This is a genomic window from Paracoccus litorisediminis (assembly GCF_009711205.1).
Lineage (GTDB): Bacteria > Pseudomonadota > Alphaproteobacteria > Rhodobacterales > Rhodobacteraceae > Paracoccus > Paracoccus litorisediminis.
In genome coordinates this window covers 1-41,230 of record NZ_WMIG01000028.1, presented here as the reverse complement: position 1 = coordinate 41,230, position 41,230 = coordinate 1, and the positions used below count along the sequence as shown (strand labels likewise).

Genomic DNA, 41,230 nt, shown 5'->3' with positions numbered 1-41,230 from the left:
GGATCGGTGAATTCCATCGGCGGATAGGCCAGGCTGGTCACCACCTTGAGCACGCCGGCCGAGGCAATGTCCTGCGGCAGCAGCGCGGCGGCCTTGGGGTCGGTCTCGGCCAGGGCCGGCGCGGCCAGCGCCAGGGTCAGGGCCAGGGCCGGCATGGCCCGGCCAATCGCCGTCTTCGAAAGCATCATGGGATCACTCGCTGTTGGAGGTTGTTATCGTTGGGGTCTCTGTCAGGAACCTGGACAGGAAGGCGCGCACGCGCGGGTCCGTAGGGTCGGACAGCACGGATTGGGCCGGGCCGCATTCGCGGACCTCGCCATCGATCATCACCACGACGCGGTCGGCGACCTCGCGGGCAAAGCCGATCTCATGGGTGACAACGATCATCGTCGTCCCGGCAGATGCAAGGCGGATGCGGCGGCCTCCTCGGTCGAGGATCTGCGCGCCACGCCCATCCCCTTGCCGAATGGTGGCTGGGTGCGGCTGGAAGAGTTGGGTTCTGTCACCGACACCCATGCCGACCGCACATCGCTGGCCTGTCTGAACAGTAAGCCGGTGATCGCCATGAAGGCCAAGCGCTCGAAGGGCTATTCCGACGTGACCGTGACCGAGAATGTCTGCGCCGCCCTGACGGCATTCAGCGCGCCCATCCCGAGGTCAACCTATCCGAGGCCTATAACACCATCACCACGACCGAGGAAAATAGCGACTGGCGCGCGACATTTGTTGCCGCCGTGGCCCTGCCCTTGTCGATGATCCCGACCTTTCCGGTCATGGACATGGTCGGCTAAACGCTGAACACCGTGACGCTGCTGGCGCTGTCTCTGGTGGTCGGCATCCTTGTCGATGACGCCATTGTCGAGGTCAAGAATATCGAGCGCCACCTGCGCATGGGCAAGACCGCTATGAGGCCGCGGACGAAAGCCAGACCCGCGTGACCATCACCGCCGAGCCGGCACCACCACCAAGCGGACCGATGCCTCGGCCATGGCCGCCGCCGCCGCGATCAAGGGCGTCGAGCATGTCACCAGCACCTTTGTCGCGACCGGCACGGCCTCGACCGGGGGGATGGGCGGCACCAGCGAGGCGGTGAATACCGCGACGCTGGTGGTGAACCTGACGCCGATTGACGACCGCAACGTCAAGCAATCCGAAATCGAGGCCGATCTACGCCGCGCCCTTGCCGCCATTCCCGGCGTCCGGGGCGAGATCGGCAGCGGCGGCAATGGCACGCAATTGCAGGTAGCCTTGGCCGGGGACGATTCCGCCGTGCTGGAGGACGCCGCCGCGCGGCTCGAAACCCAGATGCGCCGCAGCCTGACCGGGGTTGGCAACATCACCTCATCCGCCACCATGCAAAGCCCCGAGATCGTGATCACGCCCGATCTGGCCCGCGCGGCCTCACCGGGGGTGACCGCGCGCGCGATTTCGGACGCGATCCGTATTGCAACGGCGGGGGCCTATGACACGGCCCTGTCGAAACTGAACCTGCCGCAGCGGCAGGTGGCGATACGCGTCATGCTGGACGAAAGGAACCGCGAGATGCTGGACCAGATCGCGCTGATCCCGGGCGCGGGCGCGAATGGCAAGGTCGCCCTTGACGCATGGGCTCGGCCCCGACTGAGCTCAACCGGCTGGACTCCAAGCGCAACGTGACCATCACCGTCGAACTGAACGGGCGCAACCTGTCGGATGTCATGTCCGAGGTGAAGCAGCTTGACGCCAATCGCAACCTGCCCGCCGGGGTCAGTGGCGTCGAACAGGGCGATATCGAGCGCCAATCCGAGCTTTTCACCTCATTCGCGACGGGCATGGTGATCGGGATTTTCTGCATCTATGCGGTGCTGGTGCTGCTGTTCCACGATTTCCTGCAACCGGTACCGATCCTGATGGCGCTGCCTTTGGCGCTGGGGGGTGCGCTGCTGCCATTGGTGCTGTCGGGCACGAGCTTCTCGATGCCTGCGGTGATCCGCTTGCTCTTGCTGATGGGGATCGTGTCTAAGAACTCGATCCTGCTGGTGGAATACGCGATCACCGCCCGGCGCGCGAGCATGAGCCGTTTCGACGCGCTGGTCGATGCCTGCCACAAGCGCACCCGCCCGATCATCATGACCACGGTCGCCATGGCGGCCGGCAGGTTGCCCTCGGCGCTAAGCCTTGTCTCGGGCGATCCAAGCTTTCGCCAGCCGATGGGTGGTGGTGATCGGCGGGCTGATCACCTCGACCTTCCTGAGCCTTGTCGTGATCCCGGTGGTTTTCACCTTCATCGACGATTTTGAGCATTTCGCCGTCAGACTGCTGACACGCGGGCGCAAAGCCTAAGCGCCCGCCCACACCCCTCGTTTCAAACCTGCATCTACCCCGCACCGCCGGGCCTGTCTGGTGCAATCCGAAGGATATTTCGTGAAGTATTTCAGATCATTGAAGCTGCTTGCAACTCTGGCCGCCTGCACGTCCGAAGCCGATCAGCCCACGCAGCATATCTACCGCTATCCCGAGGGCACACCCGCGGCCAAGGTCTATCAGCCGGGAGGGCATATTCAGGGCAGCGGGCTGGTGGTAGACTATCGCAACCACGCCCTGTCCGAGCCGAAGGAGACTCAGCGCTGGCTACTGGAACCCGACGCCTTCCTGCTGTCGCCGCGGATGGCACCATCGTATCCGTGGTCCCGGCACGTTACGCGGGCATGGCAGACAGGTAAGCCGCTGCACCGTATGTCCGTACAGATGTGATCGGGTCCGCCCCCGCGGACCCGATCAGGAGCCAGCGATAGGCGTTCGAGCCCTTCAGACTGACCAGCGACTCTGCCGTTGCAAGACGCTGCCGCCACTCGACTGCGCGCGTCATCGGCGACGGTCCTGTCGACCAGAACGGCAAGGCCTTGATCCTTAGGATCAAGGCGCGACGGCCCATTCGCGTCCCTGAACAGCAGATCACCGCTGCGGATGCTGACCGGCCCGAGCATTTCGGCGTCCAGCACGTTCACCACACGCGTGGTGACGACATTCAGCCAACGGGCATAGACTGGCAGACCGATCTCGATCCCATCAACGACAATGCCCGCCGCACCAGCGGCAAGGCTGTGGGGGTGATCATCTTACCCAAGCAAGCAACATGGTCGTTCCCCGCCTCTAGCCTTCCGGCGTCACGGTCAGGGTCACGCGGTCGCCGGCGAACCAGGTATGGCCGTATTCGACCGGGGCACCCTGCGGGTCGATGTTGATGCCGACGGCGCGCAGGATCGGGTCGCCCTCGCGCAGGCGCAGATGCAACGCGACCACGGTATCGGCGCGTTCGGCGGTCAGGCGGGTCTCGGCGCGGGTATAGTCGGTGATGCCATGCTCGGCCAAGGCGCGGGTGATCGACATTTCACGGCGCAGGGTCTCGGGCAGGCCGGGAAAGCGTGACGCCGGAAAGATCGACCGAAAGAAGGCCACGGCCAGCCCGTCCGCCGTGCTGATGCCGTCAAGCACATGCACGCGGGCTTCGGGGTCAAGCTGCAACGCCGCGGCCTCGGGGGCGCTGGCATGGCGGGTCTCGATGTTCAGCAGCGTCCGCCCCGCAGCCCGCCCCATTGCCGCCAGATTGGTCGAGAACCGCGTCCGGAGGCCCAGCGGATAATCGACCGCCAGCCCCTGCACGAACACCCCCGCCCCGCGCCGCGAATGGACCATGCCGCGATCAGCCATATCGGCCAAGGCCCGGCGCACGGTATGGCGATTGACCCCGAAACGCGCGGACAACTCGGCCTCGGTCGGCAGCTTGTCGCCGGGCCGGCGCTGACCCGAGGCAATCTCGGTCGAAAGCTGCTGGGCGATTTCGGCCCAGATGGCGGTCCGGCTCATGAAGGCTCCGTCATGAAAAATTCACCATCCTCGGGCTTGTCCGACTCGGAGCGTCAGGTTAGTAATTTATCTAGTTGTATAGATATATAGACAACTTGGCAAGGTGTCCAATGACGATGAGTGAACGCCGCGACTGGATGGGGGTGCTGGCACGCAGCCAGCCGCAACGGCTGGCGGACCTGCTTGGCCCCCTTCCCGCGCATGAAATGCTACGCAATCCTGAAATCGGTGCCGTGATGGTGCGGGGCCGCGCGGGCGCCGCTGGCGCGCCCTTCAACCTTGGGGAAATGACGGTAACGCGCTGCAGCCTGCAATTGCAGGGCGGGCTGGTCGGCCATGCCTATGTGCAGGGCCGCGACAAGAGCCATGCCATTCGTGCCGCGATTGTCGACGCGCTGATGCAAGGCCCGCAATCCGCAACGACCCGCGAGGCGATCCTTGCCCCGCTGCAACAGGACCAGAGCGCGCACCGTGCCGCCACCCGCGCCAAGGCGGCGGCCACCAAGGTCGAATTCTTCACCATGGTCAGGGGAGAGGACTGATGGACATGCAACCGATCTCGGGCGGGTTTGCCGACGCGCCGCGCCAATCGGCGCTGGCCTTTCGCGCCATCATCGACGTGATGTCGCGGCCCGGCAAACTGGCCACGCTGCAGGGCGCGACCCCGCCCGCGTCGCTGTCGGTCGCGGCAGGGACGGTGATCCTGACGCTGGCCGATGCCAATACCGGCATCTATCTGGCGGGCGATCTGGACAGCCCGGCGCTGCGCCAATGGATCGCCTTTCACACCGGCGCACCGATCACCACGGCAGATTGCGCCGATCTGGCCATCGGCACATGGGCCGACCTGCATCCGCTGGACCGCTACCGCACCGGCACGGTGGAATATCCCGACCGCGCGGCAACACTGATCGTCGAGCTGGGCGAAACGCCCGCGCCCAATGCCAGCCTGACCGGCCCCGGCATCAAGGACAGGATCGCGGCCTTTGTGCCCGGCGCGCGTCCGACCAGCTTTCCGTTGGGCCTTGATCTGATCCTGACCGCAGGGGCGCAGGTCTCGGCCCTTCCCCGCAGCACGCAAGTGGAGTTTGCCTGATGTATGTCGCCGTCAAAGGGGGCGAACGCGCGATCGAGAACGCCCATGCCTGGCTGGCCGAGGAGCGTCGCGGCGATCCTGCGGTCCCCGAATTGTCCACCGCCCAGATCCGCGAACAGATGACACTGGCCGTCAATCGCGTGATGGCCGAGGGCTCGCTTTACGACCCCGATCTGGCCGCGCTGGCGATCAAGCAGGCGCGCGGCGACCTGATCGAGGCGATCTTCCTGATCCGCGCCTATCGCACCACATTGCCGCGCCTGATGGCCTCGACGCCCGTCGATACGGCGGCAATGGCAGTCACCCGCCGGATTTCGGCGACCTTCAAGGACGCGCCGGGCGGACAGATTCTGGGGCCGACCTTCGACTATACCCACCGCCTGCTGGATTTCGCGCTGCTGGCCGAGGGCGAGGTCCCGCCCGCCCCAACCGCGCTGACCGGACCGGCGCAGGATATGCCGCATATCCTGAGCTTTCTGGACCGCGACGGGCTGATCGAAGAGGCCACCCCCTCGGATGAACCCCCGCCCGACCTGACCCGCGCGCCGCTGGAGCTGCCCGCCGACCGCGCCTTGCGCCTGCAGGCCCTGACGCGGGGGGATGAAGGCTTTGTCCTTGGCCTCGCCTATTCGACGCAGCGCGGCTATGGGCGCAATCATGCCTTTGTCGGCGAATTGCGCATCGGCACCTGCCCGGTCGAGGTCGATATCCCGGAACTGGGCTTCTCGGTCGAAATCGGTGACATCGAGCTGACCGAATGCGAGACGGTGAACCAATTCACCGGGTCGAAAACCCAGCCCCCGCAATTCACCCGCGGCTATGGCCTGACCTTTGGCCAGACCGAGCGCAAGGCGATAAGCATGGCGCTGGTCGACCGCGCCCTGCGCTGGCGCGAACTGGGCGAGGATTTCACCGGCGCCCCGGCGCAGGACGAGGAATTCGTGCTGTCCCATTGCGACAACATTCAGGCCACGGGTTTCCTCGAACATATCAAACTGCCGCATTACGTCGATTTCCAGGCCGAGCTGGAGCTGATCCGCAGCGTCCGCGCCGCCGCATTCGCCAGCAGGGAGGCCGCGGAATGACCGCGATGGATGCCTATAACTTCGCCTATCTGGACGAGGACACCAAACGCATGATCCGCCGTGCGCTGCTGAAGGCGGTGGCGATCCCCGGCTATCAGGTGCCCTTCGCCAGCCGCGAAATGCCGATGCCTTACGGCTGGGGCACCGGCGGCGTGCAGGTGACCGCGGCCTGCCTGACGCCTGACGATCGGCTGAAGGTCATCGATCAGGGCGCGGACGACACCACCAATGCCGTGTCGATCCGGCGCTTCTTCCAGCGCACGGCGGGGGTCGAGGTGACCGAGGAAACCGAGGATGCGACCATCATCCAGACCCGCCACCGCGTCCCCGAGGCCCCGTTGCAGGAAGGTCAGATCATGGTCTTTCAGGTGCCGATCCCGGAACCCCTGCGCTTCCTTGAACCGCGCGAGACCGAGACGCGGCGCATGCATGCCCTGGCCGATTACGGGCTGATGCAAGTCAAGCTGTATGAGGATATCGCCCGCCACGGCCGGATCGCCACCGCCTATGCCTATCCGGTCAAGGTCGAGGGGCGCTATGTCATGGATCCCTCGCCCATCCCGAAATTCGACAACCCGAAACTGGATGACAGCCCGGCGCTGATGCTGTTCGGGGCCGGGCGCGAGCAGCGCATCTATGCCCTGCCGCCATATACCCGCGTCGAAAGCCTTGATTTCGACGACCATCCCTTTGTCGCCAGCAAGGCCGACCACGCCTGCGACATCTGCGGCGCGACCGAAAGCTATCTGGACGAGGTGATCACCGACGATCAGGGCGGGCGGATCTTTGTCTGCTCGGACACTGCATTCTGCCGCTCGCGTCAGGAGGACCGCCAATGAACCCGCTGTTTTCCGTCCGTGGGCTGGAAAAGCGCTATGGCGCGCGCATCGGCTGCACCGGCATCGGTTTCGATCTGTGGCCGGGCGAGGTCATGGGCATTGTCGGTGAAAGCGGCTCGGGGAAATCGACGCTGCTGTCCTGCCTTGCCGGTCATCTGCCCCCCGACCGGGGCGAGGTGATCTATGACGGCCGCGACGTGCTGGCCATGTCCGAACCCGAGCGCCGGATGCTGGCGCGCACCGACTGGGCCTTTGTCCACCAGAACCCCCGCGACGGGCTGCGCATGGCGGTCAGCGCCGGCGGCAATGTCGGCGAACGCCTGATGGCGGTCGGCGCGCGCCATTACGGCGACATCCGCGACACCGCGACCGACTGGCTGGGCCGCGTGGAGATCGCCTCTGATCGCATCGACGACCGCCCCTCGGCCTTTTCCGGCGGGATGCAGCAGCGTCTGCAGATCGCGCGCAATCTGGTCACCGGGCCAAGGCTGGTCTTCATGGACGAGCCGACCGGCGGTCTTGATGTCAGCGTGCAGGCGCGTCTGCTGGACCTGCTGCGCGGGTTGGTGCGGCGCATGGGGCTGTCGGCGATCATCGTCACCCACGATCTGGCCGTGGTCCGGCTGCTGGCCGACCGGCTGATGGTGATGAAGGGCGGCGAATGCGTCGAGACCGGCCTGACCGATCAGGTTCTGGATGATCCCCAGCACGCCTATACCCAGCTTCTTGTGTCCTCGGTCCTGCAGGTGTGACGATGAATGTGATCGAACTGTCGAACGTGTCCAAGACCTTCACCCTGCACAATCAGGGCGCGGCGGTCATTCCGGTCATGTCGGATGTCACCCTGTCGGTGGTGCCCGGCGAATGCGTGGGCCTGCTTGGGGCCTCGGGCGCGGGGAAATCGACTCTGATGCGGATGATCTGGGGCAATTACCTTGCCGCATCGGGCCGCATCACCGTGGCGGGCACCGATGTCGCCCGTGCCGAACCACGCGAGATCCTGGCCCTGCGGCGCGAACGGATGGCCTATGTCAGCCAGTTCCTGCGCGTCGTCCCCCGCGTCCCCACCATCGAGGTCGTGGCCGAGCCGATACTGCTGACCGGCACGCCCGAGGATCAGGCCCGCGACCGCGCCGCCGCCCTGCTGGCCCGGCTGCGCATCCCCGAACGGCTGTGGCAGCTGTCGCCCACCACCTTCTCGGGCGGGGAACAGCAGCGGGTGAACATCGCCCGTGGCTTCATCCGGCAGGTGCCGGTGATGCTTCTGGACGAACCCACCGCCAGCCTTGACGCGGCCAACCGCGAAACCGTGCTGTCGCTGATCGAGGAAGCCAAGGCGCGCGGCACCGCCATCGTCGGCATCTTTCACGACGAGGCCGCCCGCGACCGGGTCTGCGACCGCATGATCGACATGGCGAGGTTCGCGGCATGAGCGTCTTTGCCATTGTCGGCCCGTCTGGCGCGGGCAAGGACACGCTGATCGCGGCGGCCTTGGCCGCGCGTCCCGACATCATTGCCCTGCGCCGCTGCATCACCCGCCCGGAAGCGGCGGGGGGCGAGCCCTTCGAGGGCATCACTGAGGTCGAGTTCCTGCGCCGCGAGGCTGCCGGGGACTTCGCCCTGTCATGGCGCGCGCATGGTCTGTCCTATGGCGTCCCCCCGGCACCAACCGGGGGGATCACGCTGTTCAATTGCTCGCGCCGGATGCTGGAACAGGCAGCATTGGCCTTCCCCGGCCTGCGGGTGATCGAGGTCACCGCCTCGGCCCCGGTGCTGGCGCAGCGGCTGGCCAGCCGCGGGCGCGAGACTGCCGAGGACATCGCCGCAAGGCTGGCCCGCCGCGCGCCCCTGCCCGCGGGCCTGCCCGTCACCACCATCATCAATGACGGCACCATTGCGCAGGGTGTCGCGGCCTTTCTGGCCGCGCTCGACGATGCGCCAAATCCCAGACCCAGACCCAGACCCTCAGGTAGGACCATGACGGAAACTGTCTTCACCAACGCCACCCTTGTCCTGCCCGATGAAGTCCGCCACGGCGCCATCGTGATCCGCGATGGCATGATCGCCGAGATCGGCGCGGCCAGCGCCACCGGCAGCGATTGCGCCGGCGACCTGATCGCGCCGGGCCTGATCGAATTGCATACCGACAATCTGGAACGCCACATCCAGCCGCGCCCCGGCGTGAACTGGCCGCATGGGGCGGCGATCATTGCCCATGACGCCGAACTGGCCGGATGTGGGATCACCACCGTCTTTGACGCGCTGCGCGTGGGTTCGATCAACCGCGACAATTCCTATGCCAAATACGCGCGCGGTCTGGCGGACGAAATCCTTGCCGCCCGCCCGAATCTGCGCATCAGCCACCGCATCCACCTGCGGGCCGAGGTCTGCTCGGAAACGCTGATCGAGGAACTGGCCGAATTCGGGCAGGCGGATCGCATCGGCATCGTCAGCCTGATGGACCACACCCCCGGCCAGCGCCAGTTCCGCGACCTGTCCAAGCTGGCCCAATACGTCAAGGGCAAGCAGGGCATGTCGGATCTGGAATTCGAGGCCCATGTCGCCGGTCTGGCCGAATTGCGCGCCCGCTTTGGCGAGGCGCATGAGGCCGCGACCGTGCAGGCGGCGCGGGACTGGGGCGCGGTGCTGGCCAGCCATGACGACACCACGGCGGATCATGTCGCGACCTCGGCCGCATATGGCATCAAGCTTGCCGAATTTCCGACCACGGTCGAAGCGGCGCAGGCCTGCCGCAAGCATGGCATCGCCACGATCATGGGCGCACCGAACCTGATCCGGGGTGGCTCGCATTCCGGCAATGTCTCGGCGGGGGAACTGGCGCAGGCCGGGCTGCTGGACATCGTGTCCTCGGACTACGTTCCCGCGGCGCTGCTGAGTTCGGCGGTGCTGCTGGGCGATCTGTGGGACGATCTGGCGCGCGGCTTTGCCACGGTCACCGCCGCGCCCGCCCGCTCGGCCGGGCTAAGCGATCGCGGGCGGCTGGGCCTTGGCCTGCGCGCCGACCTGATCCGCGTGGCCCGCATCCAGGGCATGCCGGTCATCCGCGAAACATGGGTCGCAGGCCGCCGCGTCGCCTGAGGCGCGCGCCCCGCAACCCCCGAATAACATTGGTCAAAACAGGTCTCCGGCGCTGCCAGCGCCGGGGGCCAAAACATGTTTCCAGGAACCAAAATATTGAAAACAAATAATTTTCCGGTTTCACATAAGTTTCAGGAAGACCGGGGATAACTGTCACACTCGGCCTCTATCACGCCCCCAGACAACGTAACCGAGGGCGATCATGCTGGAAGTTCGGAATGTGACGCGCGTCTTCGGCAGCCGTGCCGCCGTCGACAATATCAGCTTTGCGATCGACCGCCCCGCCTTTGTCGGGATCATCGGCAGGTCGGGGGCGGGGAAATCGACCTTTCTGCGGATGCTGAACCGGCTGACCGATGCATCCGCCGGGCAGATGCTGGTCGACGGGCGCGACGTGCTGGCACTGCGCGGGGCTGACCGGCGGGCATGGCAAAGCCAATGCGCGATGATTTTTCAGCAGTTCAACCTTGTGCCGCGCATGGACGTGGCCTCGAACGTGCTGCACGGGCTGCTGAACCGGCGCTCAACCCTGGCCACGATGTTCAACCTGTGGCCGCGCACCGATATCGAACGGGCGCTGCGGATCCTTGACCGGCTGGGCATTGCCGAACAGGCCCCCAAGCGCGCCGAGGCACTGTCGGGCGGCCAGCAGCAGCGCGTCGCCATCGCCCGCGCGCTGATGCAGGACCCGCGCATTATTCTGGCGGACGAGCCCATCGCCAGCCTCGACCCGATGAATGCGCAGATCGTCATGGACACGCTGAAACGCATCAATGTCGAGGATGGCCGCATGGTCATCGCCAACCTGCACACGCTGGATACGGCGCGGCGCTATTGCGACCGGGTGATCGGAATGCGCGACGGGCGCATCGTCTTTGACGGCACGCCCGAGCAGCTTTCGACCGGCGTCGCCCGCGACATCTACGGCGCGGATGCTGGCTTCAACGAGGCCGCGACCTCGACCGCCATCCCGACCGATCACGAACCCGACCGCAGCTATGCGGACCGGATGCTTGCCTGACCAGACCCCACCGGCCCGGACGATCATGCCGATCGGGGCCAAATCCACGGAGTGACCATGAAGACCCTTGCCTTCGCACTTGCCGCCACCACCGCCTTCGCGCCGCTCGCTCAGGCCGACGAGATCAAGCAATTCAACATCGGCATCATGGGCGGCGAAAACGCCCAGGACCGCATGACCTCGAACGAATGCTACCGCGCCGCCATCGAGGCCGAGCTGGGCGTTCCGGTCAAGATCTTCACCCCCGCCGACTATGACGGCGTGATCCAGGGCCTGCTGGGCGGCACGCTGGACATGGCGTGGCTGGGGGCCTCGGGCTATGCCAAGATCTACCTGACCGATCCGAATGCGGTGGTTCCGGTCCTGACCAAGCAGAACATGGACGGCTCGACCGGCTACTACGCCTTTGGCTTTGCCCGCAAGGACAGCGGCATCACCTCGGTCGAGCAGGCCAAGGGCAAGAGCTTTGCCTTTGCCGATCCGAACTCGACCTCGGGCTATCTGGTCCCCGGCGCCGAGCTGACCGAGAAATTCGGCAAGCTTGAGGATTTCTTCTCGGAGGTGCGCTTCTCGGGCGGGCATGAGCAGTCGATCGTCGCCGTCGCCAATGGCGATGTCGCCGCTGGCGTCACCTGGGCCGACGGTCTGGGGGAATGGGAAGACGGCTACAATTCCGGCGCCTTCCGCAAGGCCGCCGATGCCGGCCTGATCGACATGAACGATCTGGTCCAGATCTGGCAATCGAAGCTGATCCCGGAAGGCCCGATGGTCGTCCGCAATGTCCTGCCGCAGGACGTCAAGGACAAGATCACCAAGCTGACCGCCGACCTGCATGAAACCGACAAGGCCTGCGCTTACGGCGTCGCCCATGGCGAGGCCAAGGATTTCGTGCCGGTGACCCATGCGGAATACGAAGGCGTCGTCGCCGCGCGCAAGCTGCAGGAATCGAACAGCTGATCGCCTGATCTGAACCGCGCCGCGCCTGACCGGGGCGCGGCGCACCCCTTGCAGGAACCCGACATGCCCGACAGCGCCATCCCCGCCACCCCGCGTCCCGACATGGCCGCGACCAGCCACGCCTATTTTGAGCTGCTGCGCCGACGCAGGCTTTATGGCGGCATCCTGCTGATCCTGTTCGTGGCACTGATGGTCTCGGGCTTCCGCTTGGCTGAAAGCCGCAATGCGGGCGGTTTCATCGACGGGCTACCGATGCTGCTGGCCTTCCCCGCCGAGGTGGTGGCCGAGGCATGGGAAAAACGCGCCGCCCTGCCCGGAATTTTCATCGAGCACTTTCCTTCATTGATTGAGACCTTGAACATCGCCGCGGTCTCGACCCTGCTGGGCGGGATCGCGGCGATGATTTTGGCGCTGCTTTCGACCCGAGGGCTGGCGCGCTGGCCCCGGCTGACCGGGTTGTTCCGGCGGCTGATGGACATGTTCCGCGCCATCCCCGAAATCGTCATCGCACTTTTGCTGATCTACATCCTTGGCGGCGGGCCGGTTCCGGCGGTCATCGCCATTTCGCTGCATACGGCGGGCGCACTTGGCAAGCTCTTCTCGGAAGCTGCCGAGAATGCCGACCGCAAGCCGGTCGAGGGGCTGTCCTCGGTGGGCGCGACATGGTCGCAGCAGATGTGGCTGGGCGTCATCCCGCAGGTCGCGCCGAACTGGCTGTCCTATGCCCTGCTGCGCTTCGAGATCAACGTCCGCGCCAGCGCCATCCTTGGCTTCGTCGGAGAAGGCGGCATCGGCTATGACCTCAAGATCGCGATGCAATGGGGCATGGGTCGCTATGATCAGGTCGTCGGGATCTTCCTGCTGCTGTTCATGGCCATCGTCCTGATTGACCGCCTGTCGGACCATCTGCGCAACCGCCTGGTGAAAGGCTGATCCCATGAGTGCCGTCGACCTTTCCCCCACGCTGAGCCACGCCGTCGCCACCCGCTTTGCCCGCCGCCGCCTGTTGTCGCTGGGCATTCCGGCGCTGGTGCTGGCCTATCTGGTCTATGCCGCGATCTCCTTCGATCTGGCCGGGCTGGCGGGTCGGGCGCGGATGGACAATGCCTCGGTGCTGCTGTCGGATTTCTGGCTGCACAAGACCCATGTCACCCGCCAGAACCGCACAGGCGCGCTAAGCGTCGCCATCGATGGCGAGGCCAAGGGCACCTATCCCGCCGACCGCCTGCCCGACTGGATCGCCCATGACGATCAGGTCACGACCATCGATCTGGGCGACGGGCATCAGGTCACCTATCTGCCCGGCGGGGCGCGCTATGACGTGCCGGGCTATGGGGTGATCGACATTCGCGAGAGTGCTGATGGGTTGCAACTGACCGCGCCGCAGCCCTTGCCCGACTGGATCAACGCCTCGGACACGCGGGTCAGCGTGACCACCGATGCCGGGCGCTTCGCCTATACCCGCGCCAAGGCCGAGACCTTCAAATACCAGCCGGGCTGGGCGATGTTCTTCTTTGCGCTGGACAGCCCGTTTCACTACATGAGCTGGCCGCAGATCGCCGCCTCGGCGCTGTGGGGCGACAGGGTCGATCCGTCGATGCCCAATATCGCCGCGATGGCGCGGGATTTCTGGAATAACCCGATGTGGCGGCATGGCGATGTGATCTGGGCCATGTTCGAAACCGTACTGATGGCCTTTCTGGGCACCTTCGGGGCAGCGCTGATCGCTTTGCCGCTGGGCTTCATGGCGGCGCGGAACATGATGCCCTTTGGCCCGCTGCGCTTTGCCCTGCGCCGCGTCTTCGACTTCATTCGCGGCGTCGACGGGCTGATCTGGACCATCGTTCTGGCCCGCGCCTTCGGTCCCGGCCCCATGACCGGATCGCTGGCGATCATGCTGACCGATACCGGCAGCTTCGGAAAGATGTTCTCGGAAGCCTTCGAGAATATCGACGAGAAGCAGGTCGAGGGCATCCGCTCGACCGGGGCCAATGGCTTGCAGCGCGCACGCTTCGGGGTGCTGCCGCAGGTCATGCCGGTGCTGCTCAGCCAGGTGCTGTACTTCCTGGAATCGAACACCCGCGGCGCCACCGTCATCGGCGCCATTGTCGGCGGCGGTATCGGCCTGCTGCTGACGCAGGCGATCCAGACCCAGAAGGACTGGGAGGACGTTGCCTATTACATGGTCCTGATCGTGCTGACCGTGATGGCGATGGACAGCCTGTCCGGGTGGCTGCGCAGCAAGCTGATCAGGGGCGAATAGGTCGCCAGGATCGGAGTGGCTGACAATGGGGCAATGCGCGGGATCGCTCGCGCCCCTCCACCCCCTCACCAAGTTATACGCAGCATCCCCCGCTACCAGGCTCCATGATGCGATCCCTGCGAGCTAATTGAGGTTGCTGTCAGTGCGACCCGGCCGCTCAACGTAGTTTGCCTGCAAAGGTAGTCCAAACCTTTAGCCAATGGTTCACGCACCATTCCAAGGGCCAATCACGTTCAGGATTCCCGACGGTAGTTTTTACTCCAGACAACCCCGACTGTCTGGCTGGGTGAACGCATTTTCGGTTGCTTCCCCGGGCGAGCAGCGCCGAGCGTGACGTCGTCCGCGTATTGGCAAACCCACTTCGGCGGCGACAAAACGCAAGACCTGCGGGTCTGACGAAAACTGACCCTTCTGCGGTTAGGTCGGCGTTCAACGTCGCCGAAGTCGTGTGTGACCGGAGATGTCGGGCGCACGGGACCGCGTCATTGCAGGAAGCTTCCACACAATGGCACCATCCGCTAGCCGCAAAGCTGCTCAAGATTTGGGCGAGAATGCGAATAGGCAGATCTTCGCGTGAGAAAATTAAATTTCTCTTGAGGAAATCAATTTTCCTCATAATGATCATCTTCAAGCCCGAAACAGATGGAGATGACGATGTGCGGCATAGTAGGCCTCTTTCTGAAAAAGGAAGAGCTGCGTCCTAAACTGGGTGAGCTGCTGACGGACATGCTGATCACCATGACGGATCGCGGACCGGATAGCGCGGGAATCGCGATCTATGGCGATGACGGTTTGCTCAAGATCACGGTTCAGTCCGACACCCCCGATACGACCTTCGCGGGTCTGGACACTGCTTTGACGGCGGCGCTTGAGGGGCCGGTGACGATGCGGGTGACCGATACCCATGCCGTCCTGACCCTGCCCGAAGGGACCGAGACACTGGCCCGCGCCTTCATGGCCGAAAAGGGCATCCGTGTCATGGGTGCCGGTCATTCCATGGAAATCTTCAAGGAGGTCGGTCTGCCGCGTGATGTGGCAGCGCGCTTCAATCTGCGGGCAATGTCGGGCAGCCATGGCATCGGCCATACCCGGATGGCGACGGAAAGCGCGGTGACGACGTTGGGCGCACATCCCTTCTCGACCGGGGCGGATCAGTGCCTTGTCCATAATGGTTCGCTTTCCAACCACAACCAGATGCGCCGCGTGCTGGCCGAAAAGGGTTTTGCGCCGCAGACCCAGAACGATACCGAGGTTGCCGCCTGCTATATCTCGTCGCGGCTGGCCGAAGGGGCCCATCTGGGTGAGGCGCTGGAGGGCACGCTGAGGGATCTGGACGGCTTCTTCACCTTCGTCGTCGGAACCAAGAACGGCTTTGGAGTGGTGCGCGACCCGATCGCCTGCAAACCCGCCGTCATGGCCGAAACCGAGGATTACGTCGCCTTCGGTTCCGAATACCGCGCGCTTGCCAATCTTCCGGGCATCGAAACCGCCCGCGTCTGGGAACCCGAACCCGCCACCGTCTATTTCTGGGAACGCTGAGATGCAGACCGTCGACCTTGCCAACACCCCCCTGCGCGAGCTGAACACCGCCTTACAGGCTCAGGCCGTCACCACCAATCAGACCCAATGGGAGGTGCTCAATCCCAAGGGTGCCCATGCCATCGCAGTGGGGCTGGATGCCCCGATCGAAGTCACCGTGAACGGCTCGACCGGTTATTACTGCGCCGGAATGAACAAGCAGGCGACGATCAACGTGACCGGCTCGGCTGGGCCGGGCGTGGCCGAGAACATGATGTCGGGAACGGTCGTGATCGAGGGCGATGCCAGCCAATATGCCGGCGCGACCGGGCATGGCGGGCTGCTGGTCATCAAGGGCAATGCAAGCTCGCGCTGCGGGATTTCGATGAAGGGCATCGACATCGTCGTCTTTGGCAATATCGGCCACATGTCGGCCTTCATGGCGCAATCGGGCAATCTGGTCGTGCTGGGCGATGCGGGCGACGCGCTTGGCGACTCGCTTTATGAGGCGCGGTTGTTCGTGCGCGGCTCGGTCAAGTCGCTGGGCTCGGACTGCATCGAGAAAGAGATGCGCCCCGAGCATCTGGAGATCCTGCGCGACCTGCTGGAACGTTCGGGGGCGGATGCGCGACCCGAGGAATTCAAGCGCTACGGCTCGGCCCGCAAGCTTTACAACTTCCACGTCGATCACGCCGGAGCCTACTGATGAGAGACATCATGGACACCAACCCGCAGACGCTTCCGCGGGATAGCTCGACCTTCAGCCCCGAGATCAACGCCGAAATCCGCCGCGCCGCCGATACCGGCATTTATGACATCCGTGGCGGCGGCGCCAAGCGCAAGGTGCCGCATTTCGACGACCTGCTGTTTCTGGGTGCCTCGATCAGTCGCTACCCGTTGGAAGGCTATCGCGAAAAGTGCGATACCTCGGTCGTATTGGGCACGCGCTTTGCCAAGAAACCGATCGAACTGAAAATCCCCGTCACCATCGCGGGCATGAGCTTTGGCGCGCTGTCCGGTCCCGCGAAAGAGGCACTGGGACGCGGTGCGACCATGGCGGGCACCTCGACCACCACCGGTGATGGCGGCATGACCGATGAGGAACGCGGCCATTCCGAAAAGCTGGTCTATCAATATCTGCCCTCGCGCTATGGCATGAATCCCGACGATCTGCGCCGCGCCGATGCGATCGAAATCGTCGTGGGTCAGGGCGCGAAACCCGGCGGTGGCGGCATGCTTCTGGGTCAGAAAATCACGCAGCGCGTCGCCAACATGCGCAACCTGCCAGTCGGCATCGACCAACGCTCGGCATGCCGCCATCCGGACTGGACCGGGCCGGACGATCTGGAGATCAAGATCCTCGAACTGCGCGAGATCACCAACTGGGAAAAGCCGATCTATATCAAGATCGGCGGCGCGCGGCCCTACTACGATACGGCTCTGGCGGTGAAGGCCGGTGCGGATGTGGTCGTTCTGGATGGCATGCAGGGCGGCACCGCCGCGACGCAGGACGTGTTCATCGAGAATGTCGGCCAACCGACGCTGGCCTGTATCCGCCCCGCCGTGAAGGCCCTGCAGGATCTGGGGATGCATCGCAAGGTGCAGCTGGTGGTCTCGGGCGGGATTCGTACCGGGGCTGATGTGGCCAAGGCACTGGCGCTTGGCGCCGATGCCGTGGCCATCGGCACCGCAGCCCTGATCGCCATCGGCGAGAACGACCCGAAATGGGCGGCAGAATATTCCAAGCTTGGCACCACGGCCGATGCCTATGACGACTGGCATGAGGGCAAGGACCCCGCAGGGATCACCACCCAGGACCCCGAGTTGATGAAGCGGCTGGACCCGGTCGAGGCGGCGCGTCGGCTGCGCAACTATCTGGCCGTCATGACGCTGGAATGCCAGACCATCGCCCGCGCCTGCGGCAAGAGCCATGTCCATAACCTCGAACCCGAGGACCTTTGCGCCCTGACCATCGAAGCGGCCGCGATGGCGGGCGTGCCGCTGGCGGGCACCAGCTGGATCCCCGGCCAGACCGGCTTCTAAACGCCCGGAACGAGGGCGGGACAATGCATCCCGCCCCGGCCTGACATAGTCATTCAACAGGAAAATCTCGTCATGAACGATCTCGCCGCATTCGCCTGTGACACGGGCACCAAGAGCGATCTCGCCGCATTCGCGCGGGCCAAGGGGATCAAGTACTTCATGGTCTCGTATACGGATCTGTTCGGCGGCCAGCGCGCCAAGCTGGTCCCTGCCGAGGCGATCTCGGACATGGAAAAGGACGGTGCCGGTTTCGCGGGCTTTGCAACATGGCTCGACCTGACCCCGGCCCATCCCGACATGCTGGCGGTTCCCGATCCCGCATCGGCCATCCAGCTGCCATGGAAGCGGGATGTCGCCTGGGTTGCCTCGAATTGCGTGATGTCGGGCAGTGGACCGCTGGATCAGGCCCCGCGCAATGTCCTGACCCGGCTGATCGGTGAAGCCGCCGCGATGGGGCTTGAGATCAAGACCGGGGTCGAGCCCGAATTTTTCCTGCTGACCCCCGAGGGCACCGAAATCTCGGACCCGGCCGATACGGCGGTGAAGCCCTGCTACGATCAGCAGGCGGTGATGCGCCGCTATGACGTCATCACCGAGATCTGTGACTACATGCTGGAACTGGGCTGGGAGCCCTACCAGAACGACCATGAGGATGCGAACGGCCAGTTCGAGATGAACTGGAAATATGACGGCGCGCTGGCCACCGCCGACAAGCACAGCTTCTTCAAGTTCATGACCCGCTCGATTGCGGAAAAGCATGGGCTGCGTGCCACCTTCATGCCCAAGCCGATCATGGGCCTGACGGGGAACGGCTGCCATGCGCATATCTCGGTCTGGACCAAAGATGGTCGCAATGCCTTTGCCGATGACAGCAAGGAACTCAGCCTGTCGGATGAGGGCCGCTATTTCCTGGGCGGCATCATGACCCATGCCTCGGCGCTGGCGGCGATCACCAACCCGACGGTGAACAGCTACAAGCGGATCAACGCGCCGCGCACGATTTCGGGCGCGACCTGGGCCCCGAATACCGTGACCTGGACCGGCAACAACCGCACCCACATGGTCCGCGTCCCCGGTCCCGGCCGCTTTGAGCTGCGCCTGCCCGATGGTGCAGTGAACCCCTATCTGCTGCAGGCGGTCATCATCGCCGCCGGTCTACGCGGGCTGCGCAGCAAGGCCGATCCCGGCAAGCGCTGGGATATCGACATGTATGCCGAGGGCCATACCGTCACCGGGGCGCCCAAGCTGCCGCTGAACCTGCTGGACGCAATCCGCGCCTATGATGCGGATGAAGGATTGAAATCAGCGATGGGCGAGGCGTTTTCAGCCGCCTATATCAAGCTCAAGACGCAAGAGTGGAACGCCTATTCCGCCCATCTCTCGCAATGGGAACGGGACAACACGTTGGATATCTGATCCATCGGCGGGAAACTGGTTCAACTGGTTCTTCGTTTTGGTTCACCGCCCTTGCAAGCCGCGCCCGGCTGGGTCAGGATTAACCTGTACCGCAGTCAGGATGGCGACGTGACCTCTTTGCAGACCCAGCCCGGCGGCGCGCTTGCCCAGACCCCGGAGACCGAATCCCCCACGGCCGGACCGACCGTGCAGATGGTCGCCGAGGCCCTTGCAGCGCGTATCGCTGCCGGGGATTATCCGCAGGGCAGCCGCCTACCCTCGGAACGCCAATTGGCAAGCAGCCTGCGCGTCGCCCGCAACACCCTGCGCGAGGCGCTGGACATCCTGATCCGCAAGGGACTCATCATCCGCAGGGCCGGCGCCGGGTCCTTTGTCTGCGAGCCGGGCGACTGGGACGAAACCGCGCCGGTCATCGCGGCCACTGGCCCTCTGCATCTGCAGGTGGTTCGCGGCATCCTTGAACCCGAAATGATCCGGCTGGCCATCATCAACATGCCACCGCTTGGGATCGATCGGCTGACCGCGATCCTTGCCCGAATGCAGACTGTGGCGGAACCCGCCCGCTTTGCGCGGCTTGAGGATGAATTCCGTCTGGCGCTGGCCGAGGGCACCGGCAATCCGCTGCTGCTGGCCTGCTGCAATCTGGTGGTCAAAGCCGGGCGACAACGCCATCGCGACGGGTTGCAACGCCGCCGCCTGACCCCCGAGAACATCTTTCGCCTGCGGACGGATTACGCCGCGCTGACCGAAGCCGTGAGTGAACGCGACATCCCCCGCGCCCTGGAACTGGTTCAGCAATCCCTGCTGGAGGAACAAGGTCTGCTCATGCAGGATGAGTGATCATCCGCTGTGTCCACAGCAGGCCCAGCCCGGCCATCTCGCGCAGCAGCAGATCTTCGTGTCGGGACAACCAGTCCAGCACCGAACGAAAGGCCTGTATCCGCGCCTTGCCCGCAACCACACGCACCACCGGCCAGCGCCCGATCAAGGCCTGATCGATGCCGAACAGCGCCTCACCATACCAGCGTGCTGGACCAAATGCCTGCATCATCTGCCCGCCCCGCTTCATTGCGGCCAGCACCGACATGGAATCGGTGCGGCCGCAAATTTCCACCGCTGCCTGCCATAGATCCAGCGCCGAAGCATATTCCCAGCTGACTGCCGACCAATGTCCCGGAAACCGATCAGCATAGGCCGCATGAAAGGCCGAGGGGCGGCGAAAGAAGAATGTCGTCCCCTCCAGCGCCGGATCGTCGAAATCCGGGAACTGAAAGATGAAATTCTCCATGAAATCGGGCGTGGTTCGGGCGACCAGCCGTTGGTAATGATCGCCCGTGCAGGACAGGATCGGACCGCAGAAGCCCGCATCATGGGCAGCCTCGGTCAAGGCATGGACCATATGCGGCTCGGATGAGCACCAGCACAGGATTTCCGGATCGTCCTGCAGCATGGCTCGCACCATGCCAACGGCATCGCGCTCACCGGGATCATAGCGCAGCTCGCGCACGATCTGCATGCCTTCGGCGGCAAATGCCGCGCGATAGGTGGCCAGCGAAGGACGGCCCATCAGATCGTCCTGACTGCACAGGGCGACCCGGCGCAGATCGGGTCGCCGCTCTGCCAACCACTCGACCCCGGTGACGACGAATAGCGGATGCACCTCGGCCGGGGCAATCAGGCTGGGGGTTTGCGGCGAAAGATCAAAGGGCAGCAGCGTCGTGGTCAGCACCCGCCGCGCCATCAGCCACGGCAAGGCTGGCGCGAGACTGTCCCCACCCAGCCCAAGCAGCAGGCAGACGTGATGATCCTCGACCAGTTCGCGGGCCGCAGCGCGGGTCTCGCTGGGTGAGATGGCCGCGTCGCGGGCGATGATGGCGACCGGCCTCCGCACCCCACTGACCGGCAGGCCGCCCTGCCCGTTCACCCAGTCGGTCCAGATCTGGCATCCCTCCAGCCCCGGCCTTCCCCAGGGTGCCGACGGTCCCGTCAGCGGCGCAAGGAATCCGATTCGGACGGCGTCCTGGCCGCGCATCAACCGTCGCGGCATGCTTCCGGTCACCGCCAGGCGCTGTGCAAGAGATGTGCTCATATTCCAAGCCTAACGCGCAGCATCCCGCCTGTCGAAGAAAGATGGATCCGAATCCATCATTCATCAGAAGAAATTTTCTTGACTGATAAGGAATGTCGGCTCTCAATTGGTTCATGCCAAATGGATCGAAATTGAAATGCGGTCCAAACCATAAGAACAGGGAATCCAGATGACTCAGCGTGTCGCCGTGATTGGCGCCGGGCCTTCCGGCCTTGCCCAGCTTCGAGCCTTTCAATCCGCTGCGCGAAAGGGCGCTTCGATCCCCGAGGTGGTCTGCTTCGAAAAACAGGCCAATTGGGGCGGCCTTTGGAATTACACCTGGCGCACCGGCACCGACGAGCATGGCGAACCGGTGCATGGCTCGATGTATCGTTACCTGTGGACCAATGGCCCCAAGGAGGGACTGGAATTCGCCGACTATTCCTTTGAGGAGCATTTCGGGCGCCAGATCGCGTCCTATCCGCCGCGCGCCGTGATGTTCGACTATATCGAGGGCCGGGTGAAAAAGGCCGGGGTGCGCGACTGGATCCGCTTCAGCACCACGGTGCGTTGGGTCGAGTTCAACGAAGAAAGCGACGATTTCACCGTCACCGTGCATGATCTGGAAGCTGATCACGTCTACAAAGAGCGCTTCGACCACGTCATCATCGCCTCGGGGCATTTCTCCAGCCCGAATGTGCCGGAATATCCCGGCTTCAGCCAATTCTACGGCCGCATCGTCCATGCCCATGATTTCCGCGACGCGCGCGAATTCGAGGGGCAGGACGTGCTGGTCGTCGGCTCATCCTATTCGGCCGAGGATGTCGGCTCGCAATGCTGGAAGTACGGCGCCAAGTCGGTGACCTCTTGTTACCGCTCGGCGCCGATGGGTTTCAACTGGCCCGACAATTGGGAAGAAAAGCCCGCATTGGTCAGGGTCGATGGCAAAACCGCCTACTTCCGCGACGGAACCTCGAAGCATGTCGATTCCATCATCCTGTGCACGGGCTACCGCCACCATTTCCCCTTCCTGCCTGACGATCTGCGGCTAAGGACAGCCAACCGGCTGGCGACTGCGGACCTGTATAAAGGCGTGGCCTATGTCCATAATCCGCAGTTGTTCTATCTGGGCATGCAGGACCAGTGGTTCACCTTCAACATGTTCGATGCCCAGGCCTGGTATGTCCGCGATGTCATTCTGGGCCGGATTACCATGCCCTCCGACAAGCAGGCCCTGATGGCCGACGTGGCCGAGCGCGAGGCCCGGGAAGAGGCCGAGGACGGGACCAAATACGCGATCCTCTATCAGGGCGACTACGTCAAGGAACTGATCGCCGAGACCGATTACCCCAGCTTTGACGTCGATGGTGCCTGCGAGGCCTTCTTTGAATGGAAGCATCACAAGGCCGAGGACATCATGGCCTTCCGCAACCATTCCTACCGCTCGGTGATGACCGGAACCATCGCCCCACCGCATCACACGCCATGGAAGGATGCGCTGGACGATTCCATGGAAGCCTATCTGCGCAACTAAGCCCCGGTGCGGCGGTGTCGCCGCGCCTTTTCCCCCAAAGCGACGGATGCCATGAACCGCGTCATTTACCCGCAATTGCTGCGTCCGGGTCCGCCACGGCCAAGCGGTCAGCGACTGGCCGCCCGGCACGGCCCGACTGAGGAGAGGCATACCGTCCCCGGCGGCGGTGCGCTGATGCTGGCGCTGGCTGCCGGAGATCGCGTGACGGTCATCAATGACGAGGGTGGCCAGCCGGTCGAACTGATCACGACAGGCATGGATGGTCGCGGTGCACCTTTGGGTTCCAACCCAAGGGAACCACATGCGCTGCAAATGGCGCTGGCTCAGGACGATCCCGGCCTTGCCCGACTTGCGCGCGGGATCAAAGCGCGCGGCATCGACCTGTCCTCCCGCTGCGCCATCGCTGTCTTTGGTCCCGACAGTCCGGCAGGTGAACGCGCCGAATTCCCAATCGCGCAAACAGGGTGGCTGATCGTCGTGGCGCCGTCCCAGCCGATGGACCCGGAAACGGACCGAACTGCGTCCCCGCTTACCCTGCTCATCAATCGGGCCACGCCGGGCGTCAGGCTGGCCCATGACCTGCCCGACCCGCTTGCCGACCCGATCCTTGATATCCGCGTGAAATCCGCCACGGCCGAGGCCTATCTGGTCCGCGCCGGGGAATATATCCAGGTTCTGGACGTGGACGGGCGGCAATGCACCGACTTTCAGTGTTTTGACGCCCGCAAGCTTGATCGCGGCATCCAGAACCCTCTGGACGTGACCACGACCCGGACGATTCTGGGCCACAGCTACGCCCATCCCGGCCTGCATTCGAAATACTTCGATCAGGACATGACCCCGTTGATCGAGGTCGTGCAGGACACGTGCGGACGGCACGATGCCTTCGCCATGGCGTGCTCGGCCAAGTATTACGACGATATCGGCTATCCCGGTCATGCCAATTGCTCGGACAATTTCAACGCGGCGCTGGCGGGTTTCGGGGTCGATCCCCGCAAGGGCTGGATGGCCGCGAATTTCTTCTTCAACACCTGGATCGACGCGCAGGGCGTGCTGATGATGGACGAGCCCTGGTCGCGGCCGGGGGATTACGTCCTGCTGCGTGCGATGACCGATATCGTCTGCGTCTCGTCGGCCTGTCCCGATGACACTACCGCCGCGAATGGCTGGCACCTCTCGGACATTCATGTCCGCAGCTATGCCGCCACCGAGCGTTTCCAGCGCGCCTCTGCATGGCGCCCCATGCCGGATTCCCAGCCCATCATGACCAGACAGTCGGCCTTTCACGACCAGTTCGCCGCCCTGACGCGGGATTTCATTGATTACAAAGGGTTCTGGCTGCCAAGCACCTTCCCGAATTCCTCGCCCGAGGAAGAATATCGCGCCTGCCGCGAGGGCGTGGCGATGATGGACCTCTCGGCGCTGCGCAAGTTCGAGGTCACCGGCCCCGACAGCGAGGCCCTGATGCAATGGGTACTGACCCGCGACATCAAGAAACTGGGCATGGGGCAGGTCGTCTATTCCGCGATGTGCTACCCGCATGGCGGCATGATCGACGACGGAACCCTGTTCCGCATGGGTCCCGATCGTTTCCGCTGGATCGGCGGCAGCGATTACGGCGGCGAATGGATGCGCGAACAGGCCCGCGCGCTGGGGCTGAATGTGATGATCCGCTCCTCGACGGACCAGCTGCACAATCTGGCGGTGCAGGGCCCCCATAGCCGCGAGGTGATGGACCGCGCGATCTGGACCGCTCCGCATCAGACCGCCATCACCGAATTGGGCTGGTTCCGCTGGACGCCGGGCCGCATCGGCGGTCCCGAAGGTGCGCCGGTCGTCGTCTCGCGCACCGGCTATACCGGCGAGTTGGGCTATGAGATTTTCTGTCATCCCAAGGACGGACCCACAGTCTTTGATGCGATCACCGAGGCGGGATCATCCCGGGGCATCCGCCCCATGGGCTTGGCCGCGCTGGATCTTTTGCGGATCGAAGCGGGTCTGATCTTTGCGGATTACGAATTCTCCGACCAGACCGATCCCTTCGAGGCCGGGATCGGCTTCACCGTGCCGTTGAAATCCAAACCCGACGATTTCGTCGGCCGCGAGGCGCTGCTGCGCCGCAAGGAGCATCCCCGCTGGAAGCTGGTCGGGCTGGAAATCGACAGCCGGGTGCCAGCCCATCACGGCGACTGCCTGCATGTGGGCCGCGCGCAAGTGGGAGAGATCACCTCGGCCATGTGGTCGCCGATGCTGGGCAAGCAGATCGCGCTGGCACGAGTGGACGTGACCCATGCCGAGCCGGGGTCACAGATTGAAGTGGGCAAACTGGACGGGCAGCAAAAGCGTCTGCCCGCCCGCATCACTGCCTTTCCGCATTACGACCCCGGAAAGGAAAGACCGCGGTCATGAACCGCATCTCCGACCGTGCTGGCCGGGACGCGGCATGATCGCCGCCCCTGACCGTGCTCGGTGCTGCCTTGGACCCGAACGCGGATCGGGGCGGGCAACGCGTGGCTGATTGACGATCACCGGGACGTGGACGGCGACCCGGCGCCGCAATGCACCGACCTCAACCTGAACCAGCCGCGACAAGGCTGGGGGTGGGCCGGGCCAACAGGGTAATGGACAGATGGTGGATCAGACGACCTCTGGCGCGATCGCCGGAACAATTGAGGGGGCCGGGGCACCTGCCCCCGGCGGTGTCCTGCATCGCGCCCTCGACTGGCGCGGAGCCTTTTGGGTGGCGGCAGGCGTGCCGCCGCTGGTGCTGTTTTCGATCGGGGGCATCGCGGGCGTGGCGGGCAAGGCCGCCTTTGCCGTCTGGATGGTCTCGATGGTGATGGGCTTTCTGCAAAGCTTCACCTATGCCGAAATGGCCGGGATGTTCGGCACCAAATCGGGCGGCGCCTCGGTCTATGGCGCAACGGCATGGCTGCGTTATTCCAAGCTGATCGCGCCGCTTTCGGTCTGGTGCAACTGGTTTGCATGGTCGCCGGTCCTGTCGCTGGGCTGCGCCATTGCCGCCGGTTACATCCTGAACGCCCTGTTCCCGATCCCGCTTGAAACCAGCCCCCAAGTCGTCGACTGGGTGGCTGCCCATATCGCTGGCTATACCGCACAGACCCAATCGGTCCTCGACCATATCGCCGCCAATCCCGGCACCGCACCCGAGACCGCGATCCAGGCCGTGGCCCAGGCCGATGCGGTTGCCGCGCTGACCCCGGCACTGCGCCACTGGGAGGCTTTTGCCCTGCCGATCCCCGGCCTTGGCACGCTGCATTTCAATTCGACCTTCGCGACCGGCGTGGTGCTGATGCTGATCATCTTTGCGATCCAGCACCGGGGTATCGCCTCGACCGCGAAATCGCAGAAGCTGATGGCGCTGGTGGTGCTGGTGCCGCTGTTCCTGATCGGGCTGGTGCCGATCCTGAACGGCTCGATCAACAGCGCCAACGTCACCGGGATCGTGCCGCCCTCGGCCGCCTATTCCGGCACCGACGGGGCATGGGACATCGGTGGCTGGACCCTGATCCTTGGCGCCATGTATATCGCCGCCTGGTCCACCTATGGGTTCGAGACCGCCGTCTGCTACACGGCTGAGTTCCGCAATCCGGCGACCGACACCTTCAAGGCGATCTTCTATTCCGGCCTGCTGTGCATGGTCTTCTTTTTCCTGATCCCCTTTACCTTCCAAGGGGTGCTGGGTCAGGAAGGCATGCTGTCGGCGGGCGTCGTCGATGGCACCGGGGTCGGTGCGGCTTTGGCCGGGCTGGTCAATGGCGGGCCGATCATCACCCAGATTCTGGTCATCCTGATGATCATGGCGCTGTTTCTGGCGATCATGACCGCGATGGCCGGATCATCGCGGACGCTTTACCAAGGCTCGCGCGATGGCTGGCTGCCGCGCTATCTGAGCCATGTGAACGAACATGGCGCCCCGACCCGCGCGATGTGGACGGATCTTGCCTTCAACCTGTTCCTGCTGGCGCTGGCGTCAGATGTGACGGGCTACTTCTATGTCCTCGCGATCTCGAATGTCGGCTATATCATCTTCAACTTCCTGAACCTGAATGCCGGCTGGATCCATCGCATCGACAGCCCGCATCTGCCGCGGCCATGGAGGGCGCCCACCCTGCTGCTGGCGGTGAATACCGGGCTGGCCTTTGTCAACGCGCTGTTCCTGGGCGCCGGGGCCAAGGTCTGGGGCTATTCCGGGGCGCTGTGGTCGGGGCTGATCTTTGCCAGCCTCATCCTGCCGGTGTTCTGGTACCGCCATTACGTTCAGGACAAGGGCCATTTCCCCCGCGAGGCGATGGAGGATCTGGGTCTTTCCGATCACACCGATCTGGGACCGCGCCGCGCGGGCCGGTTGCCCTATCTGGCGCTGCTGGCCGGAGCCGCAGTCGTGCTGTTTGCCAACTGGTTCTTCCAGTTGCCGGGCTGAAGCCGAAAACCACCGGGCCGCTGGCGGCCCGGATGACCATCAATGACACACTGGGAGTATTGAGCGATGACGAATTCTTGGCGCTTCTCGACGCTGGCCGACCGCCACCGGGCCCTTGGCTCTGACCTTGAGGATTGGAGCGGCATGGGCACGGCATGGTCCTATGCCAGCAGCAATCCCGATGATGAATACATGGCGATCCGCACCAAGGCGGGGTTGATGGATGTTTCGGGCCTCAAGAAGGTGCATCTAAGCGGCCCTGCTGCCAGCCACGTGATCGAGCGCGCCACCACCCGCAATATCGAAAAGCTGATGCCGGGCCGTTCGGTCTATGCCGCAATGCTCAATGACAGTGGCAAACTTATCGACGATTGCGTGATCTACCGCACGGGTCCCAATGCCTTTCTGGTGGTCCATGGATCGGGTCAGGGCCATGAGCAGTTAAGCATGGCGGCTTCGGGGCGCGATGTCTCGTTGCGCTTTGACGACAACCTGCATGACCTGTCGCTGCAGGGGCCGCTGGCGGTGGACTTTCTGCAAAAGCATGTCCCCGGCATTCGCGACCTGCCCTATTTCGCGCATTTGCAAACCTCGATCTTTGGCAAACCCGCGATGATCTCGCGGACCGGTTATACGGGGGAACGTGGCTACGAACTATTCGTGCGCGGTCAGGACGCGCCGATGATCTGGGACCGCATTCTTGCGGAAGGTGCGGATATGGGCATCATCCCCTGCCGCTTCACCACGCTGGACCTGCTGCGGACCGAAAGCTACCTGCTGTTCTTCCCCTATGACAATTCCGAAATGTACCCGTTCGAACACGATCCCTGCGGGGACACGCTGTGGGAGCTGGGTCTCGATTTCACCGTCTCGCCCGGCAAGAAGGGCTTCCGCGGCGCGGATGAGCATTATCGGCTGAAAGGCAAGGAACGCTTCAAGATCTGGGGGCTGAAACTTGAGGGCGACAAGGTGCCGGGGAATGGTGCCCCTGTCTATCGCGATGGCAAAAAAGTGGGCGTCGTGACTCAGGCGATGCATTCGCCCCTGAACAATTGGACGGTGGCCATCGCCCGCCTGCCGGTCGATTGCGCCAATGACGGGACGCGGCTTAGCGTGAATTGCGAAACCCATGGCGAGATTGCGGCCACCACCTCGGCCATGCCCTTCTTTGACCCCGAGAAGAAGCGCCGCACCGTCAAGGGCTGAACCCGCCCCAAGGCCGGGGAATGCGCCGCCCCGGCCACGAACGATCATCAGCCCGAGAAGCCAGAATGACGATTGCTCCTTCCGCCTCCCTCTTTGCCAGCCGACCGCGACACGCGCCGCTTCAGGCGCGGCCCTGTACAAGCGCACTCATGATCGCGGACGAACCCGGCATTGCGGCGCTGCTGTCGCTGGCCGCAGTTGTGCCGGATCTGATGCCGCGATCGACCATGCTCATCTGTGCTGCCGATGCCGACGCGATCCGGGCTCTGCGACCCGCCCGTCTGGTCGAGATCGGCAGCCCCGCCGAGTTGCCCGCTGCCCTGACCGCCCTGTTTGCCGATGCGCGCATGGGGCTTCAGGTTCACATCGCCGGGGGCGAGGCGCTGATCAATCAGGCACTTGCTCTGGTTCAGGCGGCGGGCCTGCCTGCGGGCGCGATCCAGACCGAGCATCGCGGCAGTCCCGCCCGACGCATGCAATGCGTCCATTGCAAGACCATCGCCGAGGGTATCACGACCGACCCTTACGACTGTCCCGGCTGCGGGCGTTCGCTTTTCGTGCGCGACCATTTCTCGCGGCGGCTGGGTGCCTATCAGGGTGTCTGCGTCGATGCGGAAACCCCCGGCATCCTGCCCGAAGTCCAGGAGATCCAGGCGTGACACAAATCCTGAAACTGACCGAGAAACAGCCGCTTTCGCCCCGGATCACCCGCTTCCGCTTCGAGCACCCCAAGGGCCTGCCTCTGCCGGTCTTTTCCGGCGGCGCGCATGTCATGGTCACCATGCAAGATGGCGAGGTGCTGCGCCGTAACGCCTATTCGCTGATTTCGGACCCGCAGGACGGCTCGGGCTATGAAATCGCCGTCCAGCGCGAGGATCAGGGTCGGGGCGGATCGGCCTATCTGCACCAGAAGGCCCAGCCCGGCATGCTGATCGAAATCGGCGCGCCAGTGAACCTGTTCGGGTTGAACCAGACCGCGCGCAAGCACCTGATGATCGCGGGCGGTGTGGGCATCACCCCGTTTCTGGCGCAGCTTCATGAACTGGCCCGCTTCGACACGCCTTTCGAACTGCATGTATCCGTGCGCAACCGCGCGGATCTGCCCGAGGTTGCCCTGCCCGATGACGCGCAGATCCATGTCAGCGACGAAGATTCCCGCATTGACCTGAACGCGATCCTCTCGACGCAGCCATTGGGCACGCATCTTTACGTCTGCGGCTCGGCACGGATGATCGAAAGCGTGCTAGCTCAGGCCAGCGCCCTTGGCTGGCCCAGGGACGCGCTTCACAGCGAGGAGTTTCTGGCCCCGTCACCGGGCGAGCCCTTCAAGGTGCATTGCGCCCGCAGCGCCATGTCCCTGACCGTCGGCGCGCAGCAAAGCCTGCTCGAAGCGCTGGAACTGGCCGGGATCGACGCGCCATGGCTCTGCCGTGGCGGCGCCTGCGGACAATGCGAGACCGAGGTTCTGGCCTGCGACGGCCAGATCGAACACCACGATCACTGGCTCGATCCAACCGAGCACGGTGCCAAGATCATGCCCTGCGTCTCGCGTTTTCGCGGCACGCTTTTGACCATCGACCGATAGGAAGGGCCACGATGACCGTCCGCTTCAACAAGGAAACTTTCCGCGGCGACTACAGTTTCCGCAACTCGCCCGCTGCGATCCGCCGCTTTCCGTTTCCCTTCGATCGCGACGAATACATGTATTCAGTCAACATGGAGCCGCATCGCGCCGCCGGACCCGATGACAGCGTCTTTCAGCGCCGCTTCGACGTGGACGAACATTACCTGTCCGAGATGGAGGACCGCGCCATCACGCTGGCCGGCGATCCCGGTCGCTGCCAGTCCCTGCCCCATATGCGGCTGGCGGGCTGGGATCTGCTGGAGCTGATCATGACCAGCAAGGCCGAGGATTATCCCGACCTGTTCCAGCTGACCCGCGACCGCGACCGCTGGCGCTGGGTGAACCGGCCCATGGGGATCGACGACAGCTTTACCTTTCTTGACGACACCACCCTACCCTTCGGCCCGATGGAATACATCACCCGCCAGACGCAGGGCGATTTCGCCGTGCTGGACCATCGCGAGGGCAATCTGTGGATGGATGCCGGCATGGTCACCAGTCAGGCCGACTGGAGCCTGGATTTCGACATCGGAATGAATTTCTTTGAATGGCACGCTCCGGTCCCCCGCGCCGCCGAGATGGGCATTTTTCAGCGCGCCTTGAAATTCCTGCTGAATGTCCGGCAGGACAGCCCGGCGCGTCGACTGAACTGGACGATGACCGTCAATCCGCGACTGGATACCTCGCCCGAAACCTATCCGGAATGGGGTCCGGAAAAGCGCAGCCTGACCGTCAAGAATGTCGGTGCAAAGCAGTTCCTGCGGGTAGAGTTGCAAAGTTTCTGGCGGCTGCCACGCTCGAACGCGCTGGCTTTCCCGATCCGCTGCTACCTTTGCGCGCTGGAGGATATCGCGACCGTGCCGAAATGGGGTCGCCGCCTGCATCGGGTGCTGCGCGACCTGCCCGAGGATCTGGCCACCTACAAGGGCTTCGCCGTCAACCGCCCGCTGATCGTCGAATATCTGTCGCAATGCGACGACGGGAAACCCACCTCTCCCGGCATTTATCCTGACTGACGACGCAGGGTCTGCCGCTGACGCATCGGCGGCAGGCCGAACCGCTGGGAATATAGCCGCGAGAAATGTGCCGCGCTGGTGAAGCCCGTCACCAGCGCAATATCCAGCATTGACAGGCTGGTCTGACTGACCAGCTCATGGGCTTTCTTCAACCGCATCTCGCGATAGAAATCCATCATCGGAACGCCCAGCTCGGCATTGAAAAGGCGTTGCAACTGCCGGGCACTGCAGCCTACCTGCCCCGCAATCTGATCTGGCGTGAGCGGCTCGGCCAGATGGCCGAACATCAGTTCGACCCCGCGGACAAGCAACGGATTGCGCAGTTCCAGCCGCTCGGCCGTTGGCGAAAGCTGCGGCTCATCCGCCATGCGCGGCCTGGTATGGATAAACCACTCGGCGACCTCTCGCGCGAAATCCGCACCGTGATCACGGGCGATCAGGGCGCACATCATGTCCAGCGCCGCGATACCACCAGCACAGGTCAGCCGGTCGCGATCGACCACGTAAAGCGCGCGCTCTATCAGCAGGTCCGGCATCATTTCAGCCAGGGCCTCGACATGGGCCCAATGCAGCGTGAAGCGCCGTCCCTCCATCATGCCCAGCCGCGCCAGAACCGCCGCCCCACCCGAGATCCCACCCAGCGGGATCTTGCGCTGCGCAAGAATCCGCAGGCCGCGCGTCACGGCCGGATCGCGGTAAAGCAGCGGATTGCCACCGGCGACCACCAGCGCCAGATCCAGTGGCTCGGCGTCATGCAGGGCCGTTGTCTGGAAGCCACCGCCCGAGGTCGAGGCCGCAAATCCACCCGCGACCGAGTAGTAGCTGGGTCGGTAAAGTTCGCGCCCCGCCAGATGATTGGCCGCCCGCAGCGGCTCTACCGCCGCAGTCAGCGACATCAGCGAATATTCCGGCGTCAGGATGAAACCGATGCGGAACGGCGTCGAAGGTGAATCCATTTTGCAACTTATTTTACTGTCAGGAAACAATTTTGACGAATTGTCTGCAACAGTCAATATCCTGTCCGTATTCGACAAATACCTGCCAAAACACATCGCTAGTCTGACCATCAGAACAGGAATCAGGGACGGACGATCCGTGCGATATTCAGGCTTGAGGGTGATCAAGGAGGCGCTGACCGGCCACAAGGGCTGGCAACCGATCTGGCGCAACCCCGATCCGCAACCCGCCTATGACTATGTGATTGTCGGCGGTGGCGGGCATGGGCTGGCGACGGCCTATTACCTTGCCAAGACCTTCAAGCAATCTCGCATTGCCGTGCTTGAGAAAAGCTGGCTTGGATCGGGCAATATCGGGCGGAACACGACGATCATCCGCTCGAACTACCTGCTGCCCGGCAATGAGCCTTTCTACGAATTCTCGATGAAGCTGTGGGAAGGGCTGGAACAGGAATTCAACTTCAACGCGATGGTCAGCCAGCGCGGCATCCTGAACCTGATCCACAGCGATGGACAGCGCGACGCCTATCGCCGGCGCGGCAATGCGATGCTGCTGGCCGGTGCCGATGCAGAACTGCTGGACCAAGGCGACGTTCGGGCAATGTATCCCTGGCTGAACTTCGACAATGCACGCTTCCCCATCAAGGGTGGGCTGCTGCAGCGCCGCGCCGGAACCGCACGCCATGACGGCGTCGCATGGGGCTATGCGCGCGGGGCCGATCTGGCCGGAGTGGACCTGATCCAGAACTGCGAGGTCACCGGTTTTCGCATCGAGGACGGTCGGGTCCGCGGGGTGGAAACCTCGCGCGGCTATATCGCGGCCGGCAAGGTCGGCGTCGCCGTTGCGGGTTCATCCGGGCGCGTCATGGCCATGGCGGGGATGCGCCTGCCAATCGAAAGCCATGTGCTGCAGGCCTTTGTTACCGAAGGGCTGAAGCCGGTGATTGACGGCGTCATCACCTTTGGCGCGGGGCATTTTTATGTCAGCCAGTCCGACAAGGGTGGTCTGGTCTTTGGCGGCGATATCGACGGCTACAATTCCTACGCGCAACGCGGCAATCTGGGCGTGATCGAGGACGTGGCCCAAGGCGGCATGGCCCTGATGCCGATGATCGGACGCGCACGTCTGCTGCGGATCTGGGGCGGCATCATGGACATGTCGATGGACGGCACGCCGATCATCGACCGGACCCCGATCGAGGGGCTCTATCTGAATGCGGGCTGGTGCTATGGCGGCTTCAAGGCGACGCCCGCATCGGGCTATGCGTTCGCTCATCTGCTGACCACCGGCACCCCGCACGAGACCGCGCGTTTCATGCGCTTTGACCGCTTCGAACGCGGCTATCCCATCGACGAAAAAGGCATGGGCGCGACGCCCAATCTGCATTGAGGCCAATATGCTGATCCCCCACCCCCTTCTTGGCCTTCGCGATTCCTCGGAATTCACCTATCTGGGCGATGCGGCGCTGCTGGACCGCCCCGACGGCATGGCCCCGGACGCAGCGACGCGCTTCCACGACTATGTCCACCTGCGCGACAACCCCGCCGGCATTCACCGCGAGTTGTGGTTCCACGAACAGGGCGACCGCTCATGGCTGATCGTCACCCGCAACACCATCACGCATGAGGTCCTGAGCGCGGAACTGTCCCGCGACGCGATGAAGGGGGGCGCCGCATGACCCGTCTTTCCGGGGGCCTGATCGATCGCACGCAAAGCCTGCGCTTCACCTTTGATGGCAAGACCTATAGCGGCCATGCAGGCGACACGCTGGCCTCGGCCCTATTGGCCAATGATGTGCGGCTGATGGCCCGCAGCTTCAAGTATCACCGCCCGCGCGGCGTGCTGTCGGCTGGCTCGGAGGAGCCGAACGCGCTTGTCACCCTGCATGCCGGTGCCCGACAAGAGCCGAACAGCCGCGCCACGGTGGTCGAGCTGTTCGATGGGCTTGAGAGTTTCAGCCAGAACCGCGTCGGATCGCTTGGCTTCGATCTGATGGCGGTCAATGACCTGATGTCGCCCTTCTTCGCGGCAGGTTTCTACTACAAGACCTTCATGTGGCCGCGCGCCTTCTGGGAAAAGCTTTATGAGCCCGCCATCCGTCGCGCCGCAGGCTTGGGCAAATTGTCGATGCAGCCCGACCCCGATCATTACGACGCCGGTTTCCTGCATTGCGATCTGCTGGTGATCGGCGGCGGCGCTGCCGGTCTTGCCGCCGCGCTGACCGCGGCGCGTGCGGGGGTGCAAGTCATCCTTGCCGATGAGGATTTTCGTCTGGGTGGGCGGCTTCTGGCCGAAAGCGCGCCCTTGGACCGACCTGCGACCGAATGGATCGCCGGGCTTGAGGCAGAATTCGCCAGCCTTCCCAACCTGCGCGTCATGCGCCGCACCACCGTCTGGGGGGCCTTCGACCATGGCGTCTATGGCGCGGTCGAGCGTGTCTCGGACCATCTTGCCGATCCCGGACGGCGCGTCCGCCAGACGCTGTGGCGGATCACGGCCAAGCGCACAATCCTCGCATCAGGCGCGACCGAACGGCATATCCCCTTCGCCAATAACGACCGACCCGGCGTGATGCTGTCGGGGGCGATGCGGGCCTATGCCAATCGCTGGGCGGTCAGCCCCGCAAAACGCATCGCAATCTTCACCAACAACGATGATGGCCATCGCACCGCCCGCGACCTGATGGCCAAGGGCGTCGAGATCGCGGCGGTGATCGACACTCGGCCCGCCACAACCGCAACCGATTACCGGGTCATTGCCGCGGGTCAGGTGACAAACAGCAAGGGCCGCCTTGGCCTGTCCCGGATCGAGGTCAATGCCAATGGACGCAGCGAGTGGCTGGATTGCGGCGCGCTTGGCATCGCGGGCGGCTGGAACCCCAATATCCAGATCGCCTCGCATCATCGCGGGCGACCGGTCTGGGACGAAGCATTGCAGGCCTTTGTCGCGGGGCCCGGTGGCCCGGCCGGGCTGATCTGCGCCGGTGCCGCGGCAGGCCGGGGAAGCAGCGCGCAGGCTCTCACCTCAGGGGCCGAGGCGGCGATCGCGGCGCTGGCTGACCTTGGGATTGCGGCATATCTGCCCGAACTTCCCCAAGCCGAGGACGCGGCCCAGAACCTGCAGCCCTTCTGGCATGTGCCGGGAAAGACCCGCGCCTGGGTCGATTTCCAGAACGATGTCACCGTCAAGGACATCGCGCTGGCCCATCAGGAAAACATGCGCCCGGTCGAGCATCTGAAGCGCTGGACCACGCTGGGCATGGCGACCGATCAGGGCAAGACCTCGAACGTGACCGCGCTGGCCGTCATGTCGGAGCTGACCGGCCAGCCGATTCAGGCCACCGGCACGACGATCTTTCGCCCGCCCTATACGCCCGTCTCGCTGTCGGTTCTGGGTGGCGGCGACACGGGCGCGCACTTTCGTCCGCGCCGCCTGACACCGACGCATGAGTGGGCCAAGGCGCAGGGCGCGGCCTTTGTCGAGGTCGGGCAATGGATGCGGGCGCAATATTTCCCGCGCGCCGGTGAGACCCATTGGCGGCAGACCGTTGACCGCGAGGTTCTGGCTACCCGCAAGGGCGTCGGGATCTGCGATGTCACCACTTTGGGCAAGATCGACGTGCAGGGCGCGGATGCGGGTGCGTTTCTTGACCGCGTCTATGCCAATGCCATGGCCAGCTTGAAACCCGGCATGGTCCGCTATGGCCTGATGCTGCGCGAGGACGGCTTTGCCTGGGATGACGGCACTTGCGCGCGGTTGGATGACACGCATTACGTCGTCACCACCACCACCGCCAATGCCGGGACGATCTATCGCCACATGGAATTCTGCCGCCAATGCCTGTGGCCGGAACTGGATGTGCAACTGATCTCGACCACCGATGCCTGGGCGCAGCTTTCCGTCGCCGGCCCGAACGCGCGGACCTTGCTACAGCGCGTGGTGGACGGGTTCGACCTGTCCAATGCGGCCTTCCCCTTCATGGCCTGCGCCAGCCTGACGATCTGCGGCGGTTTGCGGGCCCGGCTGTTTCGCATCAGCTTCTCGGGCGAGCTTGCCTATGAGATCGCCGTCCCCGCACGCTACGGCAATGCCCTGATGGAACGGCTGGTCACGATTGGCGCGGATCTGGGCGCCACCCCCTATGGCACCGAGGCGCTTGGCGTCTTGCGCATCGAAAAGGGCCACGCCGCGGGCAATGAGCTGAACGGCCAGACCAGCGCGCAGATGCTGGGCATGGGCCGGATGGTCTCGGCCAAAAAGGATGCGATCGGCACGGTCATGTCGCGTCGCGAGGGGCTGCTGGCCGAGCGCCGCGTTCTGGTCGGCCTGCAACCGGTCGATCCGGGGGATGCCGTCGTCGCGGGCTCGCATCTGTTCACGGAAGGTGCGGAGCAGAATACCTGGACCGATCAAGGCTGGATCACCTCGGCCTGTTTCTCGCCCCATGTCGGATCGGGAATCGGGTTGGGCTATCTGGAGAACGGCGCGGATCGCATGGACGAAATCATCGTCGCCGCCAACCCGCTGCAAGGGCAAAGCACGCGACTGCGCGTCGTCTCGCCCCATTTCATCGACCCCGAGGGAGGGCGTCTTCGTGACTGACCTGCAACCGATTTGCGCGCTCGGGCAGAGTGCGCCGCAGGCCCGCCGCATCGGCGCGCTGCTGCTGTCGCAAAATACCGCTCTGGGACTTGCCTCGCTGGCCATGCGACGCCGGGCCGAGCCGCCGCAGATCGGCTTGCCCCTTCCCGGGCCGGGGGGCTGGGTCGAGGGGGCGGATTGCGCAGCCTTCTGGACTGGGCCGGATCAATGGATGGTCGAATTCCCCGGACGCGCCGCCGAGGATGTCGCGTCGGCATTGACTGCCCGCGCGCCCGGCTGCTCGGTCAGCGAGCAGACCGACGGCTTCGTCGCCTTCGAGATCGAGGGCGATACGCCCCCCCTGCTGGCGCTGATCTCAAGGCTAGTCAATATCGATCTGGGGCGCTTCCCCCCCGGCTCGGCCACGCGCACCGGGTTTCACCATATGAGCGTCTTTGTCATCCGCCGCGCCGAAGATCGCATGGCGATCCTGGGCATGCGTTCGGCAGCCGCCTCGATCTGGCACGGGCTGACCGAGGCGGCCGAGCGACTGGAGGCCCTGACATGACAGCGGAACTGATTGACGGCAAGGCGTTTTCTGTTCGGGTTCGGGGTCTGGTTGGGGCGCATGTGACGCGGCTGGCGGCGCAGGGCATCGTTCCGGGTCTGGCAGTGGTGCTGGTGGGCGAGGATCCGGCCTCGGAGGTCTATGTCCGCAACAAGGGCATCCAGACCCGCGAGGCGGGGATGAACTCGTGGGAATACAAGCTGCCCGCCGACACCTCGCAAGAGGCGCTGATGGCGCAGGTCGCCGCGCTGAATGCCGATCCGGCGGTGCATGGCATCCTGGTGCAGCTGCCGCTGCCGAAGCATCTGGATTCTGAGGCGGTGATCAATGCCATCGATCCGTCGAAGGACGTGGACGGGTTCCATATCCTCAATGTCGGTCTGCTGGGCACCGGGCAGAAGGCGATGGTGCCCTGCACGCCGCTGGGTTGCCTGATGATGCTGCGCGACCGGCTGGGCGATCTCTCGGGGCTGAACGCGGTGGTGGTCGGGCGCAGCAATATCGTCGGCAAGCCGATGGCGCAGCTGCTGCTGGGCGAAAGCTGCACGGTGACCGTGGCGCATAGCCGGACCAGGGATCTGGCCGAGGTTTGCCGCCGCGCCGATATCCTGGTCGCGGCGGTGGGGCGTCCGCGGATGATCCCCGGCGACTGGATCAAGCCCGGCGCGACCGTGATCGATGTCGGCATCAACCGCATCAGCGAAGACGGCCGGACCCGGCTGGTCGGCGACGTGGATTTCGACAGCGCCGTGCAGGTCGCCAGCGCCATCACCCCGGTGCCGGGCGGGGTCGGGCCGATGACCATCGCCTGCCTTCTGGCCAATACGCTGACCGCCTGCTGCCGCGCCCATGGCCTGCCCGAGCCCGAGGGGCTGACGGTCTGAAGCGGCCCCAATCTTTCCGGGCGCAGTGCCGCCCGGAAGGCCAATGCAAGAAAGAACAAGCGGCTGCGGCCCAATGACAGTGGAGACCCCGATGACGAAATACTGCCTGACCGTCACCTGTCCCTCGACCCGGGGGATCGTGGCCGCGATCTCGGCCTATCTGGCTGGCAAGGGCTGCAACATCACCGACTCGAGCCAGTTCGACGATGCCGAGACCGGGCGGTTCTTCATGCGGGTCAGCTTCGTGTCGGAAGAGGGCGTGGGGCATCAGGAGCTGAACGAAGACTTCGTTCAGGCGGGCAAGGCCTTCAACATGACCTATGCCTTCCATGACGAGGCCGAGAAGATGAAGGTCGTCATCATGGTCAGCCGCTTTGGCCATTGCCTGAACGACCTGCTGTATCGCTGGCGGATCGGGGCGCTGCCCATCGACATCGTGGCGGTGATCTCGAACCACATGGATTACCAGAAGGTGGTGGTGAACCATGACATTCCCTTCCACTGCATCAAGGTCACGCGCGAGAACAAGCCGCAGGCCGAGGCCCAGCTGCTGCAGGTGGTCGAGGATACCGGGGCCGACCTGATCGTGCTGGCGCGCTACATGCAGGTGCTGTCGGATGAGCTGTGCCGCAGGATGTCGGGGCGGATCATCAACATCCACCACTCCTTCCTGCCCAGCTTCAAGGGCGCGAACCCCTACAAGCAGGCGTATGAGCGCGGCGTGAAGCTGATCGGAGCGACCTCGCATTACGTCACCGCCGATCTGGATGAAGGCCCGATCATCGAGCAGGACATCATCCGCGTCACCCATGCCCAGTCGCCGGACGATTACGTCAGCCTGGGCCGCGATGTCGAAAGCCAGGTTCTGGCCCGCGCCATCCACGCCCATATCCATCGCCGTTCCTTCCTCAACGGCAACAAGACCGTCATCTTCCCCGCATCACCCGGAAGCTATGCCAGCGAAAGAATGGGGTAAGCCCCGCGAAACGCCCGCGGGCCAGTCGGCAATTGTCCGCCATTCAGATAAATTGTAAGTTTCCTGGCAGGAAATACAGGAACGCAGAATGGCAAAGAATGTCGAGAAATTGACCCAGAATCCGCATGCTTTGCGCGACACCCCCGAACGCAATCTGGAGGTTGCGATCGGTCGCGTCGTGCGCGATTTGCGCAAGCGCCAGCGGATGACCGTCGCGGATCTCTCGGTGCAGACGGGGATTTCGACCGGCATGCTGTCGAAGATCGAAAACGGGGTGATCTCTCCCTCGCTGACCACCCTGCAATCCTTGGCGAACGCGTTGCGCGTCCCGCTGATGCAGCTGTTTTCGGGCTATGCCGAGCCCCGTGGCGCCATGCATGTGAAGGCCGATCAGGGGGTCGAGATCGAGCGGGCCGGAACCCGCGCCGGTCATCAATACCATCTGCTTGGTCATATCGGCTCAAACAACTCCGGCGTCGTGGTTGAGCCCTACATGATCACCCTGACCACCGAGAGTGACCGTTTCCCCATGTTCCAGCATGAGGGGATCGAGTTGCTCTATATGCTCGAAGGCGTGGTCGGCTATCGCCATGGCGAGCAGGTCTACCAACTCGAGCCCGGTGACACGCTGCTTTTCGACGCCGATGCACCGCATGGACCGGTGGATCTGATCGCGCTTCCGGCGCGCTATCTGTCGATCATCACCTATCCGCAAAGCAAATGAAAACTCCGGGCGCGGTGACGCCCGGAGCAAAATCCTGTGGCCTGTATCAATGCTGCTTGCTGACCGACATGGCGGGTTGCAGCACCGGCTGCGCCTCGTGCAGCGGCACCGGTGCGCCGCCATAGACGCCATCGCCCAGACGGTATCCGACCTCGCCATGCTCGCCGGTATCGAGACCTTCGAACTCGGTTTCCTGATCGACGCGCAAGCCGACCAGTACATCCGCCGCCTTCAGCGCAATGAAGGTCGTGACTGCCGAAACCAGAATACTGAAGCCCATGATCGCAACCTGCGGCACCATCTGCGACAGCATGCTGCGCCCTTCGGCATAGCCAAGACCGCCCAGACCGGGTGACGCGAAGATCACCGTCAGGATGCCGCCGACAAAGGCCGCGACGCCATGCACGCCAAAGACATCGAAGGAATCGTCGTAGCCAAAGCGCCGCTTCACGGATTCAACAAAGAGAACGCAGAAGGGCGTCACCAGGAAGCCGATGGCAATGGCACCGCCCGGTCCGACGAAACCACAGGCCGGGGTAATCGCGACCAGACCAGCGATCGTGCCCGAGAGCAGGCCAAAGGTGCTGGGGCGCTTGCGATGAAACCATTCGACGGCCATCCAGCCAAGCGCACCGCCTGCGCCGCCCAGCATGGTGTTCAGCATGACGAGCGTGGCAAATCCGCTCGCCGCCAGCGCACAACCACCGCAGAAGGCCAGCCAGCCGACCCACAGCATCGCACCCCCGGTATAGGTCATGGTCAGGTTGTGGGGGGCCATCATCTGTGTGCCGTAACCCTTGCGCGGTCCCAGAACCAGCGCGCAGACCAGCGCCGCGATGCCTGCGTTCAGGTGGACGACATTGCCACCCGCGAAATCCTGCACGCCGACATTGAAGACCCAACCGCCACCCCAGGCCATATGGGCCATCGGGATATAGTTGATGGTCAGCCAGATCCCCATGAAGATCAGTACCGCCGCGAACTTCATCCGCTCGGCAAAGGCGCCCACGATGATCGGGGGCGTGATGGCCGCAAACATCATCATGAACAGCATGTAGAGGTATTCAGGGATCGTCCCGACCAGACTGTCAGGGGTGATACCAGCAAGGAACAGCTTCGAAGTGCCTCCGATCACGGCATTCGGCGAACTCTCTCCGTCGAAAGTCAGCGAGTAACCATAGGCCGTCCACAACACGCAGATCAGCGCGATCGAGGCCAATATCTGGGTCAGCACCGACAGCACGTTCTTGCTGCGCGCCATGCCCGCATAGAACAGGCCCAGCCCCGGCAGCATCATCAGCATGACGATCAGCGCGCATGTCGCGACAAAAGCGGTATCCCCGGCGCTAGGCTCAGGACTCGTTCTTGCTCATAGCCAGAACATCACCGTTGCGGCGAGAGCGATGGCTGAGAAGAAGGTCTCTGGTCGTCGGTCGTATCGTGTGGCGACCCGTCGCCAGTCTTT

At 64.0% G+C, this 41,230-nt stretch carries 39 protein-coding genes and 3 pseudogenes; 35 read left to right on the top strand and 7 right to left on the bottom strand.

What is annotated here, in order from left to right; genetic code table 11:
- The coding region (locus GL300_RS23880; RefSeq protein WP_211595299.1) for a hypothetical protein at positions 1-188 on the bottom strand (188 nt) is incomplete at its 3' end.
- Positions 189-192: 4 nt separating this feature from the next.
- Positions 193-387, bottom strand: a complete 195-nt coding sequence (locus tag GL300_RS23875; protein WP_211595374.1) for an ATP-binding cassette domain-containing protein — start codon at positions 385-387, stop codon at positions 193-195.
- Here GL300_RS23875 and GL300_RS26510 point away from each other — a divergent pair.
- From GL300_RS26510 to GL300_RS23865, 5 genes and pseudogenes are all read left to right on the top strand, one after another.
- Positions 370-756, top strand: coding sequence for an efflux RND transporter permease subunit (locus tag GL300_RS26510; protein WP_211595372.1), 387 nt, complete (start codon positions 370-372; stop codon positions 754-756). The genes GL300_RS23875 and GL300_RS26510 overlap by 18 nt on opposite strands.
- A 47-nt stretch (positions 757-803) precedes the next feature.
- Complete coding sequence (locus GL300_RS26505) at positions 804-938, top strand: efflux RND transporter permease subunit (RefSeq protein ID WP_211595370.1); 135 nt, start codon at positions 804-806, stop codon at positions 936-938.
- Between the two features lie 22 nt (positions 939-960).
- Positions 961-1,656: pseudogene (locus GL300_RS27220) on the top strand (efflux RND transporter permease subunit); the annotation flags it as partial.
- Entirely contained in the window at positions 1,605-2,279 is a 675-nt protein-coding gene (locus tag GL300_RS27215; protein WP_211595366.1) for an efflux RND transporter permease subunit, read from the top strand. The pseudogene GL300_RS27220 and the gene GL300_RS27215, both read left to right, overlap by 52 nt.
- A 124-nt stretch (positions 2,280-2,403) precedes the next feature.
- Positions 2,404-2,733, top strand: a complete 330-nt coding sequence (locus GL300_RS23865) for a hypothetical protein (protein ID WP_155042185.1) — start codon at positions 2,404-2,406, stop codon at positions 2,731-2,733.
- Positions 2,734-3,132: 399 nt separating this feature from the next.
- Here GL300_RS23865 and phnF read toward each other — a convergent pair whose 3' ends face one another.
- Complete coding sequence (gene phnF / locus GL300_RS23860; protein ID WP_155042184.1) at positions 3,133-3,846, bottom strand: phosphonate metabolism transcriptional regulator PhnF; 714 nt, start codon at positions 3,844-3,846, stop codon at positions 3,133-3,135.
- Between the two features lie 110 nt (positions 3,847-3,956).
- Here phnF and phnG point away from each other — a divergent pair, with 110 nt between their 5' ends.
- From phnG to GL300_RS23780, 16 genes are all read left to right on the top strand, one after another.
- The gene (phnG, locus tag GL300_RS23855) at positions 3,957-4,388 is read left to right on the top strand and encodes a phosphonate C-P lyase system protein PhnG (RefSeq protein ID WP_211595363.1); all 432 of its coding nucleotides are present in this window, start codon (positions 3,957-3,959) and stop codon (positions 4,386-4,388) included.
- The gene (gene phnH, locus GL300_RS23850) at positions 4,388-4,942 is read left to right on the top strand and encodes a phosphonate C-P lyase system protein PhnH (protein ID WP_155042183.1); all 555 of its coding nucleotides are present in this window, start codon (positions 4,388-4,390) and stop codon (positions 4,940-4,942) included. The genes phnG and phnH overlap by 1 nt, the downstream gene beginning before the upstream one ends.
- Positions 4,942-6,027, top strand: a complete 1,086-nt coding sequence (locus GL300_RS23845; RefSeq protein ID WP_155042182.1) for a carbon-phosphorus lyase complex subunit — start codon at positions 4,942-4,944, stop codon at positions 6,025-6,027. The genes phnH and GL300_RS23845 overlap by 1 nt, the downstream gene beginning before the upstream one ends.
- The gene (locus tag GL300_RS23840; protein WP_155042181.1) at positions 6,024-6,866 is read left to right on the top strand and encodes an alpha-D-ribose 1-methylphosphonate 5-phosphate C-P-lyase PhnJ; all 843 of its coding nucleotides are present in this window, start codon (positions 6,024-6,026) and stop codon (positions 6,864-6,866) included. Before GL300_RS23845 ends, GL300_RS23840 begins: the two co-directional genes overlap by 4 nt.
- Entirely contained in the window at positions 6,863-7,618 is a 756-nt protein-coding gene (gene phnK, locus GL300_RS23835) for a phosphonate C-P lyase system protein PhnK (protein ID WP_155042180.1), read from the top strand. The genes GL300_RS23840 and phnK overlap by 4 nt, the downstream gene beginning before the upstream one ends.
- A gap of 8 nt (positions 7,619-7,626) precedes the next feature.
- Positions 7,627-8,298 (top strand): phosphonate C-P lyase system protein PhnL, encoded by a 672-nt coding sequence (gene phnL / locus GL300_RS23830; protein WP_343043192.1) that lies wholly within the window; start codon positions 7,627-7,629, stop codon positions 8,296-8,298.
- Between the two features lie 545 nt (positions 8,299-8,843).
- Positions 8,844-9,965: an alpha-D-ribose 1-methylphosphonate 5-triphosphate diphosphatase gene (locus tag GL300_RS23825; RefSeq protein WP_155042190.1), complete on the top strand. Its 1,122-nt coding sequence runs from the start codon at positions 8,844-8,846 to the stop codon at positions 9,963-9,965.
- Between the two features lie 202 nt (positions 9,966-10,167).
- A complete protein-coding gene (gene phnC / locus GL300_RS23820; protein WP_155042178.1) occupies positions 10,168-10,986 on the top strand; it encodes a phosphonate ABC transporter ATP-binding protein in 819 nt (272 codons plus the stop codon).
- A gap of 57 nt (positions 10,987-11,043) precedes the next feature.
- Entirely contained in the window at positions 11,044-11,943 is a 900-nt protein-coding gene (gene phnD / locus GL300_RS23815; RefSeq protein ID WP_155042177.1) for a phosphonate ABC transporter substrate-binding protein, read from the top strand.
- A 63-nt stretch (positions 11,944-12,006) separates the two neighbouring features.
- Positions 12,007-12,876: a phosphonate ABC transporter, permease protein PhnE gene (gene phnE / locus GL300_RS23810; RefSeq protein ID WP_211595361.1), complete on the top strand. Its 870-nt coding sequence runs from the start codon at positions 12,007-12,009 to the stop codon at positions 12,874-12,876.
- A gap of 4 nt (positions 12,877-12,880) precedes the next feature.
- Positions 12,881-14,206, top strand: coding sequence for a phosphonate ABC transporter, permease protein PhnE (phnE, locus tag GL300_RS23805; protein ID WP_155042176.1), 1,326 nt, complete (start codon positions 12,881-12,883; stop codon positions 14,204-14,206).
- Positions 14,207-14,860: 654 nt separating this feature from the next.
- Positions 14,861-15,745, top strand: coding sequence for a class II glutamine amidotransferase (locus GL300_RS23800; protein WP_155042175.1), 885 nt, complete (start codon positions 14,861-14,863; stop codon positions 15,743-15,745).
- 1 nt (position 15,746) lies between these two features.
- Entirely contained in the window at positions 15,747-16,430 is a 684-nt protein-coding gene (locus tag GL300_RS23795; RefSeq protein WP_155042174.1) for a GltB/FmdC/FwdC-like GXGXG domain-containing protein, read from the top strand.
- An 11-nt stretch (positions 16,431-16,441) separates the two neighbouring features.
- Positions 16,442-17,767, top strand: a complete 1,326-nt coding sequence (locus tag GL300_RS23790; RefSeq protein WP_211595378.1) for an FMN-binding glutamate synthase family protein — start codon at positions 16,442-16,444, stop codon at positions 17,765-17,767.
- Between the two features lie 72 nt (positions 17,768-17,839).
- Complete coding sequence (glnT, locus tag GL300_RS23785) at positions 17,840-19,183, top strand: type III glutamate--ammonia ligase (RefSeq protein WP_155042172.1); 1,344 nt, start codon at positions 17,840-17,842, stop codon at positions 19,181-19,183.
- A gap of 108 nt (positions 19,184-19,291) precedes the next feature.
- The gene (locus GL300_RS23780) at positions 19,292-20,023 is read left to right on the top strand and encodes a FadR/GntR family transcriptional regulator (protein ID WP_343043190.1); all 732 of its coding nucleotides are present in this window, start codon (positions 19,292-19,294) and stop codon (positions 20,021-20,023) included.
- Here the strand turns inward: GL300_RS23780 and GL300_RS23775 are convergent.
- Positions 20,007-21,272 carry an ABC transporter substrate-binding protein gene (locus tag GL300_RS23775; RefSeq protein ID WP_155042171.1) on the bottom strand — a complete coding sequence of 422 codons (1,266 nt, stop codon included), beginning with the start codon at positions 21,270-21,272 and terminating at the stop codon, positions 20,007-20,009. The two genes, GL300_RS23780 and GL300_RS23775, sit on opposite strands and share 17 nt — an antisense overlap.
- Positions 21,273-21,441: 169 nt before the next feature.
- Here GL300_RS23775 and GL300_RS23770 point away from each other — a divergent pair, with 169 nt between their 5' ends.
- The 7 genes from GL300_RS23770 (at position 21,442) to GL300_RS23740 (ending at position 31,075) form a co-directional block, all read left to right on the top strand.
- A complete protein-coding gene (locus tag GL300_RS23770) occupies positions 21,442-22,785 on the top strand; it encodes an NAD(P)-binding domain-containing protein (protein ID WP_155042170.1) in 1,344 nt (447 codons plus the stop codon).
- Between the two features lie 51 nt (positions 22,786-22,836).
- Positions 22,837-25,194 carry a trimethylamine N-oxide demethylase gene (locus tag GL300_RS23765; protein ID WP_155042169.1) on the top strand — a complete coding sequence of 786 codons (2,358 nt, stop codon included), beginning with the start codon at positions 22,837-22,839 and terminating at the stop codon, positions 25,192-25,194.
- 220 nt (positions 25,195-25,414) lie between these two features.
- Positions 25,415-27,229, top strand: a complete 1,815-nt coding sequence (locus tag GL300_RS23760; protein ID WP_155042168.1) for a trimethylamine N-oxide permease — start codon at positions 25,415-25,417, stop codon at positions 27,227-27,229.
- A gap of 66 nt (positions 27,230-27,295) precedes the next feature.
- Positions 27,296-28,435, top strand: a complete 1,140-nt coding sequence (locus tag GL300_RS23755) for an aminomethyl transferase family protein (RefSeq protein WP_155042167.1) — start codon at positions 27,296-27,298, stop codon at positions 28,433-28,435.
- A gap of 20 nt (positions 28,436-28,455) precedes the next feature.
- A complete protein-coding gene (locus GL300_RS23750; RefSeq protein ID WP_394207749.1) occupies positions 28,456-29,094 on the top strand; it encodes a dimethylamine monooxygenase subunit DmmA family protein in 639 nt (212 codons plus the stop codon).
- On the top strand, positions 29,091-30,020 hold the full coding sequence (locus tag GL300_RS23745) for a PDR/VanB family oxidoreductase (protein ID WP_343043189.1): 930 nt from the start codon (positions 29,091-29,093) through the stop codon (positions 30,018-30,020). The genes GL300_RS23750 and GL300_RS23745 overlap by 4 nt, the downstream gene beginning before the upstream one ends.
- 11 nt (positions 30,021-30,031) lie before the next feature.
- On the top strand, positions 30,032-31,075 hold the full coding sequence (locus GL300_RS23740; RefSeq protein WP_155042165.1) for a heme-dependent oxidative N-demethylase family protein: 1,044 nt from the start codon (positions 30,032-30,034) through the stop codon (positions 31,073-31,075).
- Here the strand turns inward: GL300_RS23740 and GL300_RS23735 are convergent.
- Positions 31,063-32,031 (bottom strand): GlxA family transcriptional regulator, encoded by a 969-nt coding sequence (locus GL300_RS23735; protein WP_155042164.1) that lies wholly within the window; start codon positions 32,029-32,031, stop codon positions 31,063-31,065. The genes GL300_RS23740 and GL300_RS23735 overlap by 13 nt on opposite strands.
- Positions 32,032-32,170: 139 nt before the next feature.
- On the opposite strand from GL300_RS23735, the gene GL300_RS23730 reads away from it, so the two are divergent.
- The 7 genes from GL300_RS23730 to GL300_RS23700 all read left to right on the top strand — a co-directional run bounded on the left by GL300_RS23730 (position 32,171) and on the right by GL300_RS23700 (position 39,765).
- A complete protein-coding gene (locus GL300_RS23730) occupies positions 32,171-33,421 on the top strand; it encodes a sarcosine oxidase subunit beta family protein (RefSeq protein ID WP_343043188.1) in 1,251 nt (416 codons plus the stop codon).
- Between the two features lie 7 nt (positions 33,422-33,428).
- The gene (locus GL300_RS23725) at positions 33,429-33,710 is read left to right on the top strand and encodes a sarcosine oxidase subunit delta (protein ID WP_155042162.1); all 282 of its coding nucleotides are present in this window, start codon (positions 33,429-33,431) and stop codon (positions 33,708-33,710) included.
- The gene (locus GL300_RS23720; RefSeq protein WP_155042161.1) at positions 33,707-36,634 is read left to right on the top strand and encodes a sarcosine oxidase subunit alpha family protein; all 2,928 of its coding nucleotides are present in this window, start codon (positions 33,707-33,709) and stop codon (positions 36,632-36,634) included. The genes GL300_RS23725 and GL300_RS23720 overlap by 4 nt, the downstream gene beginning before the upstream one ends.
- The gene (locus tag GL300_RS23715) at positions 36,627-37,181 is read left to right on the top strand and encodes a sarcosine oxidase subunit gamma (RefSeq protein WP_343043187.1); all 555 of its coding nucleotides are present in this window, start codon (positions 36,627-36,629) and stop codon (positions 37,179-37,181) included. Before GL300_RS23720 ends, GL300_RS23715 begins: the two co-directional genes overlap by 8 nt.
- Positions 37,178-38,065 (top strand): bifunctional methylenetetrahydrofolate dehydrogenase/methenyltetrahydrofolate cyclohydrolase FolD, encoded by an 888-nt coding sequence (gene folD, locus GL300_RS23710; RefSeq protein ID WP_155042160.1) that lies wholly within the window; start codon positions 37,178-37,180, stop codon positions 38,063-38,065. Before GL300_RS23715 ends, folD begins: the two co-directional genes overlap by 4 nt.
- 91 nt (positions 38,066-38,156) lie before the next feature.
- Positions 38,157-39,041, top strand: coding sequence for a formyltetrahydrofolate deformylase (gene purU, locus GL300_RS23705; protein ID WP_155042159.1), 885 nt, complete (start codon positions 38,157-38,159; stop codon positions 39,039-39,041).
- Between the two features lie 88 nt (positions 39,042-39,129).
- Positions 39,130-39,765: a helix-turn-helix domain-containing protein gene (locus GL300_RS23700; RefSeq protein ID WP_155042158.1), complete on the top strand. Its 636-nt coding sequence runs from the start codon at positions 39,130-39,132 to the stop codon at positions 39,763-39,765.
- Positions 39,766-39,811: 46 nt separating this feature from the next.
- Here the strand turns inward: GL300_RS23700 and GL300_RS23695 are convergent.
- Both GL300_RS23695 and GL300_RS23690 read right to left on the bottom strand, forming a co-directional pair.
- Positions 39,812-41,092 (bottom strand): annotated as a pseudogene (locus GL300_RS23695) (ammonium transporter); the annotation flags it as partial.
- 42 nt (positions 41,093-41,134) lie between these two features.
- A pseudogene (locus GL300_RS23690) lies at positions 41,135-41,230 on the bottom strand (IS5/IS1182 family transposase); the annotation flags it as partial.

Excerpts from the sequence above, each read along its gene's own strand:
- GL300_RS23700 (WP_155042158.1), top strand. The coding sequence starts at position 39,130 with ATGGCAAAGAATGTCGAGAAATTGACCCAGAATCCGCATGCTTTGCGC.
- phnC (WP_155042178.1), top strand. The coding sequence starts at position 10,168 with ATGCTGGAAGTTCGGAATGTGACGCGCGTCTTCGGCAGCCGTGCCGCC.
- phnH (WP_155042183.1), top strand. The coding sequence starts at position 4,388 with ATGGACATGCAACCGATCTCGGGCGGGTTTGCCGACGCGCCGCGCCAA.
- GL300_RS23790 (WP_211595378.1), top strand. The coding sequence starts at position 16,442 with ATGGACACCAACCCGCAGACGCTTCCGCGGGATAGCTCGACCTTCAGC.
- GL300_RS23800 (WP_155042175.1), top strand. The coding sequence starts at position 14,861 with ATGTGCGGCATAGTAGGCCTCTTTCTGAAAAAGGAAGAGCTGCGTCCT.
- GL300_RS23845 (WP_155042182.1), top strand. The coding sequence starts at position 4,942 with ATGTATGTCGCCGTCAAAGGGGGCGAACGCGCGATCGAGAACGCCCAT.
- glnT (WP_155042172.1), top strand. The coding sequence starts at position 17,840 with ATGAACGATCTCGCCGCATTCGCCTGTGACACGGGCACCAAGAGCGAT.
- phnG (WP_211595363.1), top strand. The coding sequence starts at position 3,957 with ATGACGATGAGTGAACGCCGCGACTGGATGGGGGTGCTGGCACGCAGC.
- phnF (WP_155042184.1), bottom strand. The coding sequence starts at position 3,846 with ATGAGCCGGACCGCCATCTGGGCCGAAATCGCCCAGCAGCTTTCGACC.
- GL300_RS23755 (WP_155042167.1), top strand. The coding sequence starts at position 27,296 with ATGACGAATTCTTGGCGCTTCTCGACGCTGGCCGACCGCCACCGGGCC.
- GL300_RS23875 (WP_211595374.1), bottom strand. The coding sequence starts at position 387 with ATGATCGTTGTCACCCATGAGATCGGCTTTGCCCGCGAGGTCGCCGAC.
- phnE (WP_155042176.1), top strand. The coding sequence starts at position 12,881 with ATGAGTGCCGTCGACCTTTCCCCCACGCTGAGCCACGCCGTCGCCACC.
- GL300_RS23840 (WP_155042181.1), top strand. The coding sequence starts at position 6,024 with ATGACCGCGATGGATGCCTATAACTTCGCCTATCTGGACGAGGACACC.
- GL300_RS23735 (WP_155042164.1), bottom strand. The coding sequence starts at position 32,031 with ATGGATTCACCTTCGACGCCGTTCCGCATCGGTTTCATCCTGACGCCG.
- folD (WP_155042160.1), top strand. The coding sequence starts at position 37,178 with ATGACAGCGGAACTGATTGACGGCAAGGCGTTTTCTGTTCGGGTTCGG.
- GL300_RS23795 (WP_155042174.1), top strand. The coding sequence starts at position 15,747 with ATGCAGACCGTCGACCTTGCCAACACCCCCCTGCGCGAGCTGAACACC.
- GL300_RS23760 (WP_155042168.1), top strand. The coding sequence starts at position 25,415 with ATGGTGGATCAGACGACCTCTGGCGCGATCGCCGGAACAATTGAGGGG.
- GL300_RS23825 (WP_155042190.1), top strand. The coding sequence starts at position 8,844 with ATGACGGAAACTGTCTTCACCAACGCCACCCTTGTCCTGCCCGATGAA.
- purU (WP_155042159.1), top strand. The coding sequence starts at position 38,157 with ATGACGAAATACTGCCTGACCGTCACCTGTCCCTCGACCCGGGGGATC.
- phnE (WP_211595361.1), top strand. The coding sequence starts at position 12,007 with ATGCCCGACAGCGCCATCCCCGCCACCCCGCGTCCCGACATGGCCGCG.
- GL300_RS23765 (WP_155042169.1), top strand. The coding sequence starts at position 22,837 with ATGAACCGCGTCATTTACCCGCAATTGCTGCGTCCGGGTCCGCCACGG.
- GL300_RS26510 (WP_211595372.1), top strand. The coding sequence starts at position 370 with ATGGGTGACAACGATCATCGTCGTCCCGGCAGATGCAAGGCGGATGCG.
- GL300_RS23775 (WP_155042171.1), bottom strand. The coding sequence starts at position 21,272 with ATGAGCACATCTCTTGCACAGCGCCTGGCGGTGACCGGAAGCATGCCG.
- GL300_RS23740 (WP_155042165.1), top strand. The coding sequence starts at position 30,032 with ATGACCGTCCGCTTCAACAAGGAAACTTTCCGCGGCGACTACAGTTTC.
- phnK (WP_155042180.1), top strand. The coding sequence starts at position 6,863 with ATGAACCCGCTGTTTTCCGTCCGTGGGCTGGAAAAGCGCTATGGCGCG.
- phnD (WP_155042177.1), top strand. The coding sequence starts at position 11,044 with ATGAAGACCCTTGCCTTCGCACTTGCCGCCACCACCGCCTTCGCGCCG.
- GL300_RS27215 (WP_211595366.1), top strand. The coding sequence starts at position 1,605 with ATGGGCTCGGCCCCGACTGAGCTCAACCGGCTGGACTCCAAGCGCAAC.
- GL300_RS23725 (WP_155042162.1), top strand. The coding sequence starts at position 33,429 with ATGCTGATCCCCCACCCCCTTCTTGGCCTTCGCGATTCCTCGGAATTC.
- GL300_RS23750 (WP_394207749.1), top strand. The coding sequence starts at position 28,456 with ATGCGCCGCCCCGGCCACGAACGATCATCAGCCCGAGAAGCCAGAATG.
- GL300_RS23770 (WP_155042170.1), top strand. The coding sequence starts at position 21,442 with ATGACTCAGCGTGTCGCCGTGATTGGCGCCGGGCCTTCCGGCCTTGCC.
- GL300_RS23720 (WP_155042161.1), top strand. The coding sequence starts at position 33,707 with ATGACCCGTCTTTCCGGGGGCCTGATCGATCGCACGCAAAGCCTGCGC.